Raw genomic sequence first — 57,671 nt, 5'->3', positions numbered from 1 at the left:
GCCCCTGTTCCGAGATCAACTACGACCGCGGCCCCGAGTTCGGCGTCGAGGGCGGCCCCGCCGTCAACGACGAGCGGTACGTGGAGATCTGGAACCTCGTCTTCATGCAGTACGAGCGCGGCGAGGGCATCGGCAAGGACAACTTCGAGATCCTCGGCGAGCTCCCCAGCAAGAACATCGACACGGGCCTGGGCCTCGAGCGACTCGCGATGATTCTGCAGGGCGTGCAGAACATGTACGAGATCGACACCTCCATGGCCGTCATCAAGAAGGCCACCGAGCTGACGGGTGTCGCGTACGGCGACGCCCACGAGTCGGACGTCTCCCTGCGCGTGGTCACCGACCACATGCGGACGTCGGTGATGCTCATCGGCGACGGTGTGACCCCCGGCAACGAAGGCCGTGGCTACGTCCTGCGCCGCATCATGCGCCGCGCCATCCGCAACATGCGCCTCCTCGGCGCCACCGGCCCGGTCGTGCAGGAGCTGGTCGACACCGTCATCGCGATGATGGGCCAGCAGTACCCGGAACTCGTCACCGACCGCGAGCGCATCGAGAAGGTCGCCCTCGCCGAGGAGGCCGCCTTCCTCAAGACGCTGAAGGCCGGCACCAACATCCTCGACACCGCGGTCACCGACACCAAGGCCTCCGGTGGCAAGGTCCTCGCCGGCGACAAGGCGTTCCTGCTCCACGACACCTGGGGCTTCCCGATCGACCTCACCCTCGAGATGGCCGCCGAGCAGGGGCTGTCCGTGGACGAGGACGGCTTCCGCCGCCTGATGAAGGAGCAGCGGGAACGCGCCAAGGCCGACGCCCAGGCCAAGAAGACCGGCCACGCCGGCGCGGGCGCCTACCGTGAGATCGCCGACCAGGCCGGCGAGACCGAGTTCATCGGCTATTCGGACACGGACGCCGAGTCCACGATCGTCGGCATCCTCGTCGACGGCGCGTCCTCCCCGGCCGCCACCGAGGGCGACGAGGTCGAGATCGTTCTGGACCGCACCCCGTTCTACGCCGAGGGCGGCGGCCAGATCGGTGACACCGGCAGGATCAAGGTCGACTCCGGTGCCGTCATCGAGATCCGCGACTGCCAGAAGCCGGTCCCGGGCGTCTACGTCCACAAGGGCGTCGTCCAGTTCGGCGAGGTCACCGTCGGCGCCAAGGCCCACGCCTCGATCGACTCCCGCCGCCGCACGGCCATCGCCCGTGCCCACTCGGCCACCCACCTCACCCACCAGGCCCTGCGCGACGCGCTCGGCCCGACGGCCGCCCAGGCCGGTTCCGAGAACCAGCCCGGCCGTTTCCGCTTCGACTTCGGTTCCCCCTCCGCCGTTCCCACGGCCGTGATGACCGACGTCGAGCAGAAGATCAACGAGGTGCTCGCCCGCGACCTCGATGTGCACGCCGAGATCCTGAGCCTCGAGGAGGCCAAGAAGCAGGGCGCCATCGCCGAGTTCGGCGAGAAGTACGGCGAGCGCGTCCGCGTCGTCACCATCGGCGACTTCTCCAAGGAGCTGTGCGGCGGCACCCACGTGCACAACACCTCGCAGCTCGGCCTGGTCAAGCTGCTCGGCGAGTCGTCGATCGGCTCGGGTGTGCGCCGTATCGAGGCCCTCGTCGGCGTCGACGCCTACAACTTCCTCGCCCGTGAGCACACGGTCGTCGCCCAGCTCCAGGAGCTGATCAAGGGCCGCCCGGAGGAGCTCCCGGAGAAGGTCTCCACCATGCTCGGCAAGCTGAAGGACGCCGAGAAGGAGATCGAGAAGTTCCGCGCCGAGAAGGTCCTGCAGGCCGCGGGCGGTCTCGCCGAGTCCGCCAAGGACGTCCGCGGCATCGCCCTCGTCACCGGTCAGGTCCCGGACGGCACCACCGCCGACGACCTGCGCAAGCTGGTCCTCGACGTACGCGGCCGCATCCAGGGCGGCCGGGCCGCGGTCGTGGCGCTGTTCACCACGGTCAACGGCAAGCCGCTCACGGTCATCGCCACCAACGAGGCCGCCCGTGAGCGTGGCCTCAAGGCCGGCGACCTGGTCCGCACGGCCGCCAAGACCCTCGGCGGCGGCGGTGGCGGCAAGCCGGACGTCGCCCAGGGCGGCGGCCAGAACCCGGCCGCGATCGGCGAGGCCGTCGAGGCCGTCGAGCGTCTGGTCACGGACACCGCGAAGTGACGATGCGCAGAGGCCGCCGACTCGCCATCGACGTCGGGGACGCCCGGATCGGGGTCGCCTCGTGCGACCCCGACGGGATCCTCGCCACCCCGGTGGAGACGGTCCCCGGCCGGGACGTCCCGGCCGCCCATCGACGGCTGAAGCAGATCGTCGAGGAGTACGAGCCGATCGAGGTCGTGGTCGGACTCCCTCGCTCCCTCAAGGGGGGCGAGGGCCCGGCCGCCATCAAGGTCAGGGCCTTCGCCCAGGAGTTCGCCAAGGGCATCGCGCCGATACCGGTACGCCTGGTCGACGAGCGGATGACGACCGTGACGGCCAGTCAGGGACTGCGCGCCTCGGGTGTGAAATCCAAGAAGGGCCGCTCCGTCATCGACCAGGCCGCCGCTGTGATCATCCTCCAGCAGGCGCTCGAATCCGAACGGGTGTCAGGTAAAGCACCCGGAGAGAGCGTCGAAGTGGTCATCTGATCGCGATACGGTAACGTTCCGCGCGACTGCGGCACTGTTCGAACAGATGCCGCACACAGAGAGGCGGAACTGATGCCGGGCCACAAGCCGCGCGACCGCCGCCTCGCGGCTCTAGGGGATCGATGACTGAGTATGGCCGGGGCCAGGAAGGCTCCGAACCGTGGCATCCGCAGGACCCGAATTACGGGGACGGCGGATGGGAAGGGCAGCAGGGCCACGTCGGCCATCAAGCTGCCTACGGCGGCCAGCCGCAGCACTATCCGCAGCAGCCGCAGCAGCCGGAGTACGGCGACTGGGGCAACGGCCAGCAGGCCGATTACGGTCAGGCGCAGCAGCAGTACCAGCAGCAGTACCAGCAGCAGTACGACCCGCAGCAGAGCTACGACCAGCAGCAGTACGCGCCCCAGCAGCACCAGCAGCAGTACGACAACAATGGCTGGGGCACCGGGACGCACACGCACGTCCAGTACCCGGACCCGTCGGACCCGTACGGCCAGCAGGCCGCCGCGTACGGCACCGGGGACCAGCCGGACTACTACGGCACCCCCGACGCCTACCCGCCACCGGAGCCGCCGAGCCGGCGGCGAACCGAGCCGGAACCGCAGCGGGCGGACTGGGACCCGGGCCCCGACCAGGGTGAACACGCCTTCTTCGCGGGCGGCGGTGACGACGAGGACGATGCCGACGACGCCGACGACCAGGGCGGACGCGGCGACCGCAGGGGCCGCGGCGGCAAGAAACCGAAGAAACGGCGCAGTGGCTGCGCGTGCCTGGTGGTCCTGCTGGTGTTCGGCGGCGGGGTCGGTGGCGTGGGTTATTTCGGCTACCAATTCTACAAGGATCGTTTCGCCTCGGCTCCGGACTACGCGGGCGACGGGACGAGCACGACGGTGGCCGTCACCGTCCCTAAGGGTGCCAACGGTTCGGACATGGGGCGGCTGCTCAAGGAAGCGGACGTCGTCAAGAGCGTCGACGCGTTCGTCTCCGCGTTCACCCAGAACAAGGACGCGGGCAAGATCCAGGCCGGCTCCTATCTGCTGAACAAGCAGATGTCCGGTGAGAGCGCCGTGGCGCTGATGCTCGACCCCAAGAGCAAGAACAACCTGATCGTCACCGAAGGCCAGCGCAATTCAAAGGTCTACGCGGCGATCGACAAGCGCCTCGAACTGGCCAAGGGCACCACGGCGAAGGTCGCGAAACAGAAGTACAAGGAGTTCGGGCTGCCCGACTGGGCGCTCGGTCACTCCGATCTGAAGGACCCGCTCGAAGGGTTCCTCTACCCCTCCGCCTACGCGGCCAGCAAGGGACAGAAGCCGGAGACCGTCCTCAAGGAGATGGTCGACCGGGCGAACGACACGTACGAGGAGCTCGGCCTGGAGAAGAAGGCCAAGGGCCTGGGCCTCGACGGTCCCTGGGAGCTGCTCACCGTGGCGAGTCTCGCGCAGGCCGAGGGGACGAGCCACGACGACTTCCGCAAGATGGCCGAGGTCGTCTACAACCGCCTCAAGCCGGGGAACCCCCAGACATACGGTTCGCTGGAGTTCGACTCCACGTACAACTACGTGAAGAACCAGAGCAAGCTCGATCTGACGATCGCCGAGCTGAAGCAGTACAACAACCCGTACAACACGTACTACGTGAAGGGGCTCCCGCCCGGTCCGATCGACAACCCCGGGGAAGAGGCGCTCAGGGGCGCGCTCAACCCGACGGACGACGGCTGGTACTACTTCATTTCGCTGGACGGCAAGACCAGCAAGTTCACCAAGACGCTCGCCGATCACGAGAAGCTCCGCGACCAGTTCAACGCGTCGAGGAACAAGGACTGACGACGGCTGGGCCCCGGGACGGACGTCCGTCCCGGGGCCCAGCCGTTCGGCCGATCCGTCAGCCGCACCAGCCCAGCGGGCTCGTGTACGAGTCGGTGTACGGAGACGAAGAGCTCCACCAGCGGGTCGACCCCATGTACTGCACGCACTTGCCCGCGGCCTTCACACGCCGGGGACCGGCATACGAGTTGTAGTTGCCGGGGTCCGTGAGCCAGCTGCCGCCCTCGACACGGATGCCGACGTTGACGGGGTTGTCGATCTGCTCGCCGGTGACGACGGTGACCGCGCAGTTGTATCCGGTCGAGGAGTTGTAGAGCAGGTAGACGATCGCCTGCGGACCGCCCGTCTCCAGGTACAGGCCCAGCTCGTGGGACGACTGGACGTAGTAGCCCGAACCGCAGACGGTGACGGGGTTGCTCGCCGCCTGCGCCGAGCCCGTGAACGCCAGGGAGATGCCCAGCGCGGCGCAGATCGCCACGACTGCTCTCAGAACGTGTCTCATGGTGGTGTGGGGTGTCCTCACTGACAAAGGATCAAGACGCGAGGGACGATACGATCCGGAAGGGCCGCCAGACAGCGGGTTTCCGGACGCCGAGTGGCGATTTTCGGATAATTGTTCGACTGGGGGCCGACGTCGGGACACGGACCGAATCCGCAGGCGCCTCAGGGCGGATTCGCGAGGCTCAAGGACAGGTTCAATGACAGCTCGGGCCACTGACGCCCGCCGGGCCGCCGTGCTCGGTTCGCCCATCGACCATTCCCTCTCGCCGGTGCTGCACCGCGCCGCGTACGAGGAACTGGGGCTCACACACTGGTCGTACGACCGGTTCGACGTCGATGAGGCAGCGCTGCCCGGGTTCGTCGCGGAACTGGGGCCGGAGTGGGCCGGGCTGTCGCTGACCATGCCGCTGAAGCGGGCCGTCATCCCGCTGCTCGACGAGGTCAGCGAGACCGCCGCCTCGGTCGAGGCGGTCAACACCCTCGTGTTCACCGAGGACGGCCGCCGCGTCGGCGACAACACCGACATCCCCGGGATGGTCGCCGCCCTGCGCGAGCACGGCATCGAGCAGGTGGACTCCGCCGCGATCCTCGGCGCGGGCGCCACCGCGTCCTCCGCGCTGGCCGCACTGGCCCGGGTCTGCACCGGTGAGGTCGTCGTCTACGTCCGCAGCGGGGCCAGGGCCGCCGAGATGCGGCAGTGGGGCGAGCGGCTCGACGTCGAGGTGCGTACCGAGGACTGGAGCGACGCCGCCGAGGCGCTGCACCGCCCCCTGGTGATCGCCACCACCCCGGCCGGCACGACGGACGCCCTCGCCGCCACCGTACCCGAGCGGCCCACCACCCTCTTCGACGTGCTCTACGAGCCGTGGCCCACCGAGCTCGCGGCCCGCTGGTCCATGTTCGGCGGAGCCGTGGTGAGCGGACTCGACCTGCTGGTGCACCAGGCGGTGCTGCAGGTCGAGCAGATGACGGGCTGCGCCCGGGCCCCGCTGGCGGCCATGCGAAAAGCGGGCGAGCACGCGCTGGCCGCCCGCTAGGATCCTCCGGGTTCCGCAGGGGGTGGAACCGGGAGGGGAGTACAGACGTGTCCGCAGGCATGCAGATGGCATCCGGCAAGAGCGAGATATTCGAAGCCGTACTGAAGTTCATGCCCGACTGGGTGCAGATCACGGTGATCGCCCTGGTCGTGCTCGCGGTGCTCGTGTCCTGGGGCGTCAAGCTCAAGCGCAGGATCGACTACCGGCGTGCCGTGCGCAGCGGGCGGCCGGTCCACGCGGCGGCGCAGTACGGGCAGCGCAGCGGCGCCGACTATCTCGGTGCGTACGCGCCCCAGCAGCCGACGGCCCCGCCGCAGCCGGCGCCCGTCCAGCAGAGCGGTGCCGACTTCCTGGGGGCCTACGCGCCGCAGAACCGGCAGGGGAACGGTTCCGTCTGAGCCGTTCCGGTGCGCATCCGTCCGCCTGATGGACCAGCGGCGGGAGGAGCGTGCCGGACATGGGAGGATCGAAGGTGGCGGGCCGGGGCCGCGCACCCGGTCGCGCCATTGCCGTACGCGAGGACGCGTGTACGCAGGGCAGTACGAGGGCGCGAGCACTGAGGAGCACCGTTGAGCAGGTTGCGCTGGCTGACCGCGGGGGAGTCCCACGGCCCCGCACTCGTCGCGACGCTGGAGGGCCTTCCCGCCGGCGTGCCGATCACCACGGAGCTGGTGGCGGACCACCTCGCCCGGCGCCGCCTCGGTTATGGACGCGGCGCGCGGATGAAGTTCGAGCAGGACCAGGTCACCTTCCTCGGTGGCGTCCGGCACGGACTCTCCCTCGGTTCCCCGGTCGCGATCATGGTGGGCAACACCGAGTGGCCCAAGTGGGAACAGGTCATGTCGGCCGACCCCATCGACCCGGAGATCCTCGCCGGTCTCGCCCGCAACGCGCCGCTGACCCGCCCGCGCCCCGGCCACGCCGACCTCGCCGGCATGCAGAAGTACGGCTTCGACGAGGCCCGCCCGATCCTGGAGCGCGCCTCCGCCCGCGAGACCGCGGCGCGGGTGGCGCTGGGCGCGGTGGCCCGGTCGTACCTCAAGGAGACGGCCGGCATCGAGATCGTCAGCCACGTCGTGGAGCTGTGCTCCGTGAAGGCTCCGGCCGGGGTGTACCCGACGCCGGCCGACGTCGAGAAGCTGGACGCCGACCCGCTGCGCTGCCTGGACGCCGACACGTCCAAGGCGATGGTGGCCGAGGTCGACCAGGCTCACAAGGACGGCGACACCCTCGGTGGCGTGGTCGAGATCCTGGCGTACGGCGTCCCGGTGGGCCTCGGCTCGCATGTGCACTGGGACCGCAAGCTGGACGCCCGGCTCGCCGGTGCGCTCATGGGTATCCAGGCCATCAAGGGCGTCGAGCTCGGTGACGGTTTCGAGCTGGCGCGGGTGCCGGGCTCCAAGGCGCACGACGAGATCGTCAACACGCCCGAGGGCATTCGCCGTGTCTCCGGTCGTTCCGGCGGCACCGAGGGCGGTCTGAGCACGGGCGAGCTGCTGCGCGTGCGTGCCGCGATGAAGCCGATCGCGACCGTCCCGCGCGCCCTGCAGACCGTGGACGTCACCACCGGCGAGGCGGCCCAGGCCCACCACCAGCGCTCCGACGTCTCCGCGGTGCCCGCCGCGGGCATCGTCGCCGAGGCCATGGTCGCCCTGGTCCTGGCGGATGCGGTGGCGGAGAAGTTCGGCGGCGACTCGGTGCCCGAGACCCGCCGGAACGTCCGGTCGTACCTCGAGAACCTGGCCATCCGATGACCCGTCCGCAGGTGGTGCTGGTCGGTCCGATGGGCGTGGGCAAGTCCACCGTCGGGCAGCTGCTGGCCGAGCGGCTGGGCGTCGGCTACCGGGACACCGATGACGACATCGTCGCCGAGCAGGGCCGGACCATCGCCGAGATCTTCGTCGACGAGGGCGAGCCGGTCTTCCGGGCGATCGAGAAGGCCGCCGTGCGCACGGCGCTCGCCGAGCACGATGGTGTCCTCGCCCTCGGCGGCGGCTCGATCCTCGACGAGGACACGCGCGCGCTCCTCACCGGGCAGCGGGTCGTCTACCTCTCGATGGACGTCGAGGAGGCGGTCCAGCGCACCGGCCTCAACGCCGCCCGTCCGCTGCTCGCGGTCAACCCGCGCAAGCAGTGGCGCGAGCTGATGGAGGCACGGCGGCACCTGTACGAGGGGATCGCCACGGCGGTCGTCGCCACGGACGGCCGTACCCCCGAAGAAGTCACCCAAGCCGCCCTGGACGCACTGGAGTTGAAGGAAGCATGAGCGAGGCAGCGACGCGGATCCAGGTCGGCGGCACCGCGGGCAGCGAGCCGTACGAGGTCCTGGTGGGCCGTCAACTCCTGGGCGAGCTCGGCGCGTTGATCGGTCCCAAGGCCAAGCGGGTCGCGGTCGTCCACCCTGAGGCGCTCGCCGAAACGGGTGAGGCGCTGCGGGCCGACCTCGCCGAGCAGGGCTTCGAGACGGTCGCCATCCAGGTGCCCAACGCCGAGGAGGCCAAGACCGCAGAGGTCGCCGCCTACTGCTGGAAGGCGCTCGGTCAGTCCAACTTCACCCGCTCCGACGTCGTCGTGGGCGTCGGCGGTGGGTCCACCACCGACCTGGCCGGTTTCGTGGCCGCGACCTGGCTGCGAGGCGTGCGCTGGATCGCGATCCCCACCACCGTCCTGGCGATGGTGGACGCGGCCGTCGGCGGCAAGACCGGCATCAACACCGCCGAGGGCAAGAACCTCGTCGGTGCCTTCCACTCGCCGGCCGGTGTGCTGTGCGACCTGGCCGCGCTGGACTCCCTGCCGGTCAACGACTACGTCTCCGGCCTCGCCGAGATCATCAAGGCCGGTTTCATCGCCGACCCGGTGATCCTGGACCTCATCGAGTCCGACCCCGAGGCCGCGCGCACCCCGGCGGGCCCGCACACGTCCGAGCTGATCGAGCGTGCCATCCGGGTCAAGGCCGAGGTCGTCTCCGCGGACCTGAGGGAGTCGGGGCTGCGGGAGATCCTCAACTACGGTCACACGCTGGCCCACGCCATCGAGAAGAACGAGCGGTACAAGTGGCGGCACGGCGCGGCCGTCGCCGTGGGCATGCACTTCGCGGCCGAACTCGGCCGTGTCGCGGGCCGGTTGGACGACGCCACGGCGGACCGTCACCGCACGGTCCTGGAGTCGGTCGGCCTGCCGCTGCACTACCGCTACGACCAGTGGCCCAAGCTGCTGGAGAACATGAAGGTCGACAAGAAGTCCCGCGGCGACCTGCTGCGCTTCATCGTCCTGGACGGGCTGGGCAAGCCCACCGTCCTGGAGGGCCCCGACCCGGCCGTGCTGCTCGCCGCGTACGGCGAGGTGGGCGAGTAGTCCGCACAGGAGCCATCCGTCCGATTTGCCGTACGGGCACGGGCACTTAGGGCCGTCCCCGGCCGTTCACCAAACGGCGGCCGGGGACGGTACCGTTCGGTAAGGAGCGGGGTTCGTACCCTGCTGCCAGCGCCAATTGCCTGTACGAGACGGAGTGGCACCGGATGCAGCACGCAGTGGGTTCTCCGCTGCCGCCGCCCCACCAGCCGGGGCACGGACCGGCCGTCGGCTGGTCGCCGGCCGCACACCACCCGGGATCCCACCACCCGGGTGCGCACCAGGCTTCCGCCTCGGTGCCCCCGCCGCCCCCGGCACCGGGCTTCGCCCCACAGCCTCCCCACCCGCCGGTCTCTCCGGCCCCGGACACCACCGGCCATGTCCCGCTGCCCCCCGGCGGCCCCGTCGGAGTCCCCCTGACCCCGCCCGCCACGGTCGCGCCCGACCCCGCCGGCACGACCCTCGCGGTGCTGCTGATCGGCCCGGCGGGTGCCGGCAAGACGAGCGTCGCCAAGTACTGGGCGGACCACCGCCGGGTTCCCACCGCCCACATCAGCCTCGACGACGTCCGCGAATGGGTCCGCTCGGGCTTCGCCGACCCCCAGTCCGGCTGGAACGACCACTCCGAGGCCCAGTACCGCCTCGCCCGCCGCACCTGCGGCTTCGCCGCCCGCAACTTCCTCGCCAACGGCATCTCCTGCATCCTCGACGACGCCGTCTTCCCCGACCGCCCGGTCGTGGGCCTCGGCGGCTGGAAGCGGCACGTGGGCCCGGGACTGCTGCCGGTGGTCCTGCTGCCGGGCCTGGAGATCGTCCTGGAACGCAACGCGGAACGCTCCGGCAACCGCCGCCTCACGGACGAGGAGGTCGCCCGCATCCACGGCCGCATGGCGGGCTGGTACGGCTCGGGCTTGCCGATCATCGACAACTCGCAGCTCGACGTCCCCCAGACGGCACGGGTACTGGACGACGTACTCGCCCGGTCCATTGCAAGCCCGCCTAGCTGGTGACACCTAAGGGGCGCGGGGAACTGCGCGACAAGCCCCCACGGACCGTCAGTCGGCATACGACCCATCGCGGCACCCCGTCCCCCGAACGGCACCCTCCCAACCGGCACAAACCAGACACGGCTCCTACGCTCGTGTCATGTCAGAGGTCTACGCGGCCCGCCGCACCAGATTGAAGGAACGCTGCCACGCGGTCGGCAGCACGTCGGCCCTAGTCACGAACCCGGCCAACGTGCGTTACCTGGCGGGCGCGTCCCCGCACGGCGCCGTCCTGCTCCTCGGCAGGACCGAGGACCTGCTGGTGTGCTCCGGCCCGCCGGAGGACCGTCCCGCGGACGGCCGCCCGGACGAGGCGCTGAGGTTGCACACCCTCCCCGGACCCGGAGGCGATCCCGCCGTCGCGGCCGGTGACCTCGCCGCCGCACAGGGCGGCGATTCCCTCGCGGTGGAGGAGCACCATCTCACCGTCGCCCGGCACAGAGCCCTCCGCTCGGTCGTCCCGCGCCTGCGGCTCACCGACCTCGGCGGAGCCGTCGAGCAGCTCCGGATCATCAAGGACGAGGAGGAGATCTCCTGCCTCCGGATCGGCGCGGAGATCGCCGACCAGGCCCTGGGGGAGCTCCTGGAGTCCATCCTCGTCGGCCGCACCGAACGGCACCTGGCGCTGGAACTGGAGCGGCGCCTCGTGGATCACGGCGCCGACGGTCCCGCCTTCCCCACCTCCGTCGCCACCGGCCCGAACTCCGGCCGGGGGGCCCACCGCCCCACCGACCGCCGCGTCGAGGAGGGCGACTTTCTCTCCGTGTGCCTCGGGGCGACGTACCGTGGCTACCGCTGTGAGATCGGCCGTACGTTCGTGATCGGTACGTCGCCGGCCGACTGGCAGATCGAGCTGTACGACCTCGTCTTCGCTGCCCAGCGGGCCGGACGGGAGGCTCTCGCACCCGGCGTGGCCTACCGCGATGTGGACCGTGCGGCACGGCAGGTACTGGACTCCGCGGGGTATGCGGAGGGCCTTCCGGTTCTGACCGGACACGGCGTGGGACTCGAAATCGACGAGGACCCGCAGCTGGCCCCCGCAGCCATGGGTAAACTGGACGCTTGCGTGCCGGTCACCGTCGAACCGGGGGTCCACCTCCCGGGCCGGGGCGGTGTCCGGATCGATGACACGCTCGTCGTACGCCCCGAGGCGGACGGCGGACCCGAGCTACTCACCATTACGACCAAGGAGCTGCTCGCCCTCTAGTCAGGTGCGTGCGCCGGGGTCGTCCACGTCAGTCCAGGAGATTCCGCAACCGTGGCTTCCACGAACGACCTCAAGAACGGCCTTGTGCTCAAGCTAGAAGGCGGCCAGCTCTGGTCCGTCGTCGAGTTCCAGCACGTCAAGCCCGGCAAGGGCCCGGCCTTCGTGCGCACCAAGCTCAAGAACGTGCTGTCCGGCAAGGTCGTCGACAAGACGTTCAACGCCGGCGTCAAGGTCGAGACGGCCACTGTCGACAAGCGCGACATGCAGTTCTCGTACATGGACGGCGAGTACTTCGTCTTCATGGACATGGAGACCTACGACCAGCTGATGATCGACCGCAAGACGGTCGCCGACGCCGCGAACTTCCTCATCGAGGGCTTCACGGCCACCGTGGCGCAGCACGAGGGCGAGGTGCTCTTCGTCGAGCTGCCGGCCGCCGTCGAGCTCGTCGTCCAGGAGACCGAGCCGGGCCTGCAGGGCGACCGCTCCACCGGTGGCACCAAGCCCGCCACCCTGGAGACCGGTCACCAGATCAACGTGCCGCTCTTCATCACCACCGGAGAGAAGATCAAGGTCGACACCCGCACGAGCGACTACCTCGGCCGGGTGAACAGCTAACCGTGGCTGCCCGCAACACGGCTCGCAAGCGCGCCTTCCAGATCCTCTTCGAGGGCGACCAGCGCGGCGTCGATGTCCTGACAGTCCTCGCGGACTGGATCCGGCTGTCCCGGGACGACACCCGGCAGCCGCCGGTCAGCGAGTACACGATGCAGTTGGTCGAGGGCTACGCGGAGCACGCGAAGCGCATCGACGAGCTGATCGCGCAGTACTCGGTCGGCTGGACGCTCGATCGGATGCCGGTCGTGGACCGCAACATCCTGCGTCTCGGCGCGCACGAGCTGATCTGGGTCGACGCGACCCCGGACGCCGTCGTGCTGGACGAGATGGTGCAGCTGGCGAAGGAGTTCTCCACGGACGAGTCGCCGGCGTTCGTGAACGGCCTGCTGGGCCGTTTCAAGGACCTGAAGCCGTCTCTGCGTCGCGACGAGGCGTAGGAGGCCGCCAGGTCGCCAGAGGTACGACATGCCAGAGGGCCCGCAGCGTGACTGCCGCGGGCCCTCTGGCATCCCGCTGCCCCTGAGGCCCCCGAGGGCCGCAGAAAGCCGCCGGGGTGGCCGGAACCATGAAGTTCCGGCCACCCCGGCGGCACGTTTCTGCTGAGGCTGGAAGCGGCTCAGCTCTCCTCGTGGGAGACCGCGCGACGCGCGTCGGCGTCAAGAACGCCCCAGCTGATCAGCTGCTCGGTGAGGACCGAGGGCGACTGGTCGTAGATGACGGCGAGTGTGCGCAGGTCGTCCTGGCGGATCGAGAGCACCTTGCCGTTGTAGTCACCGCGCTGCGACTGGATCGTCGCCGCGTAGCGCTGCAGGGGGCCCGCCTTCTCGGCCGGCACATGGGCCAGCCGCTCCAGGTCCAGGACCAGCTTCGGCGGCGGCTCCGCGGCACCGCCCGGCGTGGTGCCCGGCAGCAGCTCCTGGACGGGTACGCCGTAGAAATCCGCCAACTCGGCGAGACGCTGCACGGTCACGGCACGGTCGCCACGCTCGTACGAACCGACCACGACCGCCTTCCAGCGTCCCTGGGACTTCTCCTCGACACCGTGGAGGGAAAGGCCCTGCTGGGTGCGGATGGCCCGGAGCTTGGCCCCGAGCTGTTTGGCGTATTCGCTGGACATATAGCTCCCCGGACACTGGATCGACGCGACTGGGGTTGTTCCTGCCGCGCGCCTGGTAACTCACTGTGAGGTTACGCAGCGTGACTCTTGTGCGTCAAGCCGAATGGTCCACACCGACCTTTCCGTGCGCGTGCCGGCTGATTGGGCCAAGGGGGTGAACGGGGTGGTCGTCCCGGCCTGCTACCGTGGATGGCGCAATTCCGACGTCCTTTAAGGTCCGTCCCGTGAGGCGGAGAAGGAGGTCCGTTTCATATGGACAACCAGCAGGACAACCAGCAGGACAACCAGCAGGACGCACCGTCCGATGCCCGGCCCGTTCTCGAAGGCCCCGACATCGCACGCGTGTTGACCCGCATCGCCCACGAGATCGTCGAACGCGCCAGGGGCGCCGACGACGTGGTGCTTCTCGGCATCCCGACCCGCGGCGTCTTCCTCGCCCAGCGGCTCGCCGCCAAGCTCGAGGAGATCACCGAGCGCAAGATTCCGGTCGGTTCGCTCGACATCACCATGTACCGGGACGATCTGCGCATGCACCCGCCGCGTGCGCTGGCCCGCACCGAGATTCCCGGTGACGGCATCGACGGGCGCCTCGTCGTCCTCGTCGACGACGTGCTCTTCTCCGGCCGCACCATCCGCGCGGCCCTCGACGCCCTGAACGACATCGGGCGTCCGCGCGCGGTGCAGCTCGCGGTCCTCGTCGACCGCGGCCACCGCGAACTGCCCATCCGCGCCGACTACGTCGGCAAGAACCTCCCCACGTCGTTGCGGGAGACGGTCAAGGTCCTGCTCGCCGAGGAGGACGGTCGCGACACCGTGCTGCTCGGTGCCAAGCAGACCCAGTAGCAAGCCGCAGGCGTACGGCTCTGTCGTACGCGCGCACCGTCTTGCCCGGAATCTCCCGACCTGAACTTCCCTACGGAGCCTGACAGATGCAGCGTCATCTCATCTCGGCCGCCGACCTCACCCGCGACGACGCCGTCCTGATCCTCGACACCGCCGAGGAGATGGCCCGGGTCGCCGACCGGCCGATCAAGAAGCTGCCGACCCTGCGCGGCCGCACGATCGTCAACCTGTTCTTCGAGGACTCCACGCGCACGCGTATCTCCTTCGAAGCCGCGGAGAAGCGCCTCTCCGCGGACGTCATCAACTTCACGGCCAAGGGGTCGAGCGTGTCCAAGGGCGAGTCCCTCAAGGACACCGCCCAGACCCTGGAGGCCATGGGCGTCGACGCCGTCGTCATCCGGCACGGCGCCTCCGGAGCCCCGTACCGGCTCGCCACCTCCGGCTGGATCGACGCCGTCGTGATCAACGCCGGCGACGGCACCCACCAGCACCCCACGCAGGCCCTGTTGGACGCCTTCACCATGCGCCGCCGCCTCATCGGCAGGGACGCCGGCCTCGGCCAGGACCTGTCCGGCAAGCGCATCACGCTCGTCGGCGACGTCCTGCACAGCCGGGTCGCCCGCTCCAACGTCGACCTGCTGCACACCCTCGGAGCCGAGGTCACCCTCGTCGCCCCGCCCACCCTGGTGCCGGTCGGCGTCGGGTCCTGGCCGTGCGAGGTGTCATACGACTTGGACAGCACGCTCTCCAAGTCCGACGCGGTCATGATGCTGCGCGTGCAGCGCGAGCGGATGAACGCCGCGTTCTTCCCTACCGAGCGCGAGTACTCGCGGCGCTACGGCCTCGACGGCGAGCGCATGGCGAAGATGCCCGAGCACGCCATCGTGATGCACCCCGGGCCGATGGTCCGCGGCATGGAGATCACCGCCGAGGTCGCCGACTCCGACCGCTGCACCGTCGTGGAGCAGGTCGCAAACGGAGTCTCCATCCGGATGGCCGTTCTGTATCTGCTGCTCGGTGGAAACGAGCCTGCCGTCAGCCACACCCGTATCGAGGAGAAGTAAGTCACATGAGCAAGATCCTGATCCGTGGTGCGAAGGTGCTCGGCGGCGAGCCGCAGGACGTCCTGATCGACGCCGGCGTCATCGCCGAGGTGGGCGTCGGTCTGTCGGACGAGGGCGCCGAAGTCGTCGAGGCGGGCGGCAAGGTCCTTCTCCCGGGCCTCGTCGACCTGCACACCCATCTGCGCGAGCCCGGCCGCGAGGACTCCGAGACCGTCCTGACCGGCACGCGCGCGGCGGCCTCCGGTGGCTACACGGCCGTCTTCGCCATGGCCAACACCTTCCCGGTCGCCGACACCGCCGGTGTGGTCGAGCAGGTCTACCGGCTCGGCCAGGAGCACGGGTACTGCGATGTGCAGCCCATCGGCGCCGTCACCGTCGGCCTGGAGGGCCGCAAGCTCGCCGAGCTGGGGGCCATGCACGAGTCGGCGGCCGGTGTGACCGTGTTCTCCGACGACGGCAAGTGCGTCGACGACGCGGTGATCATGCGCCGGGCGCTGGAGTACGTGAAGGCCTTCGGCGGGGTCGTAGCCCAGCACGCCCAGGAGCCGCGGCTGACCGAGGGCGCCCAGATGAACGAGGGCGTCGTCTCGGCCGAGCTGGGTCTCGGCGGCTGGCCCGCGGTGGCCGAAGAATCGATCATCGCCCGGGATGTCCTGCTCGCCGAGCACGTCGGTTCCCGCGTCCACATCTGCCACCTGTCGACCGCCGGCTCCGTCGAGATCGTCCGCTGGGCCAAGTCCCGCGGCATCGACGTCACCGCCGAGGTCACCCCGCACCACCTGCTCCTCACCGACGAGCTGGTGCGCAGCTACAACCCGGTCTACAAGGTCAACCCGCCGCTGCGCACCGAGCGCGACGTGTTCGCCCTGCGCGAGGCGCTGGCCGACGGCACGATCGACATCGTCGCCACCGACCACGCCCCGCACCCCCACGAGGACAAGGACTGCGAGTGGGCCGCGGCCGCCATGGGGATGGTCGGCCTGGAGACCGCGTTGTCAGTGGTGCAGGAGACCATGGTGGACACCGGGCTCCTCACCTGGGCCGGGGTCGCCGACCGCATGTCCTTCAAGCCCGCACAGATCGGGCAGGCCGCCGGGCACGGCCGCCCCGTCTCGGCAGGTGAGCCCGCCAACCTCACGCTCGTCGACACGGAATACCGTGGGGACGTGGACCCCGCGGGCTTCGCCTCGCGCAGCCGGAACACCCCCTACGAGGGGCGTGAGCTGCCGGGCCGTGTGACGCACACCTGGCTGCGGGGCAAGGCCACGCTCGTCGACGGGAAGCTCACGTGACACCTGTAATCCTGCTGGCCGCCGAGCAGAAATCGGCTGAGGTCACCGACTGGGCCGCCCGTGCCGGGTGGCTCGTCGGACTCGCGCTGTTCGTCGCGCTCATCTACTGGCTGATGCGCGAGGGCTGGAAGTGGCGCGGCACGCTCCAGGGCGACCTGCCCGAGCTGCCCAGCGCGCCCTCCGAGCCCGGTGCGGCCAGACTGACGATGAGCGGCCGCTACCACGGCTCCACCACCGCCGGGCAGTGGCTCGACCGCATCGTGGCGCACGGCCTCGGCACCCGCAGCCGGGTCGAGCTCACGCTGACGGACGCGGGACTGGACGTCGTACGCCCCGGCGCGGCCGACTTCTTCGTCCCGGTCGGCGCACTGCACGAGGCCGTGCTCGGCAAGGGCATCGCAGGCAAGGTCCTCACCGAGGGCGGGCTGCTGATCGTGACCTGGGAGCACGGCGACCGGCTGATCGACTCCGGCTTCCGCTCCGACCGGGCGGCCGAGCACAACGAGTGGGTCGACGCCATTAACTCCATGATCAACAAGACGGAAACGGAAGGCGCACGATGACGACCTCCACGAAGGGGAACGCCTCGCAGAGGAAAGAGGTGTCTCCCGCGGTACTCGTCCTGGAGGACGGCCGGATCTTCCGCGGCCGTGCCTACGGGGCCGTGGGGGAGACCTTCGGCGAGGCGGTGTTCTCCACCGGCATGACCGGCTACCAGGAAACCCTCACCGACCCGTCGTACCACCGCCAGGTCGTCGTGATGACCGCCCCGCACGTCGGCAACACCGGCGTCAACGACGAGGACGCCGAGTCGCAGCGGATCTGGGTCGCCGGCTACGTCGTGCGCGACCCCGCGCGCGTGCCCTCCAACTGGCGCTCGCGCCGCTCCCTGGACGAGGAGCTCACCCGGCAGGGCGTCGTCGGGATCTCCGGCATCGACACGCGCGCGTTGACACGCCACCTGCGTGAGCGCGGCGCCATGCGCGTCGGCATCTTCTCCGGCAACGCGCTGCCCGACGACGCCACCATGCTCGCCGAGGTCCGCCAGGCCCCCGAGATGAAGGGCGCGAACCTCTCCGCCGAGGTCGCCACCAAGGAGACGTACGTCGTCCCCGCGATCGGCGAGAAGAAGTTCACCGTCGCCGCCGTCGACCTCGGCATCAAGGGCATGACCCCGCACCGCATGGCCGAGCGCGGCATCGAGGTGCATGTGCTGCCCGCCACGGCGACCGTCGAGGACGTGTACGCCGTGAACCCCGACGGCGTGTTCTTCTCCAACGGCCCCGGCGACCCGGCCACCGCCGACCACCCGGTCTCCGTCATGCAGGCGGTCCTGGAGCGCAGGACGCCGCTCTTCGGCATCTGCTTCGGCAACCAGATCCTGGGCCGCGCCCTCGGCTTCGGCACCTACAAGCTGAAGTACGGCCACCGCGGCATCAACCAGCCGGTGCAGGACCGTACGACCGGCAAGGTCGAGGTCACGGCGCACAACCACGGCTTCGCCGTCGACGCCCCGCTCGACAAGGTGTCCGACACCCCCTACGGCCGCGCCGAGGTCTCCCACGTCTGCCTCAACGACAACGTGGTGGAGGGCCTCCAGCTGCTCGACCAGCCGGCCTTCAGCGTCCAGTACCACCCCGAAGCGGCCGCGGGCCCGCACGACGCCGCCTACCTGTTCGACCGCTTCGTATCTCTGTTGGAGGGCCAGCGTGCCTAAGCGCACCGATATCCAGTCCGTCCTGGTCATCGGCTCCGGCCCGATCGTCATCGGCCAGGCCGCCGAGTTCGACTACTCCGGCACCCAGGCGTGCCGCATCCTGCGCGCCGAGGGCATCAGGGTCATCCTGGTCAACTCCAACCCGGCGACGATCATGACCGACCCGGAGATCGCCGACGCCACCTACGTCGAGCCGATCACCCCGGAGTTCGTCGAGAAGATCATCGCCAAGGAGCGCCCCGACGCCCTGCTGCCCACCCTGGGCGGTCAGACGGCCCTCAACACGGCGATCTCGCTGCACGAGTCCGGGACGCTGGAGAAGTACGGCGTCGAGCTGATCGGCGCCAACGTCGAGGCCATCAACAAGGGAGAGGACCGCGACCTCTTCAAGGGCGTCGTCGAAGCGGTGAACGCGAAGATCGGGCACGGCGAGTCCGCCCGCTCGGTCATCTGCCACTCCATGGACGACGTCCTCAAGGGCGTCGAGACGCTCGGCGGCTACCCGGTCGTCGTCCGCCCGTCCTTCACCATGGGGGGCGCCGGCTCCGGCTTCGCCCACGACGAGGAGGAGCTGCGCCGCATCGCGGGCCAGGGCCTCACGCTCTCCCCGACCACCGAGGTGCTCCTGGAGGAGTCCATCCTCGGCTGGAAGGAGTACGAGCTGGAGCTGATGCGCGACAAGAACGACAACGTCGTGGTCGTCTGCTCCATCGAGAACTTCGACCCCATGGGCGTCCACACCGGCGACTCGATCACCGTCGCGCCCGCGATGACGCTGACCGACCGCGAGTACCAGCGCCTTCGTGACGTCGGAATCGCGATCATCCGCGAGGTCGGCGTCGACACCGGCGGCTGCAACATCCAGTTCGCGATCGACCCGGTCGACGGCCGCGTGATCGTCATCGAGATGAACCCGCGCGTGTCGCGCTCCTCGGCCCTCGCCTCCAAGGCGACCGGCTTCCCGATCGCCAAGATCGCGGCCAAGCTCGCCGTCGGCTACACCCTCGACGAGATCCCCAACGACATCACGCAGGAGACCCCGGCCTCCTTCGAGCCGACGCTCGACTACGTGGTCGTGAAGGCCCCGCGCTTCGCCTTCGAGAAGTTCCCGCAGGCCGACTCCACGCTGACCACCACGATGAAGTCGGTCGGCGAGGCCATGGCCATCGGCCGCAACTTCACCGAGGCCTTCCAGAAGGCGCTGCGCTCGCTGGAGAAGAAGGGCAGCCAGTTCACCTTCGTCGGCGAGCCCGGCGACAAGGAGGCGCTGCTCACGGAGGCCGTCCGTCCCACCGACGGTCGGATCAACACCGTCATGCAGGCCATCCGCGCGGGCGCCACGCCGGAGGAGATCTTCGAGTACACGAAGATCGACCCCTGGTTCGTCGACCAGCTCTTCCTCATCAAGGAGATCGCCGACGAGCTCGCCCAGGCGCCGAAGCTGGACCCCGACCTGCTGGCCGAAGCCAAGCGGCACGGCTTCTCCGACCAGCAGATCGGCGAGATCCGCGGCCTGCGCGAGGACGTCGTCCGTGAGGTCCGGCACGCGCTCGGCATCCGCCCGGTCTACAAGACGGTCGACACCTGCGCCGCCGAGTTCGCCGCGAAGACGCCGTACTTCTACTCCTCCTACGACGAGGAGACGGAGGTCGCCCCCCGCGAGAAGCCGGCCGTCATCATCCTCGGCTCCGGCCCCAACCGCATCGGCCAGGGCATCGAGTTCGACTACTCCTGCGTCCACGCCTCCTTCGCGCTGAGCGAGGCCGGGTACGAGACCGTGATGGTCAACTGCAACCCCGAGACCGTCTCCACGGACTACGACACCTCCGACCGCCTGTACTTCGAGCCGCTGACGCTGGAAGACGTGCTGGAGATCGTCCACGCGGAGTCCCTCGCGGGCCCGATCGCCGGTGTCGTCGTCCAGCTGGGCGGCCAGACCCCGCTGGGCCTGGCCCAGGCGCTGAAGGACAACGGCGTCCCGATCGTCGGCACCCCGCCGGAGGCCATCCACGCCGCCGAGGACCGCGGAGCCTTCGGCCGCGTGCTCGCCGAGGCGGGCCTCCCTGCCCCCAAGCACGGCACTGCCACCACCTTCGCCGAGGCCAAGGCCATCGCTGACGAGATCGGCTACCCGGTCCTGGTGCGGCCGTCGTACGTCCTCGGCGGACGCGGCATGGAGATCGTCTACGACGAGACCCGCCTCGCGTCCTACATCGCCGAGTCGACCGAGATCAGCCCCTCCCGGCCGGTCCTGGTCGACCGCTTCCTCGACGACGCCATCGAGATCGACGTCGACGCCCTCTACGACGGCGAGGAGCTCTACCTCGGCGGCGTCATGGAGCACATCGAGGAGGCCGGCATCCACTCCGGCGACTCGGCGTGCGCGCTGCCCCCGATCACCCTGGGCGGCTTCGACATCAAGCGCCTGCGGGCCTCCACCGAGGCGATCGCCAAGGGTGTGGGCGTCCGCGGCCTGATCAACATCCAGTTCGCGATGGCCGGCGACATCCTCTACGTCCTGGAGGCCAACCCGCGCGCGTCCCGCACCGTCCCCTTCACCTCGAAGGCGACCGCGGTACCGCTGGCCAAGGCCGCCGCCCGGATCTCGCTCGGCGCGACCGTCGCCGAACTGCGGGCCGAGGGGCTGCTTCCGGCCAACGGCGACGGCGGCGAGCTGCCGTTCGACGCGCCGATCTCCGTCAAGGAGGCCGTCATGCCGTGGTCGCGCTTCCGCGACATCCACGGACGCGGCGTCGACACCGTCCTCGGCCCGGAGATGCGCTCCACCGGCGAGGTCATGGGCATCGACTCCGTCTTCGGCACGGCATACGCCAAGTCGCAGGCCGGTGCGTACGGCCCGCTGCCCACCAAGGGCCGCGCGTTCATCTCGGTCGCCAACCGCGACAAGCGCTCGATGATCTTCCCGGCCCGCGAGCTGGTCGCCCACGGCTTCGAGCTGCTCGCCACCTCCGGCACCGCCGAGGTCCTCAAGCGCAACGGCATCAACGCCAGGATCGTGCGCAAGCAGTCCGAGGGCACCGGCCCGAACGGCGAGAAGACCATCGTCCAGCTCATCCACGACGGCGAGGTCGACCTCATCGTCAACACCCCGTACGGCACCGGTGGCCGCCTCGACGGCTACGAGATCCGTACGGCGGCCGTGGCCCGGTCGGTCCCGTGTCTGACGACGGTCCAGGCGCTCGCCGCCGCCGTCCAGGGCATCGACGCCCTCAACCACGGTGACGTGGGCGTCCGCTCACTGCAGGAACACGCGGAACACCTGACCGCCGCCCGCGACTAGCAGCCCTGAGGGGGACACCGGAAACGGTGTCCCCCTCTTCATGAGGTCACCTGACTTCAAGAGGACACATCGATGTACAAGATCTTCTTCAAGCTCTTCTTCCAGCGGATGGACCCGGAGCAGGCGCACTACCTCGCCTTCCGCTGGATCCGCCTCGCCGTCCGCGTCCCGGTGCTCCGCACCTTCGTCGCCGCCGCGCTCGCCCCCCGCCACGAGGAGCTGCGCACCGAGGCCTTCGGGCTGCGCATGCACGGCCCCTTCGGGCTCGCCGCCGGCTTCGACAAGAACGCGGTCGCCGTCGACGGCATGTCGATGCTCGGCTTCGACCATGTCGAGATCGGCACGGTCACCGGGGAGGCGCAGCCCGGCAACCCCAAGCAGCGGTTGTTCCGGCTCGTGAAGGACCGCGCGCTGATCAACCGCATGGGCTTCAACAACGAGGGCTCGCTGGCCGTAGCGGCCCGGCTGGCCTCCCGCACGCCCGTCTTCAAGACCGTCGTGGGCGTCAACATCGGCAAGACCAAGGTCGTACCGGAGGCCGAGGCCGCCGCCGACTACGTGAAGTCGACCGAGCGGCTCGCGCCGTACGCCGACTACCTGGTCGTGAACGTGTCGTCACCGAACACGCCCGGGCTGCGCAATCTGCAGGCCACCGAGGCGCTGCGGCCGCTCCTGAGCGCCGTGCGTGAGGCCGCCGACCGTACGGTCACCAGCCGCCGAGTCCCGCTCCTGGTGAAGATCGCGCCGGACCTCGCCGACGATGACGTCGACGCCGTCGCCAACCTGGCCGTGGAACTCGGCCTGGACGGGATCATCGCCACGAACACCACCATCGCGCGCGAGGGGCTCGGCCTGAAATCCGAACCCTCACTGGTGAAGCAGACCGGCGGTCTGTCCGGCGCCCCGCTCAAGGCGCGCTCCCTGGAGGTCCTCAGGCGCCTCTACGCGCGCGTGGGCGACCGCATCACCCTTGTGGGCGTCGGCGGCATCGAGGACGCCGAGGACGCCTGGCAGCGCATCCTCGCCGGTGCCACGCTCGTCCAGGGCTACAGCGCGTTCGTCTACGAGGGACCCTTCTGGGGCCGGGCGATCCGCAAGGGGCTCGCCGCTCGCCTCCGTACGAGCCCGTACGCCACACTCGCCGACGCGGTCGGCGCCGACGTAAGGAAGCCGGCATGAGCTCTCTCGCACCCTTCGGCGCACGTCTTCGTCACGTCATGGACGAGCGCGGCCCGCTGTGCGTCGGCATCGACCCGCACGCGTCGCTGCTCAGCGAGTGGGGCCTGAACGACGACGTGGCCGGACTGGAGCGGTTCAGCCGCACGGTCGTCGAGGCCGTGGCCGACCGGGTCGCCGTCCTCAAGCCGCAGAGCGCGTTCTTCGAGCGCTTCGGGTCGCGCGGTGTCGCCGTCCTGGAGAAGTCGGTCGAGGAGGCGCGGGCCGCCGGCGCGCTGGTCGTCATGGACGCCAAGCGCGGCGACATCGGCTCGACCATGGCCGCGTACGCCGAGGCCTTCCTGCACAAGGACTCCCCGCTGTTCTCCGACGCGCTCACCGTCTCGCCGTACCTCGGCTACGGCTCGCTCTCGCCGGCGGTCGCGCTGGCGCGGGAGAGCGGCGCCGGCCTGTTCGTGCTGGCGCTGACGTCCAATCCCGAGGGCGGCGAGGTCCAGCACGCGATCCGCGCGGACGGCCGTGACGTCGGTGCGACGATGCTGGCGCATCTGTCGGCCGAGAACACGGGGGAGGAGCCCCTGGGGTCCTTCGGCGCCGTCGTGGGCGCCACGCTGGGCGATCTGTCGTCCTACGACCTGGACATCAACGGTCCGCTCCTCGCGCCCGGCATCGGCGCCCAGGGGGCCACTCCGGCCGACCTTCCCCAGGTGTTCGGCTCCGTGGTGCGCAATGTCGTCCCCAACGTCAGCCGGGGGGTCCTGCGGCACGGTCCCGACGTCGGCGCGCTGCGGGCGGCCGCGGAGCGGTTCGCGGAGGAGACCAGGGCCGCCGTGGCGTGAGACCGGCGGCGCCATGGCGCTCGTATGACGGTCGTCCGAGGCGTTCGAGACGCTCGGACGAGACCTCCGATGAGTGCTTCCAGGACGACTTGAGGCTGAATACATTCTCAAATCCAGGGCAGTATGCCTGAAATGTCCGGCCTGACGGAGGCTGACCAGGACTTTTCCGCTGTTCTCGCTGACTCTGGCGGAGTTGGCCGCTAGTCTCCGACGCAGAGTGAACGGGCAAGCGTGTTGCTCGTGGCTCCCCAGGTGTGGGGCGACTAGGTTCCTCACCGGTCCGTATCCGACAGTTCAACATCCGAGGTGACGTAGGCGTGGCTCTTCCGCCCCTTACCCCTGAACAGCGCGCAGCCGCGCTCGAAAAGGCCGCCGCGGCTCGCCGGGAGCGGGCCGAGGTCAAGAATCGACTCAAGCACTCCGGCGCCTCTCTTCACGAGGTCATCAAGCAGGGCCAGGAGAACGACGTCATCGGCAAGATGAAGGTCTCCGCCCTGCTCGAGTCGCTGCCGGGCGTGGGCAAGGTCCGCGCCAAGCAGATCATGGAGCGTCTGGGCATCTCCGAGAGCCGCCGTGTGCGTGGTCTCGGTTCGAACCAGATCGCTTCTCTGGAGCGTGAGTTCGGCAGCACCGGTTCCTGAGTCCGGCACAGTCCGGACCGGGAGTCCCGGGCACTCCGGGATTGCTGGAATAATCGCTGCATGAGTGAACGTCCGCGGCTGACCGTGCTCTCCGGCCCCTCAGGGGTCGGCAAGAGCACGGTCGTCGCCCATATGCGCAAGGAACACCCCGAGGTCTGGCTCTCGGTGTCGGCGACGACCCGGGGTCCCCGCCCCGGCGAGAAGCACGGTGTCCACTACTTCTTCGTCACCGACGAGGAGATGGACAAGCTGATCGCCAACGGTGAGCTGCTGGAGTGGGCCGAGTTCGCCGGCAATCGCTACGGCACCCCGCGCAACGCGGTGCTGGAGCGGCTGGAGGCGGGCGAGCCGGTTCTTCTGGAGATCGATCTCCAGGGCGCCCGGCAGGTCCGCGAGTCCATGCCGGAGGCCCAGCTGGTGTTCCTGGCTCCTCCCTCCTGGGAGGAGCTCGTGCGCAGGCTCACGGGACGTGGCACCGAGCCGCCCGCAGTGATCGAACGCCGTCTTGAGGCGGCGAAGGTCGAGCTGGCGGCCGAGCCCGAGTTCGATGTGACCTTGGTCAACACCTCCGTCGAGGACGTGGCGCGTGAGCTGCTAGCCTTGATGGACGTTGTGTGATCGTGCCTGATCGTTGAGGCTTGATCATTCAGACTGATTCTTTTCCACCCATCGGAAGGCAGAGCGTGTCCTCTTCCATCACCGCGCCCGAGGGCATCATCAACCCTCCGATCGACGAGCTCCTCGAGGCCACGGACTCGAAGTACAGCCTCGTGATCTACGCGGCCAAGCGTGCGCGTCAGATCAACGCGTACTACTCGCAGCTCGGCGAGGGCCTCCTCGAGTACGTCGGTCCGCTCGTCGACACCCACGTGCACGAGAAGCCGCTCTCGATCGCGCTCCGCGAGATCAACGCGGGTCTGCTGACGTCCGAGGCCGTCGAGGGCCCGGCGCAGTAACCAGCATTTTCGGCTTTGAGCTGGCTTGTCCACAGGCCCGGCAGCGCGACTGTCGGGCCTGTGGTCTGCTCGGGGGCGCGGGGGTCGGCCCCCGCTGTCATGCAGCATGGAGTCGTCGGTTCGAGGGATGGGAGACCTGGTGGACAAGCCGAGGGTCGTACTGGGGGTCAGCGGTGGCATCGCCGCCTACAAGGCCTGTGAGCTGCTGCGCAGACTGACGGAGTCGGGCCACGACGTACGCGTGGTGCCCACGGCCTCCGCGCTGCACTTCGTCGGTGCCGCCACCTGGTCCGCCCTCTCCGGCAACCCCGTCTCGACCGAGGTGTGGGACGACGTCCACGAGGTGCCGCACGTCCGCATCGGGCAACACGCCGACCTGGTGATCGTCGCCCCGGCCACGGCCGACATTCTCGCGAAGGCGGCTCACGGCCTCGCGGACGACCTGCTCACCAACACGCTCCTGACCGCCCGCTGTCCGGTCGTCTTCGCCCCCGCGATGCACACCGAGATGTGGGAGCACCCGGCCACCCAGGAGAACGTGGCGACCCTGCGCCGCCGGGGCGCGGTCGTCATCGAGCCGGCCGTCGGGCGCCTCACCGGCGTCGACACCGGCAAGGGCCGGCTGCCCGACCCGGGTGAGATCTTCGAGGTTGGCCGCCGCGTCCTGGCCCGGGGCATCACCGAGCCGGACCTGAAGGGACGGCACGTCGTCGTCAGCGCCGGCGGCACCCGTGAGCCCCTCGACCCGGTCCGCTTCCTCGGCAACCGTTCCTCCGGCAAGCAGGGCTACGCCCTCGCCCGCACCGCCGCCGCCCGCGGCGCCCGTGTCACGCTCATCGCCGCGAACACCGGGCTGCCGGACCCGGCGGGGGTGGACATCGTCCCGGTCGGCACGGCCGTACAACTGCGTGAAGCCGTCCTGAAGGCGGCCGAGGACGCCGATGCGGTCGTCATGGCCGCAGCGGTCGCGGACTTCCGGCCGGAGACATACGCGGCCGGGAAGATCAAGAAGAAGGACGGCCAGGATCCGGAACCCATCGTTCTGGTGCGGAATCCGGACATCCTGGCGGAGATCTCGGCCGACCGCGCCCGCCCCGGACAGGTGGTCGTCGGGTTCGCCGCCGAAACGGACGACGTGCTGGCCAACGGCCGTACCAAGCTCGCCCGCAAGGGCTGCGACCTCCTCGTCGTCAACGAGGTGGGGGAGCGCAAGACTTTCGGGGCGGAGGAGAACGAGGCCGTGGTGCTGGGCGCCGACGGCACCGAGACTCCGGTCCCGCACGGCCCGAAGGAAGCATTGGCCGAAATCGTGTGGGACCTGGTGGCCCGGCGCATGAAGTGACTGTTTCATTCGCTTCACTGCGCTCTGTCACCTCGGTAATAGAGGCGTGGCGGGCCTGGCCAAGCCCGCTCGGGATTGGGCAGAATGCCCGTGCCGCAGGTCACAGGGCTCCCGACCAGCGAGACGGGTGAGCCTGTGGCTGAGCACGACCGATAAACTGTTCTCGGACGATGCCGGGCGCAGCCCCCGAGCCCGTCCGCCCATGATCAGCCAGCAGCCGCTGCAACCCCAGGGAGCGTTGTGTCCCGTCGTCTGTTCACCTCGGAGTCTGTGACCGAGGGTCACCCCGACAAGATCGCTGACCAGATCAGCGACACCATTCTCGACGCGCTCCTGCGCGAGGACCCGACCTCCCGGGTCGCGGTCGAGACCCTGATCACGACCGGCCTGGTGCACGTGGCCGGTGAGGTCACCACCAAGGCGTACGCCCCGATCCCCCAGCTCGTGCGGGACAAGATCCTCGAGATCGGTTACGACTCCTCGAAGAAGGGCTTCGACGGCGCCTCCTGCGGTGTCTCCGTGTCCATCGGCTCGCAGTCCCCGGACATCGCGCAGGGTGTCGACACCGCCTACGAGAAGCGGGTCGAGGGTGCCGCCGCAGGTGAAGAGGGGGACGAGCTCGACAAGCAGGGCGCCGGCGACCAGGGCCTGATGTTCGGCTACGCGACGGACGAGACGCCGACGCTGATGCCGCTGCCGATCTTCCTGGCGCACCGTCTGTCGAGCCGTCTGTCCGAGGTCCGCAAGAACGGGACGATCCCCTACCTGCGCCCCGACGGCAAGACGCAGGTCACCATCGAGTACGACGGTGACAAGGCCGTCCGCCTCGACACGGTCGTGGTCTCCTCGCAGCACGCCTCCGACATCGACCTGGAGTCGCTGCTCGCCCCCGACATCCGCGAGTTCGTCGTGGAGCCGGAGCTGAAGGCGCTGCTCGACGAGGGCATCAAGCTGGAGACCGAGGGCTACCGCCTCCTCGTCAACCCGACCGGCCGTTTCGAGATCGGCGGCCCGATGGGTGACGCGGGTCTGACCGGCCGCAAGATCATCATCGACACGTACGGCGGCATGGCCCGCCACGGTGGCGGCGCCTTCTCCGGCAAGGACCCGTCCAAGGTGGACCGTTCGGCCGCGTACGCGATGCGCTGGGTCGCCAAGAACGTCGTCGCCGCGGGCCTCGCCTCCCGTTGCGAGGTGCAGGTCGCGTACGCGATCGGCAAGGCCGAGCCCGTCGGCCTGTTCGTCGAGACCTTCGGCACCGCCAAGGTCGACGCCGAGAAGATCGAGAAGGCCATCGACGAGGTCTTCGACCTCCGCCCGGCCGCGATCATCCGCGACCTCGACCTGCTGCGCCCGATCTACGCCCAGACCGCCGCGTACGGCCACTTCGGCCGTGAGCTGCCCGACTTCACGTGGGAGCGCACGGACCGCGTGGAGGCGCTGCGCAGGGCGGCGGGGCTGTAGGCCCCAGCTCCACGGTTCTTTCCGAAGCCCGGCGTCCCTTGGGGATGCTGGGCTTCGGTGCGTTCGGGCGGCTTCGGATGTCAGTGGGGTTTGGTAAGAATGCAAGCGTGAGCAGCGAGGATGAGCAGGCCGGTGGTGGGGGCGAGGGGGCGCCGCCCGAGCAGCTTGCGTTCATTCGGGAGAGTGTGCGGAAGGCGAAGGTGCCGCGGGCGAAGCCGCGGACCTGGCGGGGGGCCGCGCTGGCCAAGGAGCTGCCCGTCGCGCGGGTGCTCGTGGACAAGGGCGTGCTCCACCTCGACCGGTACTTCGACTACGCCGTGCCCGAGGAGCTCGATGCCGAGGCGCAGCCCGGGGTCCGGGTCCGGGTGCGGTTCGGGGCCGGGCGGGGCCGGGTGCGGGACGGGCGGCGTGAGGGCGGCGGGCTGATCGACGGGTTCCTTGTCGAGCGGCTGGCCGAGTCCGACTACGCCGGGCCGTTGGCCGCGCTGGCCCAGGTCGTGTCGCCCGAACCGGTGCTCGGCCAGGAGCTGTTGGCGCTCACCCGGGCTGTGGCCGATCGGTATGCCGGGAGCCTTGCCGATGTGCTGCAGCTCGCCGTGCCGCCGCGGAGTGCCCGGGCCGAACAGCGGGCTTCGGCGGAGCCGCTTCCGCCGCCTGGGGCCCCTGAGGCCGGGTCCTGGGGCCGGTACGAGCGGGGGGCCGGCTTTCTTGAGGCGCTCGCCTCGGGTGGGGCGCCGAGGGCCGTCTGGAACGCGCTGCCCGGGCCCGAGTGGTGTGACGAACTGGCTCGGGCCGTCGCCGCCACGCTGGCCTCCGGGCGCGGGGCGCTGGTCGTGGTGCCGGACGGGCGGGCCGTCGCGCGGGTCGATGCCGCGCTGACCTCCTTGCTGGGGGAGGGGCGGCATGCCGTGCTCACCGCCGAGGCGGGGCCCGAGAAGCGGTATCGGGAGTGGCTCGCCGTGCGGCGGGGGGCCGTGCGGGCCGTGGTGGGGACTCGGGCGGCCATGTTCGCGCCCGTACGGGATCTCGGGCTGGTCGCCATCTGGGACGATGGGGACGACAGCCACAGCGAGCCGCACGCGCCGCAGCCGCATGCCCGTGAGGTGCTGTTGCTGCGGGCCGCCCAGGACAAGTGCGGGTTCCTGCTGGGGAGCTGGAGCTGCACCGTGGAGGCCGCGCAGCTCGTCGAGAGCGGGTGGGCGGCGCCCATCGTCGCCGCGCGGGAGCAGGTACGGGGTGCCGCACCGCTCGTACGGACCGTGGGGGACGGGGATCTGGCCAGGGACGAGGCCGCGCGGGCCGCTCGGCTGCCGACCCTCGCCTGGCAGGCCGTCAGGGCGGGGCTGAAGCAGGGACCGGTGCTCGTGCAGGTTCCGCGGCGTGGGTATGTGCCTCGGATGGCGTGTGCCAACTGCCGGGCGCCCGCGCGGTGTCGGCACTGTTCCGGGCCGCTGGAGGCTCAGGAGGGGGTGGATGCCCTGCGGTGCGGGTGGTGTGCGCGTGAGGACGGCGCCTGGCACTGTCCGGAGTGTGGCGGCTTTCGGCTGCGGGCCCAGGTCGTGGGTGCTCGGCGGACCGCGGAGGAGTTGGGGCGGGCGTTTCCCGCCGTACCGGTGCGGACCTCCGGGCGGGAGCATGTGCTGGACACCGTGCCGGGGGCGCCCGCGCTCGTCGTGAGTACGCCGGGGGCCGAGCCGGTGGCCGAAGGCGGGTATGCGGCCGCGCTGTTGTTGGACGGCTGGGCCATGCTCGGGCGGCCCGATCTGCGTGCCGGTGAGGACGCGTTGCGCAGGTGGATCGCCGCCGCGGCGCTTGTGCGGCCGCAGGGGGCGGGGGGCACCGTGGTCGTCGTTGCCGAGCCGACGCTGCGGCCCGTGCAGGCGTTGGTGCGGTGGGATCCCGTGGGGCATGCGGTGCGGGAGCTCTCCGAGCGGGCCGAGTTGGGGTTTCCGCCGGTGTCGCGGATGGCGGCCGTGTCGGGGGTGGGGGAGGCCGTCGCGGCGTTTCTCGGGGCGGTGTCCCTGCCGGGGGAGGCAGAGGTGCTGGGGCCGGTGCCGATGGCTGTCACGGGTGTGCAGGGGCCGCGGCGGGTGGGGGCGGCGCCGCCGGGGGAGCAGTGGGAGCGGGTGTTGATCCGGGTGCCGCCGGGGAAGGGGGCGGTGCTCGCGTCCGCGCTCAAGGCTGCGCAGGCCGCGCGGATGGCTCGGGGGAGTGGGGAGCCGGTGGTGCGGGTGCGGATCGATCCGCCTGACATCGGGTGACGGGTTTGTTGTCGGGTGTGGGTGTGTTGTGGGTGCCCGGTCTTCGGCCGGGTTTGATTTCCCACCCGCACCGCCCGTGCGGCTTTCGTTGTCGGGTGCGGGTGGCCCCTGTGAGGGCTGAGCGCGCCGTCGGCGGCTGACAGGAACGAGTCGTCTGCGGCGGACAATCGGACGCTGGTCGTGACTGGCGGCGTCCGTGCATGCGGCTGCCCTCCCAGGCGGCCCGGGAGGGCAGGATGTGGTGGGTGTCAGCCGTTGCGGGGGCCGGGGAAGGCGGTGGGGCGTACCTCTTCGCGTAGGGCCGGGCTGCCCGCTGTCGGCTGGGTCGGCATGGAGCGGGCCGCGGGGACCGTCGGTACCGAGGGGATACCGGTGTTGACGTTGACCGTGTGGGTGGCCGGCGTCTCGGCGGTGCGCTCGGCCTCGGCGGCCGCCTGGGTCACGGCACGGCGCGCGCCGTAGCGACGGTGGACCGCCTGCTTGGTCACCCCGAGCGCGGAGCCCACCGCGTCCCACGAGAAGCCGAGCGAGCGGTCGAAGTCGACCGCGGCCGTCACCAGGGTCTCGACGCTGTCCCGCAGCTCCTGCGCGAGACGGACCGTCGGCGCGGGGGCGCGTCCGTAGACGACGAAGCCCGTGGAGGGGCCGGAGCGGCGCGGGCGATAGACGTTCCCCAACTGGGCGGTGAGCGTGCGCAGTGCGTCCACCTGCCGGCGGACCCGCTCGATGTCCCGCACCAGCAAGTGCAGGCTGGCCCGAGCCTGGGCGTCGTGGGTTGCGTGGTCGGCCATGAACAAGCCTCTCGAACCGGCGATGAAAAGGACCGGGCCGCTACAGCGGCCCGTTGTGGTCAACTCTTTCTTGACCAACGCGTGGACGCTCCGCTGGTCACGCAGTGGGGGCGTAGCGGCATATGCGTGCGCCCCGGGAGGGGTGTTCGCGCCTCGATTCCCGCACGGTCCACTCCGTCGGCGGTATTTCTTTCCGAGGTCATAGACTTGTGCGTTGCCCGCACAACCCCCGCCCGAGAGGCCCGAACCCACCCATGAAGCTCGTCTTCGCCGGTACCCCCGAGGTCGCCGTTCCCGCTCTGGACGCTCTGATCGCCTCCGGGCGGCACGAGGTGGCCGCCGTCGTCACGCGGCCCGACGCGCCGGCCGGGCGTGGGCGCAGGCTCGTCGCGAGCCCGGTGGCCGAGCGGGCCGTGGAGGCGGGCATCGAGGTACTGAAGCCGCTCAAGCCGCGGGACCCGGAGTTCCTGGAGCGGTTGCGGGAGATCGCCCCCGACTGCTGTCCCGTCGTCGCCTACGGGGCGCTGCTGCCCCGCGTGGCCCTCGACATCCCCGCCCACGGCTGGGTCAACCTGCACTTCTCGCTGCTGCCCGCCTGGCGTGGGGCAGCGCCCGTGCAGCACTCCATCATGGCGGGCGACGAGATCACCGGGGCCTCCACCTTCCTCATCGAGGAAGGCCTCGACTCCGGGCCCGTCTACGGCACCGTCACCGAGGAGATCCGGTACACCGACACCAGCGGCGACCTGCTGACCCGGCTCGCCTTCGCCGGCTCCGGACTGCTCGCCGCGACCATGGACGGGATCGAGGACGGCACCCTGAAGGCCGTACCGCAGCCCGGTGAGGGCATCACCCTCGCTCCGAAGATCACTGTCGAGGACGCGCAGGTCGAATGGCGCACCCCGGCTCTGCGGATCGACCGGGTCGTGCGCGGGTGCACGCCCGCGCCCGGCGCCTGGACGGTCTTCCGCGGTGAGCGGCTCAAGCTCATCCAGGTGCGGCCCGCGCCCGAGCGCATCGACCTCGCCCCCGGACAGCTCGCCGTCGGCAAGAACAACGTCCACGTGGGCACCGCCTCCCACGGAGTGGAGCTGCTGTGGGTGCAGGCTCAGGGCAAGAAGCCGATGAAGGCCGCCGACTGGGCGCGCGGGGTGCGGATCGGCGAGAGCGAGATCCTGGGCGAGTAGCCCGGGTGCCGACGGCGAGCCCCCTCGGCGGGTAACGCGCGCACAGGCGGGACGTACGCTTGGTGCGTATCCCGTCAACACATCCGGAGCACCTTTTTCGTGAGCGACCAGTCCCGTGGGCCCCGCCCGTCCGGCAAGCCCTACCGTCGGCCCAAGAAGGACCCCGTCCGCTTCCTCGCCTTCGAGGCCCTGCGGGCCGTGGACGAGCGGGACGCGTACGCCAACCTCGTGCTCCCGCCGCTGCTGCGCAAGGCGCGGGAGAAGGAGGGGCCCGACAAGTTCGACGGCCGGGACGCCGCCCTGGCCACCGAACTCGTCTACGGGACGCTCCGGCGCCAGGGGACGTACGACGCCGTCATCTCCGCCTGTGTCGACCGGCCGCTCCGGGAGGTCGACCCGCCGGTCCTCGATGTGCTGAGCCTCGGGGTCCATCAGCTGCTCGGGACGCGGATCCCCACGCATGCCGCGGTGTCCGCCTCAGTCGAGCTCGCGCGTGTGGTGCTCGGGGACGGGCGGGCCAAGTTCGTGAACGCCGTGCTGCGGAAGGTCGCGCAGGACGATCTGGACGGATGGATCGCGCGCGTGGCTCCGCCGTACGAGGACGACCCCGAGGAACATCTCGCCGTCGTGCACTCGCACCCCCGCTGGGTCGTCTCCGCGCTGTGGGACTCGCTCGGCGGCCCGCGGGCCGGGATCGAGGAGTTGCTGGCGGCGGACAACGAGCGGCCCGAGGTGACGCTGGTCGCCCGGCCCGGACGGGCCGGCACCGACGAGCTGCTGCGGGAGGAGGCCGCCGTCGCCGGGCGCTGGTCGCCGTACGCCGTGCGGCTGGCCGAGGGCGGCGAGCCCGGGGCCATCGAGGCCGTACGGGACGGTCGTGCGGGCGTGCAGGACGAGGGCAGCCAGCTGGTGGCCCTGGCGCTCGCCAACGCGCCTCTGGAGGGACCCGACGGGAAGTGGCTCGACGGGTGTGCGGGGCCCGGTGGCAAGGCCGCGCTGCTCGCCGCGCTGGCCGCGGAGCGGGGTGCCGTGCTGCTGGCCTCCGAGAAGCAGCCGCATCGGGCCGGGCTCGTCGCGAAGGCGCTGCGCGGGAACCCGGGGCCGTATCAGGTCATCGCCGCGGACGGGATCAAGCCGCCGTGGCGGTCGGGCAGCTTCGACCGGGTGCTGATGGATGTGCCGTGCACCGGGCTGGGGGCGTTGCGGCGGCGGCCCGAGGCGCGGTGGCGGAGGCGGCCGGAGGATCTTGAGGGGTTCGGGCCGTTGCAGCGGGGGCTGCTGAAGACCGCGCTGGACTCCGTCCGGGTCGGCGGGGTCGTGGGGTATGCGACCTGTTCGCCGCATCTCGCCGAGACGCGGGCGGTGGTCGAGGACGTGCTCAAGCAGTGGCCGGAGGCCGAGTTGATCGATGCGCGGCCGTTGCTGCCCGGTGTGCCGGCGCTTGGTGAGGGGCCGGATGTGCAGTTGTGGCCGCATGTGCATGGGACCGACGCCATGTATCTGGCGTTGATCCGTCGGACGGGGTGAGGTTCGCCTTCGCGCCGTAGGGGTGTGGGTTGTCGTGCGTGTGCGGGTCCGCTGTGGCTTGTCGCGCCCACGCGGCGGAGCCGCATATCGATACAGCCCCGCGCCCCTCAGGGCGTTTGGCTCACCCTTTCCGACCCGGTCGCCACGGGAGCGTTACCGTCCTCCCGCGCCAGCTTGTGCGGCCACCACATCTTCGGGCCCACGTCCAGGAACAGGGCGGGCACCAGTACCGACCGGACGATGAACGTGTCCAGGAGTACGCCCAGCGCCACCGCGAAGCCGATCTCGGCGAAGGCGACCATGGGGAGTGTGCCGAGGGCGGCGAAGGTGCCGGCCAGCACCAGGCCCGCGGACGTGATGACCGCGCCCGTCGCCGCCAGGCCCATGACCACGCCTTGGCGGGTGCCCTGGCGGGCCGCCTCCTCGCGGATGCGGGTGGTCAGGAAGATGTTGTAGTCGATGCCCAGGGCCACCAGGAAGACGAAGACGAAGAGGGGGAAGTCCGTCGTCTCTCCCGCGTAGTCGAACAGGTACCTGAACGCGAGGGCGCTGATTCCCAGTGCCGCCGCGAACGACAGGATGACCGTCCCGATCAGCAGCAGCGGTGCGATCAGGGCGCGCAGCAGGGCGCACAGGATCAGCATGACAACGATCAGGACCAGCGGGATGATCAGCATGTTGTCGTGCGTGGTCGCCTTGTCCATGTCGAGCAGGGCGGCCGTACCGCCGCCGATCTGGGCGTCGGCGTCCGGTACCTCGTGGACGGCGTCCCGGACCCGTTCGACGGTCTGCTTCGCCGCCTCGCTGTCGGCCGGATCGGTCATGGTCGCCTCGAAGAGGACCTTGCCTTCGTACGACGGTTTCGTGCCCGGTGGCAGGCCCAGCGACTCGGGGACGACGCCGTCGGTGGCGGCCACCGCCTCGCCCACCTGCTGTGCCTGCGCCTGGTTGCTGATGATGACCAGGGGATCGCCGCTGCCCGCCGGGAAGTAGCGTGCGGAGACCTCCTGGCCGACGATCGAGTCCGGTTTCCCGGTGAACGCGTCCGCGTTGCTGATGCCCTCGGCGCGCAGCTGGATCAGGCCCAGCGAGCAGACCGCGAGGATCAGTGCGGTGGCGGCCCACACCATGCGCGGGCGGCGGGCGATACGGCGGCCCATCCGGGCCCACAGGCCGCGCTCGATGCGGTCGGGGTCGCCGAAGTGCGGGATCGCGGGCCAGAAGATCCAGCGGCCGCAGATCACCAGCAGAGCGGGGAAGAGGGTCATCATCGCCAGCAGGGCCACCGCCACGCCGATCGCCGCCACCGGACCGAGGCCGCTCGTCGAGTTCATCTCCGCGGCCAGCAGCACCAGCATGCTCAGCACCACGGTCGCGCCGGACGCGACCACGGCCGGGCCCGCGCGGTGCAGGGCCAGGGCCATCGCCTCGTGCCGGTCCTCGTGGTGGTGCAGTTCCTCGCGGTAGCGGGCGACGAGGAGCAGGGCGTAGTCCGTCCCCGCGCCGAAGACGAGGACCGTGAGGATGCCCGCGCTCTGGCCGTTGACCGTCAGGCCCGCGTGCTCCGCGAGCAGGTAGATGAGGGCCTGCGCGGTGAACAGGGCGGCGATGACCGAGAGCAGGGGGACCAAGAGGAGGCTGGGGCTGCGATAGGTGATCAGCAGCATCACGATGACGACGCCCATCGCGGACACCAGCAGGGTCGAGTCGATGCCCTCGAAGGCCTCGGAGAAGTCGGCGGAGGTGCCGCCAGGGCCCGTGATGTGCACGGCGAGACCGTCGCCGCCCTCGCCGACATCGTCCCGGATGGCGTCGACCGCGGGGGCGATCTCCTCCCAGCCCTTCTCGTCCATCGTGATCGGCACGAGGATCTGGGCCGCACGCGGATCCGTCTCACGGTCGAAGACCGGGCCTCGGGTCTCCGCGCCGCGGATGCCGTGGTCGCGCAGTTCCCTGAGCTGCCGTGCGTCCTCTTCGATCTGCGCCCGGTCCTGGGCGGTCAGACCGTCGGGACGGGCGTAGACGACGACCGCGGGGATCTGCTCGGGCCTGAAGTCCTCGGAGAGCTTGAGGACTTGGGTGGATTCGGCGGAGCCGGGCAGCCAGGAGGCGGCGTCGTTGTCCTGGGCGTCGGTGAGTTTCTGGGCGAAGGGCGCGGTCAGGAACAGCCCGACGACCCACAGCGCCAGGACGACCCACTTGGCGCGCCGTCCGCACACCAGATGCCCGATGCCTTGCTTCCCGGTCATGGCCACCCCCGCAGCCCCGATGCCTCACGGTCGGCCGCCCAATATGGCACGTACCGTCCCGGAACAACATCCGATGAACGGCTGAGGTCTGGACCGGCGCGAACATTCATGGCCGGACATGGCAGGCTTGGGCTATGGCCGCGCAGATCAACCCCAGCATTCTGTCCGCAGACTTCGCTCGCCTCGCGGACGAGGCGAAGGCGGTGGAGGGAGCCGACTGGCTCCACGTCGACGTCATGGACAACCATTTCGTCCCGAACCTCACGCTCGGTGTGCCGGTCGTAGAGTCGCTCGCCCGTGCGACGGACACCCCGCTGGACTGCCATCTGATGGTCGAGGCCCCCGATCGGTGGGCGCCCCAGTACGTAGAGGCGGGGGCCGGTTCCGTCACCTTCCACGTCGAGGCGGCCGCCGCTCCGGTCCGGCTCGCCCGGGAGATCCGGGCCAAGGGCGCCCGCGCCTCCATGGCGCTCAGGCCCGCGACGCCCATCGAGCCGTACGAGGATCTGCTCCCCGAGCTCGACATGCTCCTGATCATGACGGTCGAGCCGGGCTTCGGGGGACAGGCGTTCCTCGACATCATGCTCCCCAAGATTCGCCGCACCCGCGAGTTGATCAGCAAGCACGGCCTCGAACTCTGGCTCCAGGTCGACGGCGGAGTCTCGGCCTCCACCATCGAGCGGTGCGCCGACGCCGGTGCCGATGTCTTCGTCGCCGGATCGGCCGTCTACGGCGCATCCGACCCGGCCGAGGCGGTACGTGCATTGCGCACCCAAGCCGAGGAGGCGACCGTCAAGGCGAGCTGGGCATGCGGCCACTGAGCCACAGGAACGTGAACGGCTCCCATCAGGGCTGATCAAGTCCGCCGGATCTGCAAGGATGAACGGCGAATCCAGAGTGTGAACAGCAGTGAGGAGATGGCCGTGTCGGGTATGTCGTCGGGCCGGTCAGCCATGCGGATGGGACCCGCTGAGCTGGTGCAGGCGGCGGCCATGGCCCGCCGCTTCTACCTCGAGGGCAAGTCCAAGATCCAGATCGCCGAGGAGTTCGGCGTGAGCCGCTTCAAGGTGGCCCGGGTTCTGGAGACCGCCCTCGAGCGGGATCTCGTACGCATCGAGATCCGTGTGCCTGCCGAGCTGGACGCCGAGCGCTCGGACGCGCTGCGCGCCCGGTACGGCCTCAGGCATGCCGTCGTGGTGGAGTCGCCGGCCGAGGCGGAGGACTCGCCCGACCCCGAGAACCTCGGGGAGACGGCCGCCGACCTGCTCGGCGAACTGGTCAACGAGGGCGACGTCCTGGGCCTGGCCTGGGGCCGGTCCACGATTCACATGGCGGCGGCCCTCGACCGGCTGCCACCGTGCACGGTGGTGCAGCTGACGGGGGTGTACGACGCCGGGACCGCCGAGCGCGGTTCGGTGGAGGCGGTACGGCGGGCCGCGCAGGTCTCGGGCGGCGACGCCCACCCGATCTACGCCCCGATGCTGCTGCCGGACGCGGCCACCGCGGCGGCGCTGCGCAACCAGACGGGGATCGCCCGGGCCTTCGAGTACTTCGACAAGGTCACGGTCGCCTGTGTCTCCATCGGCTCCTGGGGGCCGGGTGTCTCCACGGTGTACGACATGCTCAGCGAGGAGGAGCGGGCGCACTACTCGACCCTCGGCGTCGCCGCGGAGACCTCCGCGCACCTCTTCGACGCCGACGGGCGCAGGGTGGGCCGGGACCTGGGCGAGCGGTGCATCACGGTCAAGGCGGACCAGCTCCGCCGTATCCCCGAGGTCGTCGCGATCGCGGGCGGGGCGCGCAAGGCGATGGCCATCGACGCCGTGCTGCGGTCCGGGCTCGTCACCAGCCTGGTGACGGACACCTCGGCGGCGGACGTGCTGCTGACGGCAGGTCAGACGCCGAAGCCGGCGCTGAACCGCTCTGACCCGGACGGCCCCTGACCGAAGGTCATGGCGCGTGAGCCGTAGGCGCGCGCCGGAGGCGACAGGTCGAGCGCGCGGAGGCCCGAAGGGCTGAGCACGGTCGGGCTGTCGACACCGGCTGGGGCGCGCCGGAGGCGAACAAAGGAAAAAGCGTGCGGCCGTGGCAGCGTGGACAGCATGCTGCTGCGGTTCGTCCCCCGGGTGCTGGTCTGTCTCCTCGTCGTCCTGCTGACGGGGTGTGCGTCGAGTGAGGCCGGTGGGGCCACTGCGTCATGGGCTGCTGGCATGGCGACCGTCCAGGAGTCGCGGCTGCCCGCCCAGGCCCGCGACACGCTCGACCTCATCGACGCGGGTGGCCCCTTCCCGTACGAGAAGGACGGCAGTGTCTTCGGGAACTTCGAGCGGCGGCTGCCCGCCCACAAGCGCGGTTACTACCACGAATACACCGTCCCGACGCCGGGCTCGCGCGATCGCGGGGCCCGGCGCATTGTCACCGGGCGGGGCGACGAGATCTACTACACCGATGATCACTACGACTCGTTCAGGGCGGTACTGAGATGACGGCGGTCGTGGCCACGCTGGACCTCGACGGGGTCACGGACAAGGCGAGCCTGATGGAGCGCTGTGTCCGGGACCTGCGGCTGCCGGACTACTTCGGGCGGAACTGGGACGCGCTGGCCGACGTCCTCTCCGACCCGGGCCTGTGGCCCGAGGACACCGTCGGGGACAGATTCGTCGTCGTACGGAACTGGGAGCGGTACGCCGAGGCGCGGCCGGGCGAGTGGGCGACCGCCCGTGAGGTGTTCTCGCAGGCGTCCGCGCTCACCGTGACGCTCGCGCTCGGAGGATCCTCCTAACGCTCCTCTGACCTGCCTGGATGATCTGCCCGGGCATCGCATTCCGGTGGACATGGGACAATGAAGTACGTGCTCTTCCCCCTGGCTGTCCTGTCCGGGGGCCACCTCTGATCGACTGGGATGTGCAGCACGTGCGTTTCCTCAATGGCATCCAGCCCGCGTACGACCTGACGTACGACGACGTCTTCATGGTCCCGAGCCGCAGCGCGGTCGGCTCGCGCCAGGGTGTGGACCTCAGCGCCCCCGACGGCACGGGCACCACGATCCCGCTGGTCGTCGCCAACATGACCGCCATCGCCGGGCGCCGTATGGCCGAGACGATGGCCCGGCGCGGTGGCCTGGTGGTCATTCCGCAGGACATCCCGATCGAGGTCGTCACCGAGGTCGTCTCCTGGGTGAAGAGCCGCCACCACGTCCTGGACACCCCGATCGTGCTGGCCCCGCACCAGACCGTCGCCGACGCGCTGGCCCTGCTGCCCAAGCGGGCGCACAACGCCGGTGTGGTCGTCGACGAGGACGGCCGGCCCGTCGGTGTCGTCACCGACCAGGACCTGACCGGCGTCGACCGCTTCACGCAGCTCGAGGTCGTCATGTCCAAGGACCTGCTGCTGATCGACGCGGACATCGACCCGCGCGAGGCCTTCAACCGGCTGGACGCGGCCAACCGCCGCTACGCCCCCGCCGTGGACAAGGACGGCCGTCTCGCCGGCATCCTCACCCGCAAGGGCGCGCTGCGGGCGACGCTGTACACGCCGGCCGTCGACGCTCAGGGCAGGCTGCGCATCGCCGCCGCCGTCGGTATCAACGGCGATGTCGCGGGCAAGGCCAAGCAGCTGCTCGACGCGGGCGTGGACACGCTCGTCATCGACACGGCGCACGGCCACCAGGAGTCGATGATCAGCGCGATCAAGGTCGTGCGGGCGCTCGACCCGCAGGTGCCGATCGTGGCCGGCAACATCGTGGCCGCCGAGGGCGTGCGGGATCTGATCGAGGCCGGTGCCGACATCATCAAGGTCGGTGTGGGTCCCGGTGCCATGTGCACCACCCGCATGATGACCGGTGTGGGCCGGCCGCAGTTCTCGGCCGTGCTGGAGTGCGCCGCCGAGGCGAAGAAGTACGGCAAGCACGTGTGGGCCGACGGCGGTGTCCGCCACCCGCGTGACGTCGCCATGGCGCTGGCCGCCGGCGCGTCCAACGTGATGGTCGGGTCGTGGTTCGCGGGCACGTACGAGTCCCCGGGCGACCTTCAGCAGGACGCCAACGGGCGGCTCTACAAGGAGTCGTTCGGCATGGCGTCCGCGCGGGCCGTGGCCAACCGTACGTCCGACGAGTCGTCGTACGACCGGGCCCGCAAGGCGCTGTTCGAGGAGGGCATCTCCACCTCCCGCATGTTCCTCGACCCGTCCCGTCCCGGTGTCGAGGACCTGATCGACTCGATCATCGCGGGCGTCCGCTCCTCCTGCACCTACGCCGGTGCGGGCTCCCTGGAGGAGTTCGCCGAGAAGGCGGTCGTGGGCATCCAGAGCGCGGCCGGCTACGCGGAGGGCCAGCCGCTGCACGCCAGCTGGTAGCTCCGCCGGTCGCGCGGTTGGTCGGGCCGGGTGACCGACGCTCGCCGCCGGGTACCGTGCGCGGGTCCGTTGTGGCTGGTCGCGCAGTTCCCCGCGCCCCTTCGGGGGCGTGGCCGGCCGCTCTGCAACGAATGCGCGCCCCCGTTCGATGAACGCAAGGATCTTGCGTGTATGCGCAAGATTGCAGCATTACGAGTGCTATGGCCCTGCTCGTAGGGTCATGCGCTGTACGTGGCGTGGCGGGGACCCCGCTCGGTGGGTTCCTGTTCGCGCAGGTGTGCCGCCGGTCCCCGCCGCGTCGAGAGGCAGCGACGAAGGAGTCAGCGCGTGCTCGACCAAGGCGCACCCCCGCAACAGCGCACATCACGGTCCCCGGGAGTCGGTGCGCGTCTTGTGCGGCGCAAGCCGGTGGAACGCCTGGTCGCCGAGGGAGGGCAGGGGGAGGGCGGTAGTCTTCGGCGCTCCCTCGGGCTCTGGCAGCTGACCATGATCAGCATCGGTGCCACGCTCGGCACCGGCATCTTCGTCGTCCTCGGCGAGGCCGTACCCAAGGCCGGTCCGGCCGTCACCCTGTCCTTCGTGATAGCGGGTCTGACGGCACTGTTCTCGGCCCTGTCCTACGCCGAACTCGCGGGCACGATCCCGGTCGCCGGGTCCTCGTACTCGTATGCGTACGCGACGATGGGCGAACTGGTCGCCTGGGTCTGCGGATGGTGTCTGATCCTGGAGTACGGCGTCTCGGTCGCGGCCGTCGCCGTCGGCTGGGGCGAGTACCTCAACGAGCTGCTCGACGGCACCATCGGCGTCACCGTCCCGGACGCCCTGTCCGCCCCGCCCGGCGACGGCGGGGTCTTCAACCTGCCGGCGCTGATCGTCGTACTCCTGGCCATGACCTTCCTGCTCGGCGGCGCGAAGGAGTCCGCGCGGGCCAACACCGTCATGGTCATCGTGAAGATCGCCGCGCTGGTGCTGTTCTGCGCCATCGGCGTCCAGGGCTTCCGCTCCGGCAACTACGAGCACTTCATGCCGCTCGGCATGGCGGGCGTGAGCGCGGCCGGGGCGACGCTGTTCTTCTCGTACATCGGCTTCGACGCCGCCTCCACCGCCGGTGAGGAGGCCGAGAACGCGCAGCGTGACCTGCCGCGCGCGATCATGCTGTCGCTGGTCATCGTGACGGCCCTGTACGTCCTCGTCGCGGCCGTCGCCGTCGGTGCGAAGCCCTGGCAGCGGTTCGGGGACTCCGAGGCGGCGCTGGCCCAGATCATGCGCGAGGTGACCGGACAGACCTTCTGGGGGACGCTGCTGGCCGCCTGTGCCGTCATCGCCATCGCGAGCGTCGTCCTGACCGTGCTCTACGGCCAGACGCGCATCCTCTTCGCGATGTCCCGGGACGGGCTCGTGCCGAAGGTGTTCTCGCGTGTGCACCCCAAGACCGGCGCGCCCCGTGCCAACACGGTCATCGTGTCCCTGTTCTGCGGTGTCCTCGCCGCCGCGATCCCGCTGGGCCAACTCGCCGACGCCACCAGCATCGGCACGCTCTTCGCCTTCGCACTGGTCAACATCGCCGTCGTGCTGCTGCGCCGGAGCCGCCCGGACATGCCGCGCACCTTCCGGGTGCCGTTGTCTCCGGTGCTGCCCGCGCTGGGGCTCGGGTTCTGCCTCTGGATGATGGGCAGTCTGTCGGCCGTCACCTGGGTGGTCTTCGGAGTCTGGATGGCCGCCGGGCTCGTGTTCTACTTCGTATACGGCTATCGCCGCTCCCGACTCGCAACACCTGAGAGCTGATTCACCCACCGTGCTCAACGATCTCGACGAACGCATCGTCCACGCCCTCGCCGAGGACGCCCGCCGCTCCTACGCGGACATCGGGCAGATCGTCGGCCTCTCCGCGCCCGCCGTGAAACGGCGCGTGGACCGGCTCCGCGCCACCGGAGCCATCACCGGCTTCACGGTACGGGTCGACCCGTCGGCTCTCGGCTGGGAGACCGAGGGGTTCGTCGAGATCTACTGCCGGCACAACACCTCGCCGGACACCATCCGGCGGGGCCTGGAGCGCTACCAGGAGGTCGTCGCCGCGTCCACCGTCACCGGGGACGCGGACGCGGTCGTCCAGGTCTTCGCCTCCGACATGCGGCACTTCGAACGGGTCCTGGAGCGGATCGCGGGGGAGCCGTTCGTGGAGCGCACCAAGTCGGTGCTGGTGCTGTCGCCGCTGCTGCGGAGGTTCTCGTCGGGGGCGCCCGGGTGAGGAGTGGCGCGGTCGCGCTGCGGGTGCGTCGTGGCCGTTCGCGCAGTTCCCCGCGCCCCTAAAGGCACGTCACCTGGTCCCACATCCAGGGGCGCGGGGAACTGCGCGACAAGCCACGACGCACCCGCACCCGGCAACACGGCCCGCACCCCCGAGCTCTACTCCGCCGTCTTCCTGGCCAACGCGTTGTTGTCCATCGAGTTGTGCACGCTGAAGCTCACCGCGTCCGAGCGGTAGCGGTCGTCCGACCACTCCACCGGGCGCCCTTCGCGGGTCGTCGTCACCCGGCGCACGCGCAACAACGGACTGGTACGGCGCACGAGCAGCAGCTCCGCATCCCGCGCGCCCGCCGCGACCGCGTCGATGACGTGCTCGCCGTACGCGAAGACCAACCCCGTGTCGTCGTACAGGCGTTGGGTCACCGACGGACAGTCCGGCTCGATGGGTTCGACGGCGGGGGAGATCCAGTCGGCGTACACGGTCCGCTCCAGCAACACCGGTTCGCCGTCCAGGCCGCGCACCCGCAGGACGTGCAACACCTTTGTCCCGGCGCGTAGTTGGAGACGTAGCGCGTCCTCCTGGGTCGCCGGACGGTACTCCTGTGCGACCACTCGCCCCGTCGCCTCACGGCCCATGGCCCGCGCCCACTGCGCGAAGCTGCGCAGCTCGGCGAAGCTCTGGCTGCGACGGCTGGCCAGGACCACGCGCCGGGCGCCCTGGCGGGAGCCGATGAGGCCCTCGGCGGTCAGTGCGGCGACCGCCTGGCGGACCGTGCCCCGCGAGACGTCGTACTGGGCCGCGAGGTCCGTCTCGGCGGGGAGTCGACTGCCGACTGTGTACTCCTCGCGGTCGATCGCCCGGCGCAGTGCGTCGGCGATCTCCTCGTGTCGCGCCGGCATGCTTCCCCTCCGAGTCGACTGCTGTGCACAGCGTGACCAGCCTAGACGACATCCGGCAGGGATCCGAGGGGCGCGTAATCGTCAGGGAACACAGGGGTCACTGTTTCGCCAGTGTTTACGGAATCGATACCGGCAGCAGCCTTACTGAGGCCAACTTGTTCAGACAAGTTATCTGACACAAGCTCTCCCGCTCCTTCTCTCCTCCTCTCCGTTCGACTCCTGCACCCTCGCGCGTCCCCTGGAGAAGCCGTGACCGTGTCCCTGCCGAGAACCGCCGCCCTCGGCGTCCTCGCCGCCCTCGCCCTGAGCGCCTGTGGCGCCGCCCCCGAGAACTCCTCGACCACCGCCGACGGCAAGAACGCCGCCACCGCCACCTCCGCCGCCGACCTCGGCGGACTCGACGCCCTGGTGAAGGCGGCCAAGAAGGAGGGCACCCTCAACGCCATCGCGCTGCCCCGCGACTGGGCCAACTACGGCGCCCTCATCGACGGCTTCGAGAAGAAGTACGGCATCAAGGTCGCCGTCGAGAACCCCGACGGCACCAGCCAGGACGAGATCAACGCCGTCACCTCCCGCAAGGGACAGGACCGGGCCCCCGACGTGCTCGACCTCGGCAGTTCCTTCGCCATCAGCGCGGCCGAGCAGGGGCTGCTCGCGCCGTACAAGGTGGCGTCCTTCGCCGACATCCCCGGCGAGCAGAAGGACGCGCAGGCACGCTGGTACAACGACTACGGCGGCTACATCTCCATCGGCTGCGACGCCAAGCGCGTCAAGACCTGTCCGACCACCTTCGCCGATCTCCTCAAGCCCCAGTACAAGGGCCAGGTCGCCCTCAACGGCAACCCCACCAAGTCCGGTTCGGCCTTCGGCGGCGTCTGGGCGGCCTCGCTCGCGAGCGGCGGCTCCTTCGACGACATCCAGCCCGGCCTCGACTTCTTCAAGAAGCTGAAGAGCAACGGCAACTACACGCCCGTCGAGTCGACCCCGGCCACCGTCGAGAAGGGCGAGACGCCCATCAGCATCGACTGGGACTACCTGAACGCCGGGTACGCCGAGGAGTTCAAGTCCAAGGGCGTCGACTGGACGGTGTCGGTCCCCGGCGACGGCAAGTTCTCGCAGTACTACTCCCAGGCGATCAACAAGGACGCCCCGCACCCGGCGACCGCCCGCCTGTGGCAGGAGTACCTCTACAGCGCCGAGGGCCAGAACCTGTGGCTCAAGGGGTACGCCCGCCCGGCCCTGATGACCGCCATGGAGAAGGCCGGCACCCTCGACAAGAGTGCCGCGGCCAAGCTGCCCGAGGTCTCCGGCACGCCGAGCTTCCCGACCGAGGCCCAGCAGAACAAGGCCAAGACGGTGCTCGGACAGGGCTGGGCGAAGGCCGTCTCCGGATGACGGCCACCGCCGTACGAGTGGACTCGGCGCCGACCGTCGCGGTGAAGCGGCGGCGCCGGTCCCTCGGCTGGCTCGCCGTCGTCCCGCTGCTCGCCTTCACCGCGGTGGCCTTCGGGCTGCCGGCCTGGGCCATCCTGGACGGGGCGTTCACGGTGAAGACCACCGGTGGGTTCGGCACGGCCAACCTGACCGCCTCGTTGCAGGGCGCCTACCTCACCGCTCTCCTCGGCAGCGTCAAACTGTCCGCGGTGTCGGCCGTGCTGGCCGCCCTGTTCGGACTGCCGCTCGCCCAGGCCGTGGTGACATCCCGGCACCGAGCGCTCCGCGAGGCCGTCCTCACCGCCTCCGGCGTCCTCGCCAACTTCGGCGGTGTGCCCCTGGCCTTCGCCTTCGTCGCCACGCTCGGCAACGCCGGTGTGCTGACCCGGCACCTGGGCCTCACGGACAAGGGCTGGGACCTCTACAGCTTCTGGGGACTGGTGATCGTCTACCTGTACTTCCTGATCCCACTGATGGTCCTCACCATCACCCCGGCCCTGGAGGGGCTGCGCGTCCAGTGGCGCGAGGCCGCGCAGAACAACGGGGCGACGACCACGCAGTACTGGCGCCATGTCGCCCTGCCCGTCCTGGCGCCCTCACTGCTCGGCGGGCTCGTGCTGCTCTTCGGCACCGCCTTCGCCGCGTACGCCACCGCCGCCGCGATCGTGGGCAGCTCCATCCCGCTGATCACCCTGCAGATCGCCGACGCGCTCTCCGGCAACGTGCTCGTGGGCCAGGAGAACGTGGCGCTCGCCCTCAGTCTCGACATGGTCCTCATCGCGGGCCTGGTCATGGCCGTGTACCTGCCCCTGCAACGACGGAGCGCGCGATGGCTCGCCTGAACCTGTGGCGGTGGGGCGTCTACGGCCTCGCCGGGCTGTACTTCCTGGTACCGCTCGCCGCGTCGATCGTCTTCACGGTCGACGTGCCCGGGCAGGGCCTCACCTTCGACGCCTACACCCAGATCTTCTCCACCGACGGCTTCGTCGCCAGCCTGCTGCTCTCGCTGGAACTGGCCCTCGCCACGATCGTCGTCGTGCTGCTCCTGATGGTGCCCGCGACGGTGGCGCTGCGGCTCGGGTCGCCCCGGCTGCGGCCGGTCGTCGAGGTGGTGTGTCAACTGCCGTTGGTGGTACCGCCGATCGCGCTCGTCGCCGGCATCATCACGGTCCTGAAGTGGGGGCCCGAACACCTCTCGCGCACCCCGCTGTTCCAGACGTTCGTGGCGATCCAGAACCCCGACTTCCCCGTCATCCTCGTCCTGGCGTACGTCGTGATGGCCCTCCCGTTCGTGCATCGCGCCCTGGACGCCGGGCTGCGCGCGGTCGACGTCCGCACCCTCGTCGAGGCCGCCCGCAGCTGCGGGGCGAGCTGGCCGCAGGCGCTGGTCCGGGCCGTACTGCCCAATCTGCGGGGCGCTCTCCTCAACTCCTCCTTCCTCACGCTGGCGTTGGTGCTCGGTGAGTTCACGGTCGCCCAGCTGCTCGGCTTCCAGCCCTTCGCCGTGTGGATCGTGAACGTCAGCGGCTCGCAGGCCCAGCTCTCCGTCGCCGTGTCCGTGCTCAGCCTGCTCGTGACGTGGGTGCTGCTCCTCGTCCTGGCCGGCTTCGGCGGACGCGCCCGTACTACTTCCCGGGGATGAACCATGAAGACGCTCGAGAAAGCTGCCACCGTCGAATTCCGGGGCCTGCGCAGGGAGTTCGGTCCGACCGTCGCCCTCGACGGACTCGACCTGACCGTCCGGCCCGGTGAGCTCCTCGCCCTGCTCGGCCCGTCCGGCTGCGGCAAGACCACCGCGCTGCGCATGCTCGCGGGCTTCGAACACCCCGACTCCGGCGAGGTGCTGGTGGACGGCGAGGACGTCACCCGGGTGCCGGCCCACCGCCGTGACGCCGGGATGGTCTTCCAGTCGTACAGCCTCTTCCCGCATCTCGACGCGGTCGACAACGTGGCCTTCGGGCTGCGGATGCGCAAGGTGCGTCCGGCCGAACGACGGGCGCGTGCCGTCGAGTTGCTGGAGCTGGTCGGCCTCGCCGACAAGGGCGGGCGCTTCCCGCACGAGCTCTCCGGCGGCCAGCAGCAGCGCGTCGCCCTGGCCCGTGCGCTCGCCCTGAGGCCGCGGGTGCTGCTTCTCGACGAGCCGCTGTCGGCGCTTGACGCCAAGGTGCGGCTCACCCTGCGCGAGGAGATCCGGCGGCTCCAGCAGGAGCTCGGGATCACCACGCTCTTCGTGACCCATGACCAGGAGGAGGCCCTGTCGATGGCCGACCGGGTCGCGGTGATGCACGCCGGGCGGCTCGAACAGTGCGCGGCCCCGGCCGAGTTGTACGGCCGTCCGGCCACCGCCTTCGTCGCCGAGTTCGTGGGGACGATGAGCCGGGTCCCGGGACGGGTGACTGACGGTGTGGTGGACGTGCTCGGGCAGCGGCTGCCCGTGGACGGGCCGGTGCCCGCGGCGGCCGAGGTGGACGTGCTGGTGCGGCCGGAGGCCGTCCGGGTCACCGCCGAGGAGGACGGCAAGGCACGCGTGGTCGCCTCGTCCTTCCTGGGCGCGGCCGTCCGGGTCACCGTCCGGCTCGCCGACGGCACCGATGTGAAGGCCGACCTGCCCGCGCACGACGCGGCCGGGCTGGGAGCGGGGGCCGCGGTGAGCGTGGCGCTGCCCGAGCGGCCGGTGCTGGTCGCCGAACGTGGCCGCTGACGGCCGTACGAACAACCGATCCCCCCACAGGAAAGAGACCGTCGTGACCCGACTCCCGCTCCAGGCCGTCCTGTTCGACATGGACGGCACGCTCGTCGACACCGAGCGGCTGTGGTGGGAGGCGGTGGAAGAGGTGGCCGGCCGGACCCTGACCGAGGCGGACCAGCCGGAGGTGCTCGGCCGCGCGGTCGAGGACACCGCCGCCTGGCTGTCCGCGGCCACGGGCACCCCGGCCGCCGAGCTGGCAGACGCGCTCCACCGGGAGTTCGCGGACCGCGTCCGCACCGGCATCGTGCCCCGCCCCGGCGCGCTCGACCTGCTGGGTGCGCTGGCCCGCGAGGGAGTGCCCACGGCCCTGGTGACCGCGTCCCCCAGGGCGGTCGCCGACACGGTGCTCGAAGCGCTCGGCGCCGAGCGTTTCGCCGTCTCCGTGACCGCCGACGACACACCCCGCACCAAGCCGGCCCCCGATCCCTACCTCGCCGCCTGCCGGGCCCTGGGCGTCGACCCCGCCGCCTGCGTGGCCGTCGAGGACACGGAGACCGGGGTCGCCTCCGCCGAGGCCGCCGGGTGCGCGGTGCTCGCCGTGCCCTCCCTCGCGCCGATCGAGGCCGCGCCGGGCCGGACCGTCCTGGCCGGCCTGGAGGGGGTCACCGTCGGCCGGATCCGCTCCCTGCTGCCGTACCGGCTCCGCGTCATGACCTGGAACCTCTGGTACGGCGGCACCGAGGTCCACGACCACCGGGCCAAACAGCTCAAGGTCATCGCCGAGACCGAGGTGGACGTGGTCGGTCTCCAGGAGACGTACGGCACCGCCGCGCAGGAGCTCGCCGAGGCCCTCGGCTGGTACCACCACCGGGCCGGGGTGAACCTCGGCATCATCAGCCGCCACCCGATCACGGACACCTTCGGGGACCCGGAGGTCGGCTTCTACGGCGCGGCGGGTGTCCGGGTCCGCGTCGCCGAGGGCGCCGAGGCGGACGTGTGGACGGTCCACCTGGACTACGAGTCGTACGGGCCCTACGTGCCGTCGGCCGCCCACGAGGGGGTGCGGCTCGCCCAGATGAGGGACGCGCTGGACAGGATCGACGAGAGCGTGCCCGTCGCCCTCGTCGGTGACTTCAACACTCCCTCTCACCTGGACTGGCCGGACATCGAGTGGCCGGTCACGAAGGCGGCCGAGGAAGCGGGCTTCGTCGACTCCTACCGCCAAGCCCACCCCGACCCCGTGGCGGAGCCCGGTCACACCTGGTCGCCGGTCCAGGCCGCGCCGGAGCCGCACGACCGGATCGACTTCGTTCTGCACCGGGGGCTGCGGGTGATCGACTCCCGGACGTACGTCAGCGGCACCCCCCGGACCTGGCCGGATGTCGAGGACAACGACTGGCCGTCCGACCATGCGGCGGTGATCACCACATTTTCGCTGGGCAGCGGGGCCGGGACTGTCTAGCATCGGTGTCATGACCTGGCGACATTGATCCACCAGCCGTGCCTCCCGAGGGCCGCCTCGGACGCCGTACCCACGACGTCCGAACCGCCCTTCCGGGAAGGCCTCATGACACTGTCACCCACCCGTGTGTCCACGACCGGCATCCGCCGGCTGACGACCACGCTGTACGGCTACGCGTTCCTCGACGACTTCGTCCTGCTCTACCCGGTGTACGCGCTGCTCTTCGCCGACACCGGGATGTCGCTCTGGCAGATCTCCTCCCTGTTCGCCCTGTGGTCGATCACCGCGGTCGTGCTGGAGGTCCCCTCCGGCGCCCTGGCCGACGCGGTCTCCCGGCGGCTGCTGCTGTGGATCGGCCCGTTGTTCAACGCGGTCGGCTTCGCCCTCTGGGTGATCGTCCCCGCGTACTGGGCCTTCGCGCTCGGGTTCGTCCTGTGGGGCGTCGGCGGAGCACTCTGCTCCGGTTCCTTCGAGGCGCTGGCCTACGACGAGTTGGACCGGCTCGGCGCCGCCGACCGGTACGCGCGCGTGATGGGACGGGTACGCGCGGCGCGGCTGGTGGCCACCATGGCGGCGATCGGTCTCGCCGGGCCGGTGTTCGCGCTGGGCGGCTACCCCATGGTGGGCGCGGGCAGTGTCCTGGCCTGTCTGCTGGCCGCCGCGGTGGCGACCCGGCTGCCGGAGCACCGCACGCGGCCCGAGACCCGGGGCGACGGCTGGTGGACGACCCTGCGGACCGGGCTCGCCGTGGTCCGACAGGACCGTTCCGTACGTGGCGCCCTGCTGCTGGTCCCGGCCGTCGCCGCGGTGTGGGGCGCGCTCGACGAGTACACGCCCCTGCTGGCCCGCGACACCGGTGTGGCGGAGACGACGGTGCCCTACCTGATCCTGCTCGTGTGGACGCTCGTCACGGCGGCGAGCCTGCTGACCGGACCGGCCGAACGCCTGGGCACCACCGGGACGGCGTGGCTGCTGGCGGGCTCCGCGCTCGCCCTGGCCGTCGGCGCCGCGTCCGGGACCCCGGCCGGTATCGCGCTGGTCGGCCTCGCCTTCGGCGGGTTCCAGCTGGCCGAGGTGCTCGCCGACGTCCGCCTCCAGCACCGTATCGACGAGTCCCGCCGGGCCACCCTCACCTCCGTCGCGAGCCTGGGCACGGAGCTGGTCACGGTCGCCACGTTCGGCGCGTACGCGCTGCTGGGCACGACCGCGGCCCACAGCACGGTCTTCGCGGTGCTGGCGGTGCCGTACCTGGTGACGGCGCTGGTGCTGGCCAGAGATCGGCCTGCCACGGCACGCCCGTGAAGGCTCCCGTCCCCACGGTCGACATCCCGGCCACGCCGGCAGGCGCGCAACGAATCGCCGCCCTGCCCCGCACGGACGCAACAAACCGCTCACCGGCACGCAACGGCTCCTTCTTGTCCGCCCTGGTCAGCCCGCCGTACCGTCTACGTGGCCCCCACATCCACCCTTTCGCCCCGGTGAGGACACGCATGCGTACCGCCCTGCTCCAGAGCTCCGGTCGCCCCGGCTCGGTCGTCGAGAACCTCAAGGTCCTCGACGAGGCCGCGGGCCGTGCCGCCGCCGCGGGCGCCGGGCTGCTGGCCGCACCGGAGATGTTCCTGACCGGGTACGCGATCGGCGACGACATCGCCCGGCTCGCGGAGCCGGCCGACGGGGACAGCGCGGACGCGGTCGCGGAGATCGCGTCGAGGCACTCTCTCGCCATCGCGTACGGCTATCCGGAGCGCCTCGGGGACGCGGTCTTCAACTCCGCCCAGCTGATCTCGGCAACTGGCGGCCGTCGGGCCAACTACCGCAAGACCCACCTCTTCGGCTGCTTCGAGCGCGACCACTTCACACCGGGCGAGCAGCCGGTCGTCCAGGCCGAACTCGACGGACTGACCGTCGGCCTCATGATCTGTTACGACGTCGAGTTCCCGGAGAACGTCCGCGCCCATGCCCTCGCCGGCACCGACCTCCTGGTCGTGCCGACCGCGCAGATGCACCCCTTCCAGTTCGTCGCCGAGTCGATGATCCCGGTGCGCGCCTTCGAGAACCAGATGTACGTCGCGTACGTCAACAGGGTCGGCCAGGAAGGGGAGTTCGAGTTCGTCGGGCTCTCCACCCTCGCCGGTCCCGACGGGGTCGCCCGCACCCGCGCCGGACGGGGCGAGGAGCTGGTGTTCGCGGACGCCGACCCCGTCTCCCTCGCCGCCTCCCGCGAGGCGAACCCGTATCTGCACGACCGCCGTCCCGGGCTCTACGGGTCCCTGGTCTGAGCTTCCCTCTTTCTTTCGCAGTCGCTTCTTTCGCAGTCGCTAGGAGTCCGTACCCCATGACGTCCACGGTGCCCAACGCCGTCCAGCACGCCGACGAGCAGCAGCCGCCGATCACCATGTTCGGCCCGGACTTCCCGTACGCGTACGACGACTTCCTAGCCCACCCGGCGGGTCTCGGCCAGATACCGGCGACCGAGCACGGCACCGAGGTCGCGGTGATCGGCGGCGGGCTGTCCGGCGTCGTGGCCGCGTACGAGCTGATGAAGATGGGCCTCAAGCCGGTCGTGTACGAGGCCGACCAGATCGGCGGACGGCTGCGGACCGTGGGCTTCGACGGCCCGGGCACCGACGGCCTCACCGCCGAGATGGGCGCGATGCGTTTCCCGCCGTCCTCCACGGCGCTCCAGCACTACATCGACCTGGTGGACCTGAAGACGCGGCCCTTCCCCAACCCCCTTGCGGAGGCGACCCCTTCGACGGTCGTCGACCTCAAGGGCGAGTCGCACTACGCCGAGACGATCGACGACCTGCCCCAGGTCTACCGTGATGTCGCCGCGGCCTGGAACAAGTGCCTCGAAGAGGGCGCCGACTTCTCCGACATGAACCAGGCCATGCGGGAGCGGGACGTGCCGCGCATCCGCGAGATCTGGGCGAGGCTCGTCGAGAAGCTCGACAACCAGACCTTCTACGGTTTCCTCTGCGACTCCGAGGCCTTCAGGTCCTTCCGGCACCGCGAGATCTTCGGCCAGGTCGGCTTCGGCACCGGCGGCTGGGACACCGACTTCCCCAACTCCATCCTGGAGATCCTGCGGGTCGTCTACACCGAGGCCGACGACCACCACCGCGGCATCGTCGGCGGCTCCCAGCAACTGCCGCTCAGGCTCTGGGAGCGCGCACCCGAGAAGATCGTTCACTGGCCCTACGGCACCTCGCTGGCCCAGCTCCACCCGAACGGTGAGCCCCGCCCCGCCGTGACCCGGCTGCACCGCACCGCCGGCAACCGGATCACGGTGACCGACGCCGACGGCGACATCCGCACCTACCGGGCGGCGATCTTCACCGCCCAGTCCTGGATGCTGCTGTCGAAGATCGCCTGCGACGACTCGCTCTTCCCGATCGACCACTGGACGGCGATCGAGCGCACCCACTACATGGAGAGCTCGAAGCTGTTCGTTCCGGTCGACCGGCCGTTCTGGCTGGACAAGGCCGTCGACGACAGGGGAAACCCGACCGGGCGGGACGTCATGTCGATGACCCTCACCGACCGTATGACGCGCGGGACTTACCTCCTCGACGACGGTCCCGACAAGCCGGCCGTCATCTGCCTCTCGTACACCTGGTGCGACGACAGCCTGAAGTGGCTGCCGCTGTCCGCGAACGAGCGGATGGAGGTCATGCTGAAGTCGCTCGGCGAGATCTACCCGAAGGTCGACATCAGGAAGCACATCATCGGCAACCCGGTGACGGTGTCGTGGGAGAACGAGCCCTACTTCATGGGCGCGTTCAAGGCCAACCTGCCCGGCCACTACCGCTACCAGCGGCGCCTGTTCACGCACTTCATGCAGGACCGGCTGCCCGAGGACAAGCGGGGCATCTTCCTCGCGGGCGACGACATCTCCTGGACGGCCGGCTGGGCCGAGGGCGCGATCCAGACCGCGCTGAATGCGGTGTGGGGGGTCATGCACCACCTCGGCGGGGCGACCGACGCGACGAACCCGGGTCCGGGGGATGTCTACGACGAGATCGCGCCGGTGGAACTGCCGGAGGACTGAACCGGTCGACGGCGCAGGCCCGAGGAGACCGCCGTCCCGAGGGCCAGCACGCAGAGCGCGAGGCCGCCGTACACGACCGGGTTCACCCAGCCCGGCACGAGTTCGGTTCCCTCCCCCTTCCAGGTGACGCACTGCACGCTGACCGGCAGGGCCGGCCGCGTGACCACGTGGTCGCCGCGCGCACCGGCGGCCGCGCACATCTGGTCCGGGTCCAGGATGTAGAAGCCGCGCATCACGCCCTCCGCGTACGCGCCGAAGGCTGCCGCGCCGCCGAGCACCGCCACCAGGGCGCACGACGCGGCATCGGGCAGACGCAGCCCGCTGCCGGGCTCCCGGTCGTAGGCCCGCTTGGCCAGTGCCAGGGCGGCGCCCGCGACCACGAACGGCGTCACTAGCGGTGCGAGGGTCAGGGCAAGCAAGAGGAAAACCGCCACGTGTGTCCAGACAGGCTCGGAGGACGTTCGGTTCCTCGGCTGTCGGCGCGGGCGGGCCGGATCAGTCCGGAAGCGGTGTGAGCAGCATCCGTCCCGCGAACCCCACCGCCGTGTCCAGCCGCTCCGTGAACTCCCCGGCGACATCGGGCAGTCCGCGCAGCGCCCACAGTGCGCGAGCCGCCGTCCAGGTGGCGTCCCGGGCCCGCTCCAGACTCCACGCGCCGAGCAGATGGGTCAGCGGGTCGGCAATCTGGAGGAGATCGGGGCCCGGCATCAGATCTTCGCGGATGCGCTCCTCCAGCGAGACGAGGAGATCGCCCACGCGGTCGAACTCGTCCTCCACGTCGACGGGTTCGCAGCCGAGCGTACGACAGGTGTCCACGACGGCCAGTGCGAGATCGTGCCCGATGTGCGCGTTGATGCCCGCGAGCGCGAACTGCAGCGGGCGTACGCCGGGATGGCGGCGGTACTGGAACAGGGGCCGCCAGCACGCGGGCGGCCGGCGCTCGTCGGTCACCGCCTCGACCGCCCGCAGGTACCGCTCGGCGAACCGCACGTCCAGCGTGATCGCGGCGCGCGGGTCCGTGAACCGGCCCGCGTCGATGCCCCGGTCGACGGCCTCCGTGACGGCGAGGTAGACACGGTTGAAGACCGCGATCCCGTCCCGTTCCGGAAGCGACTCGTCCAGGGCGCGCATCCGTGAGACGACGGCGTCGACGGGGGTGACGAACTGTTCCAACTGGGGCATGGAGGCAGGGTCCCAGGCCTAGGCTGGCCGAAGTGTCGGCGGGCCCGGTGCTTCCCCAGAACGGGGGAACGCTGCCGCCGAAGGGGGAGGGGATCAGCAGGTGCCAGGCCAACGCGCCCATCGCCTGGCCGAACGCAGGGCCGAGCGCAGACGTGCCGCCCGGCGCAGCGGCATGGTCGCGGCGGCCTCCGTCGTGGTCGCCGTGGGCACCGCGACCGGGATGATGTCCGCGCTCGACGACGGGCGGGGCTCCGACGAGGCCCGCCCCGAGGTGACGGACTCCCCGACCCTGGATCTCCGGCCTCCGGCACCCTCGCCGTCCCCCTCGGTCACCGAGTCGGCCTCTCCGTCCGCCTCGCCGAAGAAGAAGCCGGCGAGCCCGACGCCCTCGCCGACGAAGACCGAGAAGAAGCAGGAGACCTCGGCCGTCTCCACCCGTCTCTACCGTCACCCCGACTCCCAGGTACTCGACTGGGTCCGCGACAACCCCGGCGACGCACGCCAGGACGTCATACGGTCCCGGATCGCCGACCGGCCGGCGGCCGTGTGGTTCGCCGACTACACGCCGGCCACCATCACGGCACGCGTGCGTGCGGTCACCTCCGGGGGCGCGGCGCAGGGCCGGGTGCCGGTGGTCGTGGCGTACGGGATCCCGGACCGCGACTGCGGAGGGGCCTCCGAGGGCGGGGCGCCGGACCTCGACGCCTACGACGCCTGGATCGACAGGTTCGCCGCCGGGCTCGGCTCCGGCGAGGTCGTCGTGATCCTGGAGCCCGACTCGATAGCCCAGGTCGACTGTCTTTCGGCCGGCCAACGCGCCGACCGTTTCGCCTCGTTGGCCCGTGCCGGGCGGACCTTCAAGGCCGCGAACCCGAAGGCCCGGGTCTACTTCGACGCCGGCCACTCCGGCTGGCACCCGGCGGCCAAACAGGCCGATCTGCTACGACAGGCGGGCGCCGGCTCGGCCGCCTCCTCCGACGGAGTCTTCAGCAACGTCTCCAACTTCCACCGCACCGCCGACGAGATCGCCTACGACCGACGGGTCCTCGACGCCCTCGGCGGCCCGGCGAGCCTCGGCGCCGTCATCGACACCAGCCGCAACGGCAACGGCGCCCCGCCCGACGGTGAGTGGTGCGACCCCGACGGCCGCAAGCTCGGCCGGGCCCCGAGCCTGAACACCGGCGAGGCACGCATCGACGGCTATCTGTGGGTGAAGCTGCCGGGGGAGTCGGACGGCTGCAAGGGCTCGCCCGGCACGTTCACACCGTCGTACGCCTACGACTTGGCGCGCTGAGCGACCGGGTTCACGGCCGCCGGTCGGGCACTGCTGCGGTCGGCCGGCCGACCTTCGGACGGTCGCGGTCGCCGGCGCGCAGCACGCCGGCGAAGGCCACGAGCCCGCCCGCCAGCACGGTCACCAGGACGAACGACACCAGCAGGCTGGTCGCCTGGGCGATGGTGCCGATCGCGCTGGGGGCGATCAGGCCGGAGGTGTACGTGATGGTCGCGACACCCGCGATGGCCAGACTGGGGTTGGCCCCGCTGCGGCCCGCGGCGGCGAAGCACAGCGGTACGACCACCGCGATCCCCAGCCCCATCAGCGCGAACCCGGCCATCGCCACCGCCGGATCGTTCGCCACGACGATGAGCAGCCCGCCGAGCACGGCGAGGACACCGCTGGTCCGGACCGTGCGCACGGATCCGTACCGGTCCACGATCCGGTCGCCGGCGAGCCGGGCGATCGCCATGGTGAACGTGAAGCCCGTCGTGCAGGCGGCCGCGAGCCCCGCCGAGGTCTCCAACTGGTCCCGCAGATACACCGCCGACCAGTCCAGGCTGGCGCCCTCCGCGAACACCGCGCAGAAGCCGACGGCACCGATGAGCAGGGCCGACTTCGGGGGCAGCGCGAACCGCGGCGGCGGCTCCTCGTCCTCGGTGGGCTGGAGGTCCAGCACCCAACGGCAGGCCAGCAGGCCGAGGAAGGTGAGCACGGCGGCAGCCAGCGCGTGGTGCAGACGCGCGTCCGAGCCCAGATGGGCGGCGAGTGTGCCGGCCGCCGAGCCGACCAGGGCGCCCGCGCTCCACATGCCGTGCAGGCCGGACATGATCGACCGGTTGAGCCGGTTCTCGATCTCGACACCGAGCGCGTTCATCGCCACGTCCGCCATGCCGGCGGTGGCGCCGTAGACGAAGAGGGACAGGCACAGGGTCAGCAGATTCGGGGACAGGGCCGGCAGCACCAGGGCCAGTGTCCACAGGGAGATGAGGCCGCGCAGGGCGTTGCGCGCACCGAAGCGGTGGCTGATACTCCCCGCCAGCGGCATGGCCACGGACGCGCCGAGCGCGGGGAACGCGAGAGCGAGGCCCAGCTGGCCCGCGCTCACCGAGGCGTGGTCCTGGATCCACGGCACACGGGTGGCGAACGAACCGGTGACGGCGCCGTGCACGGCGAAGACCGCGGCCACGGCGTACCGGGCGCGCTTCACCTGGCCCTGGTCGTACTGCACTTCGCTCATTCTCCCGCCCCTTCGCGGTCTCCGGTCCCCACCGGCGACGTAAACTATCAGGGTCCCTGCCTGATAGATAGTCGATTGAAGGCCGCCCTCACGCCGACCTGAGGGCCCAGCCGATCTGGAAGGATCCCGGCATGCCCGCATCCCCCAGCACCGCCCGGGCCATCAACGACCGGCTCGCCCTGCGACTGCTCCAGCAGGAAGGCCCGTTGACGGCAGGACAGCTGAAGCAGCTGACCGGTCTGTCCCGCCCCACCGTCGCCGACCTGGTGGAACGCCTCATCGCCGCCGATCTGATCGAGGTGGTCGGGGAGTCGGGCGAGCAGCGCCGCGGGCCGAACGCGAAGCTTTACGGCATCGTCGCGGACCTCGCGTATCTGGCGGCGCTCGACGTCCGCACGGAAGGTGTCTCCGTCCTCGTCTCCGACCTGCTGGGGCGGGTGCTGGCCGAGGCGTCCGTGCCGATCGGCGACGACACGGGGACGGGGCCGGCGGTCGAGCAGGCGGTGACGCTGGTCGAGCGCACGGCCAAGGAGGCGGGCGTGGACCGGCTCCACACCCTGGGTATCGGCGCGCCCGGCCTGATCGATCCGGTCACCAGCGAACTGCGCGACTCCACCGGCCTGCCCGAATGGCACCGCCGCCTGGTCGCCGCCCTCCAGGAACGCCTCCCGGAGGCGCGTGTCCACGTCGAGAACGAGACCAACCTCGCGGCGCTGGCGGAACAGCGGGAGGGGGCGGCGCGGGACCGGGACACGTTCGTGCTGCTGTGGCTGGGGCACGGGACGGGGGCGGCGGTGGTGCTGGACGGTTCCTTGCGAAGGGGCGCCTCCGGGGGGACGGGGGAGATCG

Annotated in this window: 53 protein-coding genes (1 of these 53 running past the window's edge); 45 read left to right on the top strand and 8 right to left on the bottom strand. The window is 70.6% G+C overall.

The genetic code is table 11. The features are described 5' to 3' along the window. The 3 genes from alaS to mltG all read left to right on the top strand — a co-directional run. Positions 1-2,168: the 3' portion of an alanine--tRNA ligase gene (gene alaS, locus TN53_RS20720; RefSeq protein ID WP_046260065.1), read on the top strand. 505 nt of this gene lie to the left of the window's left edge; the window shows 2,168 of its 2,673 coding nt (coding positions 506-2,673); its start codon lies beyond the left edge, outside the window; it ends in the stop codon at positions 2,166-2,168. Between the two features lie 2 nt (positions 2,169-2,170). Then, positions 2,171-2,635, top strand: a complete 465-nt coding sequence (ruvX, locus tag TN53_RS20715; RefSeq protein ID WP_046260119.1) for a Holliday junction resolvase RuvX — start codon at positions 2,171-2,173, stop codon at positions 2,633-2,635. A gap of 122 nt (positions 2,636-2,757) precedes the next feature. Beyond that, positions 2,758-4,461 (top strand): endolytic transglycosylase MltG, encoded by a 1,704-nt coding sequence (gene mltG / locus TN53_RS20710; protein WP_046260064.1) that lies wholly within the window; start codon positions 2,758-2,760, stop codon positions 4,459-4,461. A gap of 58 nt (positions 4,462-4,519) precedes the next feature. Here mltG and TN53_RS20705 read toward each other — a convergent pair whose 3' ends face one another. After that, positions 4,520-4,963 (bottom strand): hypothetical protein, encoded by a 444-nt coding sequence (locus TN53_RS20705; RefSeq protein ID WP_046260063.1) that lies wholly within the window; start codon positions 4,961-4,963, stop codon positions 4,520-4,522. Positions 4,964-5,159: 196 nt separating this feature from the next. Between TN53_RS20705 and TN53_RS20700 the strand changes: the two genes are divergently transcribed. From TN53_RS20700 to nusB, 9 genes are all read left to right on the top strand, one after another. Beyond that, positions 5,160-5,999, top strand: coding sequence for a shikimate dehydrogenase (locus tag TN53_RS20700; protein ID WP_046260062.1), 840 nt, complete (start codon positions 5,160-5,162; stop codon positions 5,997-5,999). 47 nt (positions 6,000-6,046) lie between these two features. Beyond that, positions 6,047-6,397: a hypothetical protein gene (locus tag TN53_RS20695; RefSeq protein WP_095046617.1), complete on the top strand. Its 351-nt coding sequence runs from the start codon at positions 6,047-6,049 to the stop codon at positions 6,395-6,397. A 171-nt stretch (positions 6,398-6,568) separates the two neighbouring features. Then, positions 6,569-7,753: a chorismate synthase gene (gene aroC / locus TN53_RS20690; protein ID WP_046260060.1), complete on the top strand. Its 1,185-nt coding sequence runs from the start codon at positions 6,569-6,571 to the stop codon at positions 7,751-7,753. Continuing rightward, positions 7,750-8,265 carry a shikimate kinase gene (locus TN53_RS20685; protein WP_046260059.1) on the top strand — a complete coding sequence of 172 codons (516 nt, stop codon included), beginning with the start codon at positions 7,750-7,752 and terminating at the stop codon, positions 8,263-8,265. The genes aroC and TN53_RS20685 overlap by 4 nt, the downstream gene beginning before the upstream one ends. Further along, positions 8,262-9,353 (top strand): 3-dehydroquinate synthase, encoded by a 1,092-nt coding sequence (aroB, locus tag TN53_RS20680; RefSeq protein ID WP_046260058.1) that lies wholly within the window; start codon positions 8,262-8,264, stop codon positions 9,351-9,353. The genes TN53_RS20685 and aroB overlap by 4 nt, the downstream gene beginning before the upstream one ends. A 164-nt stretch (positions 9,354-9,517) precedes the next feature. Beyond that, a complete protein-coding gene (locus tag TN53_RS20675) occupies positions 9,518-10,360 on the top strand; it encodes a Pro-rich N-terminal domain-containing protein (protein ID WP_046260057.1) in 843 nt (280 codons plus the stop codon). Between the two features lie 136 nt (positions 10,361-10,496). Then, positions 10,497-11,603, top strand: a complete 1,107-nt coding sequence (locus TN53_RS20670) for an aminopeptidase P family protein (RefSeq protein WP_046260056.1) — start codon at positions 10,497-10,499, stop codon at positions 11,601-11,603. Positions 11,604-11,654: 51 nt separating this feature from the next. Beyond that, complete coding sequence (efp, locus tag TN53_RS20665) at positions 11,655-12,221, top strand: elongation factor P (protein ID WP_046260055.1); 567 nt, start codon at positions 11,655-11,657, stop codon at positions 12,219-12,221. A gap of 2 nt (positions 12,222-12,223) precedes the next feature. After that, positions 12,224-12,658: a transcription antitermination factor NusB gene (gene nusB, locus TN53_RS20660; RefSeq protein ID WP_046260054.1), complete on the top strand. Its 435-nt coding sequence runs from the start codon at positions 12,224-12,226 to the stop codon at positions 12,656-12,658. A 179-nt stretch (positions 12,659-12,837) separates the two neighbouring features. On the opposite strand, the gene bldD is transcribed toward nusB, so the two are convergent. Further along, positions 12,838-13,338 carry a transcriptional regulator BldD gene (gene bldD / locus TN53_RS20655; protein ID WP_003956405.1) on the bottom strand — a complete coding sequence of 167 codons (501 nt, stop codon included), beginning with the start codon at positions 13,336-13,338 and terminating at the stop codon, positions 12,838-12,840. 252 nt (positions 13,339-13,590) lie between these two features. Here bldD and pyrR point away from each other — a divergent pair, with 252 nt between their 5' ends. The 14 genes from pyrR (at position 13,591) to TN53_RS20585 (ending at position 30,234) form a co-directional block, all read left to right on the top strand. Next, positions 13,591-14,181 carry a bifunctional pyr operon transcriptional regulator/uracil phosphoribosyltransferase PyrR gene (gene pyrR, locus TN53_RS20650; protein WP_046260053.1) on the top strand — a complete coding sequence of 197 codons (591 nt, stop codon included), beginning with the start codon at positions 13,591-13,593 and terminating at the stop codon, positions 14,179-14,181. 86 nt (positions 14,182-14,267) lie between these two features. Then, positions 14,268-15,245, top strand: coding sequence for an aspartate carbamoyltransferase catalytic subunit (locus TN53_RS20645; RefSeq protein ID WP_046260052.1), 978 nt, complete (start codon positions 14,268-14,270; stop codon positions 15,243-15,245). A 5-nt stretch (positions 15,246-15,250) separates the two neighbouring features. Then, positions 15,251-16,537, top strand: coding sequence for a dihydroorotase (locus TN53_RS20640; RefSeq protein ID WP_046260051.1), 1,287 nt, complete (start codon positions 15,251-15,253; stop codon positions 16,535-16,537). Further along, on the top strand, positions 16,534-17,100 hold the full coding sequence (locus TN53_RS20635; protein WP_046260050.1) for a hypothetical protein: 567 nt from the start codon (positions 16,534-16,536) through the stop codon (positions 17,098-17,100). The genes TN53_RS20640 and TN53_RS20635 overlap by 4 nt, the downstream gene beginning before the upstream one ends. After that, complete coding sequence (gene carA / locus TN53_RS20630) at positions 17,097-18,254, top strand: glutamine-hydrolyzing carbamoyl-phosphate synthase small subunit (protein WP_046260049.1); 1,158 nt, start codon at positions 17,097-17,099, stop codon at positions 18,252-18,254. The genes TN53_RS20635 and carA overlap by 4 nt, the downstream gene beginning before the upstream one ends. Next, on the top strand, positions 18,247-21,555 hold the full coding sequence (gene carB / locus TN53_RS20625; protein ID WP_046260048.1) for a carbamoyl-phosphate synthase large subunit: 3,309 nt from the start codon (positions 18,247-18,249) through the stop codon (positions 21,553-21,555). Before carA ends, carB begins: the two co-directional genes overlap by 8 nt. 72 nt (positions 21,556-21,627) lie before the next feature. After that, complete coding sequence (locus TN53_RS20620; RefSeq protein ID WP_046260047.1) at positions 21,628-22,734, top strand: quinone-dependent dihydroorotate dehydrogenase; 1,107 nt, start codon at positions 21,628-21,630, stop codon at positions 22,732-22,734. Then, positions 22,731-23,570, top strand: coding sequence for an orotidine-5'-phosphate decarboxylase (pyrF, locus tag TN53_RS20615; RefSeq protein ID WP_046260046.1), 840 nt, complete (start codon positions 22,731-22,733; stop codon positions 23,568-23,570). The genes TN53_RS20620 and pyrF overlap by 4 nt, the downstream gene beginning before the upstream one ends. A gap of 317 nt (positions 23,571-23,887) precedes the next feature. Continuing rightward, positions 23,888-24,211 (top strand): integration host factor, encoded by a 324-nt coding sequence (locus TN53_RS20610; protein WP_003977346.1) that lies wholly within the window; start codon positions 23,888-23,890, stop codon positions 24,209-24,211. A 60-nt stretch (positions 24,212-24,271) separates the two neighbouring features. Continuing rightward, a complete protein-coding gene (gene gmk / locus TN53_RS20605; protein ID WP_046260045.1) occupies positions 24,272-24,829 on the top strand; it encodes a guanylate kinase in 558 nt (185 codons plus the stop codon). Positions 24,830-24,894: 65 nt separating this feature from the next. Continuing rightward, entirely contained in the window at positions 24,895-25,167 is a 273-nt protein-coding gene (gene rpoZ, locus TN53_RS20600; protein ID WP_003982715.1) for a DNA-directed RNA polymerase subunit omega, read from the top strand. Positions 25,168-25,306: 139 nt separating this feature from the next. Further along, a complete protein-coding gene (coaBC, locus tag TN53_RS20595) occupies positions 25,307-26,509 on the top strand; it encodes a bifunctional phosphopantothenoylcysteine decarboxylase/phosphopantothenate--cysteine ligase CoaBC (protein ID WP_046260118.1) in 1,203 nt (400 codons plus the stop codon). A gap of 240 nt (positions 26,510-26,749) precedes the next feature. After that, entirely contained in the window at positions 26,750-27,973 is a 1,224-nt protein-coding gene (gene metK / locus TN53_RS20590) for a methionine adenosyltransferase (RefSeq protein WP_046260044.1), read from the top strand. Between the two features lie 107 nt (positions 27,974-28,080). Further along, positions 28,081-30,234 carry a primosomal protein N' gene (locus tag TN53_RS20585; RefSeq protein ID WP_046260043.1) on the top strand — a complete coding sequence of 718 codons (2,154 nt, stop codon included), beginning with the start codon at positions 28,081-28,083 and terminating at the stop codon, positions 30,232-30,234. A 248-nt stretch (positions 30,235-30,482) separates the two neighbouring features. Here TN53_RS20585 and TN53_RS20580 read toward each other — a convergent pair whose 3' ends face one another. Beyond that, positions 30,483-31,025, bottom strand: coding sequence for a hypothetical protein (locus tag TN53_RS20580; RefSeq protein ID WP_046260042.1), 543 nt, complete (start codon positions 31,023-31,025; stop codon positions 30,483-30,485). Positions 31,026-31,279: 254 nt separating this feature from the next. On the opposite strand from TN53_RS20580, the gene fmt reads away from it, so the two are divergent. Both fmt and TN53_RS20570 read left to right on the top strand, forming a co-directional pair. Further along, positions 31,280-32,212, top strand: coding sequence for a methionyl-tRNA formyltransferase (gene fmt / locus TN53_RS20575; RefSeq protein ID WP_046260041.1), 933 nt, complete (start codon positions 31,280-31,282; stop codon positions 32,210-32,212). 99 nt (positions 32,213-32,311) lie between these two features. Then, positions 32,312-33,739 (top strand): RsmB/NOP family class I SAM-dependent RNA methyltransferase, encoded by a 1,428-nt coding sequence (locus TN53_RS20570; protein WP_046260040.1) that lies wholly within the window; start codon positions 32,312-32,314, stop codon positions 33,737-33,739. Positions 33,740-33,846: 107 nt separating this feature from the next. Here TN53_RS20570 and TN53_RS20565 read toward each other — a convergent pair whose 3' ends face one another. Beyond that, positions 33,847-35,988: an MMPL family transporter gene (locus TN53_RS20565; RefSeq protein ID WP_046260039.1), complete on the bottom strand. Its 2,142-nt coding sequence runs from the start codon at positions 35,986-35,988 to the stop codon at positions 33,847-33,849. 134 nt (positions 35,989-36,122) lie between these two features. Here TN53_RS20565 and rpe point away from each other — a divergent pair, with 134 nt between their 5' ends. The 7 genes from rpe (at position 36,123) to TN53_RS20530 (ending at position 42,589) form a co-directional block, all read left to right on the top strand. Continuing rightward, the gene (gene rpe / locus TN53_RS20560) at positions 36,123-36,809 is read left to right on the top strand and encodes a ribulose-phosphate 3-epimerase (protein ID WP_046260038.1); all 687 of its coding nucleotides are present in this window, start codon (positions 36,123-36,125) and stop codon (positions 36,807-36,809) included. Positions 36,810-36,887: 78 nt separating this feature from the next. Further along, positions 36,888-37,931 carry a sugar-binding transcriptional regulator gene (locus TN53_RS20555; protein ID WP_046260037.1) on the top strand — a complete coding sequence of 348 codons (1,044 nt, stop codon included), beginning with the start codon at positions 36,888-36,890 and terminating at the stop codon, positions 37,929-37,931. 159 nt (positions 37,932-38,090) lie between these two features. After that, complete coding sequence (locus tag TN53_RS20550; RefSeq protein ID WP_046260117.1) at positions 38,091-38,474, top strand: ribonuclease domain-containing protein; 384 nt, start codon at positions 38,091-38,093, stop codon at positions 38,472-38,474. Beyond that, positions 38,471-38,770: a barstar family protein gene (locus tag TN53_RS20545; RefSeq protein WP_046260036.1), complete on the top strand. Its 300-nt coding sequence runs from the start codon at positions 38,471-38,473 to the stop codon at positions 38,768-38,770. The genes TN53_RS20550 and TN53_RS20545 overlap by 4 nt, the downstream gene beginning before the upstream one ends. A gap of 131 nt (positions 38,771-38,901) precedes the next feature. Further along, the gene (locus TN53_RS20540) at positions 38,902-40,341 is read left to right on the top strand and encodes a GuaB1 family IMP dehydrogenase-related protein (protein ID WP_046260116.1); all 1,440 of its coding nucleotides are present in this window, start codon (positions 38,902-38,904) and stop codon (positions 40,339-40,341) included. A gap of 327 nt (positions 40,342-40,668) precedes the next feature. Continuing rightward, positions 40,669-42,126: an amino acid permease gene (locus TN53_RS20535; protein ID WP_046260035.1), complete on the top strand. Its 1,458-nt coding sequence runs from the start codon at positions 40,669-40,671 to the stop codon at positions 42,124-42,126. A 10-nt stretch (positions 42,127-42,136) separates the two neighbouring features. Further along, positions 42,137-42,589 carry an Lrp/AsnC family transcriptional regulator gene (locus TN53_RS20530; RefSeq protein ID WP_046260034.1) on the top strand — a complete coding sequence of 151 codons (453 nt, stop codon included), beginning with the start codon at positions 42,137-42,139 and terminating at the stop codon, positions 42,587-42,589. 158 nt (positions 42,590-42,747) lie between these two features. On the opposite strand, the gene TN53_RS20525 is transcribed toward TN53_RS20530, so the two are convergent. Then, positions 42,748-43,488 carry a GntR family transcriptional regulator gene (locus tag TN53_RS20525; RefSeq protein WP_046260033.1) on the bottom strand — a complete coding sequence of 247 codons (741 nt, stop codon included), beginning with the start codon at positions 43,486-43,488 and terminating at the stop codon, positions 42,748-42,750. Positions 43,489-43,737: 249 nt separating this feature from the next. Between TN53_RS20525 and TN53_RS20520 the strand changes: the two genes are divergently transcribed. The 8 genes from TN53_RS20520 to TN53_RS20485 all read left to right on the top strand — a co-directional run bounded on the left by TN53_RS20520 (position 43,738) and on the right by TN53_RS20485 (position 53,124). After that, positions 43,738-44,883, top strand: coding sequence for an ABC transporter substrate-binding protein (locus TN53_RS20520; RefSeq protein ID WP_046260032.1), 1,146 nt, complete (start codon positions 43,738-43,740; stop codon positions 44,881-44,883). Continuing rightward, entirely contained in the window at positions 44,880-45,764 is an 885-nt protein-coding gene (locus TN53_RS20515; RefSeq protein ID WP_046260031.1) for an ABC transporter permease, read from the top strand. Before TN53_RS20520 ends, TN53_RS20515 begins: the two co-directional genes overlap by 4 nt. Beyond that, positions 45,752-46,564 (top strand): ABC transporter permease, encoded by an 813-nt coding sequence (locus tag TN53_RS20510; protein ID WP_046260030.1) that lies wholly within the window; start codon positions 45,752-45,754, stop codon positions 46,562-46,564. Before TN53_RS20515 ends, TN53_RS20510 begins: the two co-directional genes overlap by 13 nt. A gap of 3 nt (positions 46,565-46,567) precedes the next feature. After that, positions 46,568-47,623: an ABC transporter ATP-binding protein gene (locus TN53_RS20505; RefSeq protein ID WP_046260029.1), complete on the top strand. Its 1,056-nt coding sequence runs from the start codon at positions 46,568-46,570 to the stop codon at positions 47,621-47,623. Between the two features lie 43 nt (positions 47,624-47,666). Continuing rightward, the gene (locus TN53_RS20500) at positions 47,667-49,073 is read left to right on the top strand and encodes an HAD-IA family hydrolase (RefSeq protein WP_046260028.1); all 1,407 of its coding nucleotides are present in this window, start codon (positions 47,667-47,669) and stop codon (positions 49,071-49,073) included. Positions 49,074-49,178: 105 nt separating this feature from the next. Beyond that, positions 49,179-50,375 carry an MFS transporter gene (locus tag TN53_RS20495; protein ID WP_046260027.1) on the top strand — a complete coding sequence of 399 codons (1,197 nt, stop codon included), beginning with the start codon at positions 49,179-49,181 and terminating at the stop codon, positions 50,373-50,375. 188 nt (positions 50,376-50,563) lie between these two features. After that, a complete protein-coding gene (locus TN53_RS20490; protein WP_046260026.1) occupies positions 50,564-51,352 on the top strand; it encodes a carbon-nitrogen hydrolase family protein in 789 nt (262 codons plus the stop codon). A 56-nt stretch (positions 51,353-51,408) separates the two neighbouring features. Then, positions 51,409-53,124, top strand: coding sequence for a flavin monoamine oxidase family protein (locus TN53_RS20485; protein WP_046260025.1), 1,716 nt, complete (start codon positions 51,409-51,411; stop codon positions 53,122-53,124). Here the strand turns inward: TN53_RS20485 and TN53_RS20480 are convergent. Together TN53_RS20480 and TN53_RS20475 are read right to left on the bottom strand one after the other, a co-directional pair. Then, on the bottom strand, positions 53,085-53,558 hold the full coding sequence (locus TN53_RS20480) for a hypothetical protein (RefSeq protein ID WP_234441653.1): 474 nt from the start codon (positions 53,556-53,558) through the stop codon (positions 53,085-53,087). The two genes, TN53_RS20485 and TN53_RS20480, sit on opposite strands and share 40 nt — an antisense overlap. 61 nt (positions 53,559-53,619) lie before the next feature. After that, a complete protein-coding gene (locus tag TN53_RS20475) occupies positions 53,620-54,306 on the bottom strand; it encodes a DUF5995 family protein (RefSeq protein WP_046260024.1) in 687 nt (228 codons plus the stop codon). Positions 54,307-54,478: 172 nt separating this feature from the next. Here TN53_RS20475 and TN53_RS20470 point away from each other — a divergent pair, with 172 nt between their 5' ends. Continuing rightward, positions 54,479-55,600, top strand: coding sequence for a glycoside hydrolase family 6 protein (locus TN53_RS20470; protein WP_046260023.1), 1,122 nt, complete (start codon positions 54,479-54,481; stop codon positions 55,598-55,600). A 10-nt stretch (positions 55,601-55,610) separates the two neighbouring features. Here TN53_RS20470 and TN53_RS20465 read toward each other — a convergent pair whose 3' ends face one another. Next, positions 55,611-56,822, bottom strand: a complete 1,212-nt coding sequence (locus TN53_RS20465; RefSeq protein ID WP_046260022.1) for an MFS transporter — start codon at positions 56,820-56,822, stop codon at positions 55,611-55,613. 131 nt (positions 56,823-56,953) lie between these two features. Here TN53_RS20465 and TN53_RS20460 point away from each other — a divergent pair. Beyond that, on the top strand, positions 56,954-57,671 hold a 718-nt coding region (locus TN53_RS20460; protein WP_046260021.1), incomplete at its 3' end, for an ROK family transcriptional regulator.

Origin of the sequence: Streptomyces sp. WM6386, from assembly GCF_000972385.1 — a bacterium.
Lineage (GTDB): Bacteria > Actinomycetota > Actinomycetes > Streptomycetales > Streptomycetaceae > Streptomyces.
The sequence above is the reverse complement of the archived record's forward strand: the minus strand, read 5'-3'. Positions and strand labels throughout refer to the sequence as shown.

Coding starts and splice junctions, on each gene's coding strand:
- TN53_RS20685 (WP_046260059.1), top strand. CDS start 7,750: ATGACCCGTCCGCAGGTGGTGCTGGTCGGTCCGATGGGCGTGGGCAAG.
- ruvX (WP_046260119.1), top strand. CDS start 2,171: ATGCGCAGAGGCCGCCGACTCGCCATCGACGTCGGGGACGCCCGGATC.
- TN53_RS20510 (WP_046260030.1), top strand. CDS start 45,752: ATGGCTCGCCTGAACCTGTGGCGGTGGGGCGTCTACGGCCTCGCCGGG.
- TN53_RS20505 (WP_046260029.1), top strand. CDS start 46,568: ATGAAGACGCTCGAGAAAGCTGCCACCGTCGAATTCCGGGGCCTGCGC.
- gmk (WP_046260045.1), top strand. CDS start 24,272: ATGAGTGAACGTCCGCGGCTGACCGTGCTCTCCGGCCCCTCAGGGGTC.
- pyrF (WP_046260046.1), top strand. CDS start 22,731: ATGAGCTCTCTCGCACCCTTCGGCGCACGTCTTCGTCACGTCATGGAC.
- carA (WP_046260049.1), top strand. CDS start 17,097: ATGACGACCTCCACGAAGGGGAACGCCTCGCAGAGGAAAGAGGTGTCT.
- TN53_RS20490 (WP_046260026.1), top strand. CDS start 50,564: ATGCGTACCGCCCTGCTCCAGAGCTCCGGTCGCCCCGGCTCGGTCGTC.
- TN53_RS20645 (WP_046260052.1), top strand. CDS start 14,268: ATGCAGCGTCATCTCATCTCGGCCGCCGACCTCACCCGCGACGACGCC.
- aroB (WP_046260058.1), top strand. CDS start 8,262: ATGAGCGAGGCAGCGACGCGGATCCAGGTCGGCGGCACCGCGGGCAGC.
- TN53_RS20705 (WP_046260063.1), bottom strand. CDS start 4,963: ATGAGACACGTTCTGAGAGCAGTCGTGGCGATCTGCGCCGCGCTGGGC.
- TN53_RS20580 (WP_046260042.1), bottom strand. CDS start 31,025: ATGGCCGACCACGCAACCCACGACGCCCAGGCTCGGGCCAGCCTGCAC.
- TN53_RS20470 (WP_046260023.1), top strand. CDS start 54,479: ATGGTCGCGGCGGCCTCCGTCGTGGTCGCCGTGGGCACCGCGACCGGG.
- TN53_RS20670 (WP_046260056.1), top strand. CDS start 10,497: ATGTCAGAGGTCTACGCGGCCCGCCGCACCAGATTGAAGGAACGCTGC.
- TN53_RS20515 (WP_046260031.1), top strand. CDS start 44,880: ATGACGGCCACCGCCGTACGAGTGGACTCGGCGCCGACCGTCGCGGTG.
- TN53_RS20545 (WP_046260036.1), top strand. CDS start 38,471: ATGACGGCGGTCGTGGCCACGCTGGACCTCGACGGGGTCACGGACAAG.
- TN53_RS20675 (WP_046260057.1), top strand. CDS start 9,518: ATGCAGCACGCAGTGGGTTCTCCGCTGCCGCCGCCCCACCAGCCGGGG.
- TN53_RS20465 (WP_046260022.1), bottom strand. CDS start 56,822: ATGAGCGAAGTGCAGTACGACCAGGGCCAGGTGAAGCGCGCCCGGTAC.
- rpe (WP_046260038.1), top strand. CDS start 36,123: ATGGCCGCGCAGATCAACCCCAGCATTCTGTCCGCAGACTTCGCTCGC.
- pyrR (WP_046260053.1), top strand. CDS start 13,591: ATGGACAACCAGCAGGACAACCAGCAGGACAACCAGCAGGACGCACCG.
- bldD (WP_003956405.1), bottom strand. CDS start 13,338: ATGTCCAGCGAATACGCCAAACAGCTCGGGGCCAAGCTCCGGGCCATC.
- TN53_RS20475 (WP_046260024.1), bottom strand. CDS start 54,306: ATGCCCCAGTTGGAACAGTTCGTCACCCCCGTCGACGCCGTCGTCTCA.
- TN53_RS20525 (WP_046260033.1), bottom strand. CDS start 43,488: ATGCCGGCGCGACACGAGGAGATCGCCGACGCACTGCGCCGGGCGATC.
- TN53_RS20620 (WP_046260047.1), top strand. CDS start 21,628: ATGTACAAGATCTTCTTCAAGCTCTTCTTCCAGCGGATGGACCCGGAG.
- TN53_RS20640 (WP_046260051.1), top strand. CDS start 15,251: ATGAGCAAGATCCTGATCCGTGGTGCGAAGGTGCTCGGCGGCGAGCCG.
- TN53_RS20565 (WP_046260039.1), bottom strand. CDS start 35,988: ATGACCGGGAAGCAAGGCATCGGGCATCTGGTGTGCGGACGGCGCGCC.
- TN53_RS20485 (WP_046260025.1), top strand. CDS start 51,409: ATGACGTCCACGGTGCCCAACGCCGTCCAGCACGCCGACGAGCAGCAG.
- TN53_RS20495 (WP_046260027.1), top strand. CDS start 49,179: ATGACACTGTCACCCACCCGTGTGTCCACGACCGGCATCCGCCGGCTG.
- fmt (WP_046260041.1), top strand. CDS start 31,280: ATGAAGCTCGTCTTCGCCGGTACCCCCGAGGTCGCCGTTCCCGCTCTG.
- TN53_RS20700 (WP_046260062.1), top strand. CDS start 5,160: ATGACAGCTCGGGCCACTGACGCCCGCCGGGCCGCCGTGCTCGGTTCG.
- TN53_RS20550 (WP_046260117.1), top strand. CDS start 38,091: ATGCTGCTGCGGTTCGTCCCCCGGGTGCTGGTCTGTCTCCTCGTCGTC.
- mltG (WP_046260064.1), top strand. CDS start 2,758: ATGACTGAGTATGGCCGGGGCCAGGAAGGCTCCGAACCGTGGCATCCG.